Source organism: Paludibaculum fermentans, assembly GCF_015277775.1.
GTDB classification, from domain to species: Bacteria; Acidobacteriota; Terriglobia; order Bryobacterales; family Bryobacteraceae; genus Paludibaculum; species Paludibaculum fermentans.
On the sequence record NZ_CP063849.1, the window covers coordinates 1,326,064 to 1,383,734 of the forward strand.

At 63.3% G+C, this 57,671-nt stretch carries 30 protein-coding genes (2 of these 30 only partly in view); 18 read left to right on the forward strand and 12 right to left on the reverse strand.

Annotated elements, in window-relative coordinates; all coding sequences use genetic code 11:
* Positions 1-2,539: the 5' portion of a glycoside hydrolase family 2 protein gene (locus IRI77_RS05355; protein ID WP_194451045.1), read on the reverse strand. The gene continues 122 nt to the left of window position 1, outside the view; 2,539 of the gene's 2,661 nt are visible here — the first part of the coding sequence; it begins with the start codon at positions 2,537-2,539; its stop codon lies off the left edge, out of view.
* A 133-nt stretch (positions 2,540-2,672) separates the two neighbouring features.
* Between IRI77_RS05355 and IRI77_RS05360 the strand changes: the two genes are divergently transcribed.
* Positions 2,673-4,670 (forward strand): CocE/NonD family hydrolase, encoded by a 1,998-nt coding sequence (locus tag IRI77_RS05360; RefSeq protein WP_194451046.1) that lies wholly within the window; start codon positions 2,673-2,675, stop codon positions 4,668-4,670.
* Here IRI77_RS05360 and IRI77_RS05365 read toward each other — a convergent pair.
* Positions 4,667-5,179 (reverse strand): PilZ domain-containing protein, encoded by a 513-nt coding sequence (locus IRI77_RS05365; protein ID WP_194451047.1) that lies wholly within the window; start codon positions 5,177-5,179, stop codon positions 4,667-4,669. The two genes, IRI77_RS05360 and IRI77_RS05365, sit on opposite strands and share 4 nt — an antisense overlap.
* Positions 5,180-5,656: 477 nt before the next feature.
* Between IRI77_RS05365 and IRI77_RS05370 the strand changes: the two genes are divergently transcribed.
* The 6 genes from IRI77_RS05370 to IRI77_RS05395 all read left to right on the forward strand — a co-directional run bounded on the left by IRI77_RS05370 (position 5,657) and on the right by IRI77_RS05395 (position 16,306).
* Entirely contained in the window at positions 5,657-7,069 is a 1,413-nt protein-coding gene (locus tag IRI77_RS05370; RefSeq protein WP_194451048.1) for a sigma-54-dependent transcriptional regulator, read from the forward strand.
* Between the two features lie 50 nt (positions 7,070-7,119).
* Positions 7,120-9,291 carry a TolB-like translocation protein gene (locus tag IRI77_RS05375; protein WP_194451049.1) on the forward strand — a complete coding sequence of 724 codons (2,172 nt, stop codon included), beginning with the start codon at positions 7,120-7,122 and terminating at the stop codon, positions 9,289-9,291.
* 76 nt (positions 9,292-9,367) lie between these two features.
* The gene (locus IRI77_RS05380) at positions 9,368-12,610 is read left to right on the forward strand and encodes a TonB-dependent receptor (protein WP_194451050.1); all 3,243 of its coding nucleotides are present in this window, start codon (positions 9,368-9,370) and stop codon (positions 12,608-12,610) included.
* A gap of 11 nt (positions 12,611-12,621) precedes the next feature.
* Positions 12,622-13,869 carry a sialidase family protein gene (locus tag IRI77_RS05385; RefSeq protein ID WP_194451051.1) on the forward strand — a complete coding sequence of 416 codons (1,248 nt, stop codon included), beginning with the start codon at positions 12,622-12,624 and terminating at the stop codon, positions 13,867-13,869.
* A gap of 155 nt (positions 13,870-14,024) precedes the next feature.
* Positions 14,025-14,909 (forward strand): cupin domain-containing protein, encoded by an 885-nt coding sequence (locus tag IRI77_RS05390; RefSeq protein ID WP_194451052.1) that lies wholly within the window; start codon positions 14,025-14,027, stop codon positions 14,907-14,909.
* A gap of 26 nt (positions 14,910-14,935) precedes the next feature.
* Positions 14,936-16,306: a mandelate racemase/muconate lactonizing enzyme family protein gene (locus IRI77_RS05395; RefSeq protein WP_194451053.1), complete on the forward strand. Its 1,371-nt coding sequence runs from the start codon at positions 14,936-14,938 to the stop codon at positions 16,304-16,306.
* 4 nt (positions 16,307-16,310) lie between these two features.
* Here IRI77_RS05395 and IRI77_RS05400 read toward each other — a convergent pair whose 3' ends face one another.
* Both IRI77_RS05400 and mgtA read right to left on the reverse strand, forming a co-directional pair.
* A complete protein-coding gene (locus tag IRI77_RS05400; RefSeq protein ID WP_194451054.1) occupies positions 16,311-19,367 on the reverse strand; it encodes a glycosyl hydrolase family 28-related protein in 3,057 nt (1,018 codons plus the stop codon).
* 104 nt (positions 19,368-19,471) lie between these two features.
* Positions 19,472-22,117: a magnesium-translocating P-type ATPase gene (mgtA, locus tag IRI77_RS05405; protein ID WP_194451055.1), complete on the reverse strand. Its 2,646-nt coding sequence runs from the start codon at positions 22,115-22,117 to the stop codon at positions 19,472-19,474.
* Positions 22,118-22,844: 727 nt separating this feature from the next.
* Between mgtA and IRI77_RS05410 the strand changes: the two genes are divergently transcribed.
* From IRI77_RS05410 to IRI77_RS05430, 5 genes are all read left to right on the forward strand, one after another.
* Entirely contained in the window at positions 22,845-24,185 is a 1,341-nt protein-coding gene (locus tag IRI77_RS05410) for a hypothetical protein (protein ID WP_194451056.1), read from the forward strand.
* A 22-nt stretch (positions 24,186-24,207) separates the two neighbouring features.
* On the forward strand, positions 24,208-25,548 hold the full coding sequence (locus IRI77_RS05415; RefSeq protein WP_194451057.1) for a peroxiredoxin family protein: 1,341 nt from the start codon (positions 24,208-24,210) through the stop codon (positions 25,546-25,548).
* Between the two features lie 93 nt (positions 25,549-25,641).
* Positions 25,642-26,328 carry an Lcl C-terminal domain-containing protein gene (locus tag IRI77_RS05420; protein WP_194451058.1) on the forward strand — a complete coding sequence of 229 codons (687 nt, stop codon included), beginning with the start codon at positions 25,642-25,644 and terminating at the stop codon, positions 26,326-26,328.
* A 127-nt stretch (positions 26,329-26,455) separates the two neighbouring features.
* On the forward strand, positions 26,456-26,824 hold the full coding sequence (locus IRI77_RS05425) for a hypothetical protein (RefSeq protein ID WP_194451059.1): 369 nt from the start codon (positions 26,456-26,458) through the stop codon (positions 26,822-26,824).
* Between the two features lie 54 nt (positions 26,825-26,878).
* Positions 26,879-27,910 (forward strand): uroporphyrinogen decarboxylase family protein, encoded by a 1,032-nt coding sequence (locus IRI77_RS05430; RefSeq protein WP_194451060.1) that lies wholly within the window; start codon positions 26,879-26,881, stop codon positions 27,908-27,910.
* 6 nt (positions 27,911-27,916) lie between these two features.
* Here IRI77_RS05430 and IRI77_RS05435 read toward each other — a convergent pair whose 3' ends face one another.
* Positions 27,917-29,179 (reverse strand): mandelate racemase/muconate lactonizing enzyme family protein, encoded by a 1,263-nt coding sequence (locus tag IRI77_RS05435; protein ID WP_194451061.1) that lies wholly within the window; start codon positions 29,177-29,179, stop codon positions 27,917-27,919.
* 331 nt (positions 29,180-29,510) lie between these two features.
* On the opposite strand from IRI77_RS05435, the gene IRI77_RS05440 reads away from it, so the two are divergent.
* Positions 29,511-31,721, forward strand: a complete 2,211-nt coding sequence (locus tag IRI77_RS05440) for a carbohydrate binding family 9 domain-containing protein (RefSeq protein ID WP_194451062.1) — start codon at positions 29,511-29,513, stop codon at positions 31,719-31,721.
* A gap of 44 nt (positions 31,722-31,765) precedes the next feature.
* Here the strand turns inward: IRI77_RS05440 and IRI77_RS05445 are convergent, their stop codons facing one another.
* From IRI77_RS05445 to IRI77_RS05470, 6 genes are all read right to left on the reverse strand, one after another.
* A complete protein-coding gene (locus IRI77_RS05445; protein ID WP_194451063.1) occupies positions 31,766-32,797 on the reverse strand; it encodes an aldo/keto reductase in 1,032 nt (343 codons plus the stop codon).
* Positions 32,798-32,858: 61 nt separating this feature from the next.
* Complete coding sequence (locus tag IRI77_RS05450; RefSeq protein ID WP_194451064.1) at positions 32,859-33,431, reverse strand: TetR/AcrR family transcriptional regulator; 573 nt, start codon at positions 33,429-33,431, stop codon at positions 32,859-32,861.
* 99 nt (positions 33,432-33,530) lie between these two features.
* Complete coding sequence (locus IRI77_RS05455) at positions 33,531-34,868, reverse strand: S41 family peptidase (RefSeq protein ID WP_194451065.1); 1,338 nt, start codon at positions 34,866-34,868, stop codon at positions 33,531-33,533.
* Positions 34,869-34,961: 93 nt separating this feature from the next.
* Complete coding sequence (locus IRI77_RS05460; RefSeq protein WP_194451066.1) at positions 34,962-37,463, reverse strand: glycoside hydrolase family 2 TIM barrel-domain containing protein; 2,502 nt, start codon at positions 37,461-37,463, stop codon at positions 34,962-34,964.
* A gap of 383 nt (positions 37,464-37,846) precedes the next feature.
* Positions 37,847-38,548: a TetR/AcrR family transcriptional regulator gene (locus tag IRI77_RS05465; RefSeq protein ID WP_194451067.1), complete on the reverse strand. Its 702-nt coding sequence runs from the start codon at positions 38,546-38,548 to the stop codon at positions 37,847-37,849.
* A 274-nt stretch (positions 38,549-38,822) separates the two neighbouring features.
* Positions 38,823-40,268 (reverse strand): sigma-54-dependent transcriptional regulator, encoded by a 1,446-nt coding sequence (locus tag IRI77_RS05470; protein WP_194451068.1) that lies wholly within the window; start codon positions 40,266-40,268, stop codon positions 38,823-38,825.
* Positions 40,269-40,917: 649 nt separating this feature from the next.
* On the opposite strand from IRI77_RS05470, the gene IRI77_RS05475 reads away from it, so the two are divergent.
* The 3 genes from IRI77_RS05475 to IRI77_RS05485 all read left to right on the forward strand — a co-directional run bounded on the left by IRI77_RS05475 (position 40,918) and on the right by IRI77_RS05485 (position 54,253).
* Entirely contained in the window at positions 40,918-46,788 is a 5,871-nt protein-coding gene (locus IRI77_RS05475) for a DUF7948 domain-containing protein (protein ID WP_194451069.1), read from the forward strand.
* A gap of 9 nt (positions 46,789-46,797) precedes the next feature.
* Positions 46,798-52,596: a DUF7948 domain-containing protein gene (locus IRI77_RS05480; protein WP_194451070.1), complete on the forward strand. Its 5,799-nt coding sequence runs from the start codon at positions 46,798-46,800 to the stop codon at positions 52,594-52,596.
* Positions 52,597-53,788: 1,192 nt separating this feature from the next.
* Complete coding sequence (locus IRI77_RS05485) at positions 53,789-54,253, forward strand: hypothetical protein (RefSeq protein WP_194451071.1); 465 nt, start codon at positions 53,789-53,791, stop codon at positions 54,251-54,253.
* 211 nt (positions 54,254-54,464) lie between these two features.
* Here the strand turns inward: IRI77_RS05485 and IRI77_RS05490 are convergent, their stop codons facing one another.
* Positions 54,465-55,880 (reverse strand): PhoPQ-activated pathogenicity-related family protein, encoded by a 1,416-nt coding sequence (locus IRI77_RS05490; RefSeq protein WP_194451072.1) that lies wholly within the window; start codon positions 55,878-55,880, stop codon positions 54,465-54,467.
* 38 nt (positions 55,881-55,918) lie between these two features.
* Between IRI77_RS05490 and tdh the strand changes: the two genes are divergently transcribed.
* Both tdh and IRI77_RS05500 read left to right on the forward strand, forming a co-directional pair.
* The gene (gene tdh / locus IRI77_RS05495; RefSeq protein ID WP_228486608.1) at positions 55,919-56,980 is read left to right on the forward strand and encodes an L-threonine 3-dehydrogenase; all 1,062 of its coding nucleotides are present in this window, start codon (positions 55,919-55,921) and stop codon (positions 56,978-56,980) included.
* A 260-nt stretch (positions 56,981-57,240) separates the two neighbouring features.
* Positions 57,241-57,671 carry the start of a glycine C-acetyltransferase gene (locus IRI77_RS05500; RefSeq protein WP_194451073.1) on the forward strand. 757 nt of this gene lie beyond the right edge of the window, so only the first 431 of its 1,188 coding nucleotides appear in the window; it begins with the start codon at positions 57,241-57,243; the stop codon falls past the right edge of the window.

Here is a 57,671-nt window from a genome sequence, read left to right on the forward strand (position 1 = left end):
AGTAGTTGTCCTCCCACAGCACCGGCAGGATCTCCACTTCATGCGCCGGATCGGTGGGATTGTCCGGATCCAACTCACTCGTGTTCACCTTCAGGTGCACGGAAAACGCCAGGCTCCGGGACGGATTCTCCAGCGTCACCCGCGTCCAACCCCGCTCGCCGTCCTTTTCATTGCGGAAAGAAAAGTTCACTTTCACCGGCGGCAGGCTATTCAGTCCCTTCAGATCCGCGAATTCCTTGGTAGGCGTCACATACCAGGTGGACTTCGCCCAATCCAGCACTTCCGGCTTGGTCGACAGCCAATAGAAATTCGTGCTGACCGTCTTGCCCGAGGCATCCTCCAGCGCCAGCCGCACAAAGTAGGTTGTGGACAGCCCCTCCAGGGCAGGCAGCGTCAGTACCCGCGTGGACCTGTCCGCCCCCGCGTCCACCACCGCCACCTTTGACCACTTCTCCGTCATATCCAGGTTGTAGACCCAGGCCTTTGCCTTCAGCCCCGCAAACCCCTGATACAGCGAATTGACGACAACAATCGAGCCATCGTCGTAACTGTACTGGATGTGCAACGGTTCACAGCCCTTCTTGGCCCCGAAGTAACTGCCGCCCGGCCGCAGATACCAGTCATACAAGTGCCAGATCATCGACGGCCAGGCGTTGTTCAGCATCCACTGGATGACTCCCGTCGATTTGTACTTATTGCGCCCGAAGGCTTCGAACATCGCCCGGTGTCCCTCGTAGGCCATCACCTGGGCCTTTCGGGAGTACTCCTCGACACCCGCCGATGGTCCGTAGCGGGCGTTCAGCGCTTCCGTAAACACCTTTACGTCCTTGAACACAGAGCCGCCGGAATGGAAGTCCCAAACCTCGTTGATGGGCCACAGCTTGTCCTCGGGCAGCATCGCCCGCAGGCTGTCCACCGGCGGCACCGCCGGTCCCGGGCTCGTCTCTGTATTGAACCCGTGAGCCCCGCCGCGGTCCTTGTCCAGCAGCCAGTAGCTGGGCGCGATGTATTCGTACGGTCCCGTCATCTTGATGCCGGTCTGCCCGGTCACCTCGGTGGGCTTCGAAGTGGCCGACGACTGGAACGGATTCGGCCAGTTCAACTCTTTCAGGATCTGGACGTACATCTTCTCCACTGCGGGCACCGGCGGCCCATCGCTGCCGTTCAGCCAGGTGAACACCGCCGGATGGCTCCGCAGCCGCCGGATCTGGTCCCTCAACGACGCGCCGGCAATCGAGTGATCTTCTTCCTTCCAGTTCTCCCACTTCTCCCAGTGGTCGCAGCAGCACCAGCCGGCCATCACCAGGATCCCCATCTCGTCGCACATCTCCAGGAAATGGTCGTCCTCGATCTTGCCTTCCATGCGCACCGTGTTCAGGTTCATGTCGCGGACATACTCGAGATCGGCGCGCTGGCGCTCCGGTGAACTCCGGAGCAGCATATCGAACGAATAGCCCGCGCCTCGAATCAGGATGTTCTTCCCGTTCACCTGGAAGATGCGGTGATTCTCCTCGTTCAACCGAGAGGTGACTTCCCGGATTCCGAAACGAAGCGAACTCGAGTCAGAGACCGACCCGCCGGTTTCAAACTCCAGCTTCAGCGGATACAGGTTCTGCGGACCCGTCTGCACCGGCCACCACAGCCTCGGGTTATCGAGCCTGAGCTGTGCGAACTCGCCCGGCTCCAGGCTGACGACCTTGGTTTCTCCCGCGCCCAAATGCACGGCCTTCGCAAACGTGATGCCCTCAATCTGTCCCTTCAGGGTCCCTTTCACCGGCTTGGTCGACCCGTTCCGCAACTCCGCCGTCACCGTCAACTCAGCCTTGGTGTTCTCCGGCAGGTTCAGGTGCGAAATGACCTGCGGAAACCGGATGGAAACCGGACCCGTAGCGTCCAGATGCACGTTGCGCCACAAGCCCATGCCCTTGTCCGCCGGCGTCGGATTCCAATCGACAAACGTGATGCCCAGGTCGTCCGGTTGCGGCGGGAAGATCTCCACTGCCAGCGCGTTCTTCGCTCCTGCCTTGACCAGCCCGCTGACATTGAACTCGAACAGCCGCCAGGCTCCAGCCATCTTGTCCGCGTCCGCCACCTGCCGCCCGTTCAGCCACACATTGGCGCGGTAGTTGATTCCGTCGAAACGAAGCCACAGCGTCTTGTCCCGGAACTCGGCCGGCGTGGTGAACTCGGTCCGGAACCACCACGAGCCCCGGAACGGGCTCTCCGGCGGCATGGCCAGGTTCGAGAAGTTGCCGGCGATGGGATACGTCGTGCCCGCGATCTGGCGCAGGTTCATGCCGTAGTAAGGATCCGCGTAGATGCCCAACTGCGCCAGGGCGCTCACCACGGTGGAGGGCATGGTGGCTTTGTACCACCCCTTCACGCTGAATCCCGGCGTCGAGACCACGGCGCCGGAACTTGCCGCGGCCGACGTGGGTTGAATCGCCCAATTCTCTTTCAATGTCAAAGTTGCACCGCGAGGGCCTTCGGCGGCCGTGGCCGCCAGGGATACCGCTACCAACAGATAAAGAAGCTTCATGGTCCAGACCTGGATGTCACACCATAATAGCGGCCCGGCCGCAGCCCGTAGAAGTTCGAAAACGCTACACTGATGGGATTCGCTCATGCTCCGCCACCGCGGATCATGTTGTGGGGAAAGACCTGCTTCCGCCATGAACCAATCGAACCTCCGCCGTAAACCCAGCCGCCTGCTCCGCCTCGCCGTTCTCGCCGCCTCTCTCGCCGCGGCGGCCGCCATCGTCTCCCTCGCCCCGCCGACGACTTCGGCCCAGAAGCGTGAGCCGCCGGATCCCGATACCATCGCCGCCCGCAACAAGGTCGAAGCCGAGTTGGCCTCCGTCGCCGTCATCGACCGCAAGCTCATGGTGCCCATGTCCGACGGCAAGCGCATGGCTACCGATGTCTACCGCCCCAGGGATACCTCAAAGAAGTACCCCACCATCTTCGTGCGCACCCCCTACAACTTCAATTTCTGGGACGTGAAGCTCGGCGCCCCGCGCGACATGTCCACCGAACTGGAAGCCGTGAAACGCGGCTACGCCTACGTGGTCATGAACGAGCGCGGACATTTCTTCTCGGAAGGCCAGTACGACATCCTCGGCGCGCCGCTCTCGGACGGCACGGATGCCATCTCCTGGATCTCGAAGCAGCCTTGGTCGAACGGCAAGGTCGGCACCATCGGCTGCTCCTCCACGGCCGAGTGGCAGTTGGCCGTCGCCGCCCTGGGCAATCCGGCCTTCACCACAATGATTCCTCAGGGCTTCGGCGCCGGAGTCGGCCGTGTCGCCCCTTATTTCGAACAGGGCAACTGGTATCGCGGCGGAGCCGTCCAGATGCTCTTCATCGCCTGGCTGTACGGCGAGCAGAACCAACTCCGGCCCATGTTCCCGGCCAACATGTCCCAGCAGGACCTGATCAAGGCGTCTAAGTCTTTCGATCTCGCGGCGCAGTTGCCTTTCGTCGACTGGTCGGTTGCCCTGCGCCACCTGCCCGAAATGGACATCATCAAGGCGGTCGACGGCCCCAACGGCATCTTCGCCGATCGCATGGAAGTCTCCACTGGCGGCGCCATGATCAAGCGCGAACCTAACGATCCCGCCTGGTATCGCGGCGGCCTCTGGCACGACGACAAACCCATCAATATCCCTGGCTTCTGGTTCATGTCCTGGTACGACGTGTCGGTCGGCCCGAACCTGGCCGCCTACAACCACGTCCGTAAAACCGCCCGGCCGGAGATCGCCAACCAGCAGTACGCCATCATCGCCCCCACGCTGCATTGCGGCTACAAACGCGCCACCGAGAACACCATCGTCGGCGAACGCAGCGTCGGCGACGCCCGCCTCGACTACAACAACCTCACCTACGGCTGGTTCGATCACTTCCTGAAAGGCGAGGAGAACGGAGTGCTTGCCAAGATGCCCAAGGTTCGCTACTACACCATGGGGCTCAACAAATGGCAGTCTTCCGACACCTGGCCGCCCGCCGGTGCCCAACCGGTGGAATACTACCTCTCCAGCGGCGGCTCCGCCAACAGCGCCGCCGGTGACGGCCATCTGGCCACCGCGCCACCCGCCCAGGACAAGCCGGACCGCTTCGTCTATGATCCGGCCAATCCCGTGCCGTCCTATGGCGGCAATGTCTGCTGCACGGGCAACGCCGTGGCCGGCGGGGCGTGGGATCAGCGCCGTATGGAAGCCCGCCACGATATCCTGGTCTACTCCTCAGACCCGTTGAAAGATGGCGTGGAAGTGAGTGGGCCGATTGAAGTTACGCTGTATGTCGATTCCGACGCCAAGGACACCGATTTCACCGCCAAGTTGATTGACGTCTATCCCGATGGCACCGCCTACAACCTGGACGAAACCATCCAGCGCATGCGCTACCGCGAAGGTTTCGATCGCCCGCCCGTCTGGATGGAACGCGAGAAGGTCTACAAGGTCACCCTCTCGCCCATGAATACCAGCAACTACTTCGAGCGCGGCCACCGCATCCGGCTGGAAATCTCCAGCAGCAACTTCCCGCGTTTCGATCGCAATCTCAATACCGGCGGCAAGAACTACGACGAGGCGCACGGTGTCATCGCGCACAACGGCGTCCATCATTCAGCCCAATACCCGGCCAAGGTGAGCCTGACCGTCGTCCGGCATTAAATTGGCGGCCCGTAGCGGACAGCCGCCCGCTTCATCTGGCGGAATGCGTCACACAACTGAGCCTCGGACTCCGGTCCGCGCAGTGCGCCCCAGCGCGCAATGTCAGCCTTGGCGATCACCCAATCGGTGAGCGCCCCCATCCGGAACTCCCCGCCAGCCTGCTGCCGGCAGTAGCGGACCTCCCCAAAGACCGCAACGTCACCAAATTCGACCCGGATCCACGAACCGGCCGGAATCTCTTCCGGCAACACAATCCCTAGCCCGGAGTGGGAGACGTCCAACAACCTGCCTTCCCGGGCATGGGCCTGCCGGGGATGCAATACCCAAAGAACAGCCTTCTCTTCGCGGACGGCAAATCGAGGTTCCGTGCGCGCGTCTTTGCCACCCAACGCCGCGCGGCGGATGGCAAAGGAGATGGGGTTGCCGGGCCGGTGTAGCGATTGCGACGTTTCAGATTCCTGGCCCGTACTCCCGCCTATGACAGGTTTCGTCTGCTGCTGCGATTCCATTGCCCACTTTCCTCCCACGAATGCCGCTGATTGACCGAATTAGCGGCGCTTAATACGTTGCACTCCATGGACCAACGCAAAAGTCATTTAGAATCAGTGAGCCATCGCGTGGGGGTGGTGCCCCATTTTGAATCAATTTCCCAACATGATACATGGCAGAATTTCCCCTAAGTAGATTCCGTTTCCAGGGGTTAGGGGGAATCGCTGAGTGCCTGCTCGGTACAATTGGGTCGGTACGTATAGTACTATGCTAAATAGGCCGATAGGAATACAGGAGGTAGTCAGGGGCATGCCCAACCCGACCAAACGCGTTTGCGCAAACGAAACAAACCCATTCCCATCGGCACTCCGGCCCATTGAATCCCCGGCCCCCTGTTGCGTCGTCCCGCTTCCGCGGGTCCCCGTTCAACCCGTTGCTATGCGGTCACTTACCCTCGCTCGTCCTTTCAGCACTTCGTGCATTCAGGCGGAATCCCTATGAGCTACTCAGCAGAGACACCTCTGGCCCAAACAGCCAGTTCTCAATGCGAACAGCGCGCTGGAGATCTGCCCCGCCTCCTAGTCGCGGATCGGGAACAACTCGCGCTCGAAACAACTCACGCCGCTGTCCGCAACCAACCCTGGGCCGTTTCCTGGGCTTGCGACGCGGCGGATACGATAGCGGTCGTGAAGAAATTCCGGCCCCATCTGGTCCTTTTGGACCTGGCGATACCCGGATCTGACGGAATCCAGCTCATTCGCCGGATTCACGAGCTCAATCCTGAAACTCAAATCATCATTCATACGGCGAACCATTCCACGGAATCGGCCGTCCATGCCATGCGCGCCGGAGCCGTCGACTACCTGAATAAACCGCTGGCTTCGAACGTCCTCAGCGACCGGCTCACCTATTGGCTGGCCCAACGCGAGATGCAGACCCGTGAGGTCCAAACAGAGCTGGATCTGCTGGATTCCTTTACCTTTGGCGGCGTGGTGGGGCGCAGTCCCGCCATGCTCCATCTGCTCGCCCGGGTGCGCCGCGTAGCCCCGCACTTCACCACCGCCCTGGTGAGCGGCGAAACCGGCTCAGGTAAGGAACTGGTGGCCCGCGCACTGCACACCTGGAGCGGTGAATTGGGTTCGTTCGTCACCTGCAATTGCGCCTCGATTGTCGATACACTCTTCGAAAGCGAGTTATTCGGCCATAAGCGCGGCTCATTTACGGGCGCCACCGACGACCGGCCCGGTCTTGTCCTGGCCGCCGCCAACGGCACCCTCTTTCTGGACGAGATCGGGGAGATGCCCCTGCTGCTGCAGGCCAAGCTGCTGCGCTTGCTGCAGAATCGCGAAGTCCGCCCCCTTGGCGACAACAATGCGGTCAAAGTGGAGCTGCGGATTGTGGCCGCCACCAATCGGGACCTGCGCAAGCAGGTGGCCGACGGCACCTTCCGCGAGGATCTGTTCTACCGGCTGTCCACCGTGCACTTCCCGGTTCCGCCGTTGCGCGAACGCCAGGAAGACCTGCCGCTGCTGATCCGCCATTTCCTGATGGATTGTGCCGCCCGGTACAGCAAACCAGGACTCAATCTGAGCCGCCGGGCCGAGATTGTCCTCAACCGCTATTTCTGGCCGGGCAATATTCGCGAGTTGGAAAACTCGTTGAATTACGCCTGCATGATGGCCCAGAACTCGGTTGTCGACATCGGCGATCTGCCGGACTATCTGCTGACACCGGCCGAATCCGAACAGAAAACCACCCCCATGACCATGGCTGAAGTGGAGTATCAACACGCACTCCACGTACTACAGTTGTGCGATGGGAACCGGGTGCGGGCGGCGGAGCTTCTCGGCATCGGCCGCGCCACGCTTTACCGCATGCTGGCGCGCCACGAAACGCCCGTGCGCAGCTAACGTCTTTCTCACTTTGCCGCGCCGCCAGCCGGCGGCATAAGATGTACTGCATGTCTGAACCGAAGCGGGATGAGGTCGAAGCCCAGCTCCGCCTCATCCTCGCAACGCCCGCGTTCGCGCGCTCTCCCCATCTGTGCCGGTTCTTACAGTTCACGGTGGAGCGCGCCCTGGACGGCCGGGCGGAGGAGATCAAGGAATACCTCATCGGTTCCGAGGTGTTGGGCCGCGGAGCCGGCTTTGATCCCAGAACCGACACGATTGTCCGGACCCAGGCGCACCGCCTCCGGACCCTGCTCCAGGCGTACTACGCGGACAAACCCGATTCGCCGGTGGTGATCGGCTTCGCCAAGGGCGCCTACGTCCCCATCTTCCGCCGGCCCTCCGTGCCCGATGCTCCGCCGGCGGCAGGACGCATTCATACAGGTTGGCTGCTGGCCGCTGCCGCCGCTGTCGTGGTCGCTGGAATTGGCGGCTGGTGGGTGGGCGCCCGCAGTGCCGTTTCCGGCCTCGAGCCGGCTCCGGCCCGCTTCACCGTGGATCTCTCCCCGCAGGGCGCCCTGGATGTCGACCGCGGATCGCTGGTCCTGCCGCCTTCCGGCCGCAGCGCCCTGTTTCCCCTCATTGAAACCAATGGCGTGCGGCGGCTTTGGATCCGCAGCCTGGCGTCCGGCGTCTCGCGGCCCCTGGTGGGCAGCGATGGAGGCTATCTGCCCTTCTGGTCGCCCGACGAGTCGCAGATCGGCTTCTTCCAGAACGGGCGATTGAAGGTCTACCGCCTCAGTGACGGCCAGATGCGCGACCTGGCCGAGGCGCCGCTGGGCCGGGGCGGGGCCTGGAGCCCGCAGGGCACCATCCTGTATGCTCCACGATCCAGTGGGTTTATCTACCAGATCCCGGAGCAGGGCGGACAGCCCGCGCCGGCTACGTTTCTGGCCCCCGGAACCGATGAGAACGACCATCGCTGGCCGGAGTTTCTGCCCGATGGCCGGCGATTCCTCTACTCCGTGCGTGCCAGGAATAAAGACCACAATTGCGTCAGGATGGGCAGCCTCGATTCGCATGAGACGACCCGCATCTTTGACCACAACTCGCAGACCCGGCTCGCCCACACGCGGACGGGCGACTTCCTGGTCTTTGCGCGCGATGGTTCGGCCTGGGCGCAGCCCTTCGATGTAAAGGCGGGCCGTGTGACCGGGCAGCAGATCCTGCTGCTGGAAGGCGTACGCTACTCGAACGTCTCCGGCGCCACCTTCTCGATCGCGGGCGAGCACTATCTCGTCTACCACGACACGGAATACTCCCGGACCGCCGTGTCCCTGCTGGATCGCACCGGCCACGTTCTCAAGGAACTCACCCAGCCGGCGCTGCTGATGGGCGTCAGCGCGAACGCGGCCGGGAGGATGCTGGCCCTGGAATTCGGCGGGCAGTCGCGCGAACCCGGCGACGTCTATGTGGGTGAAACGGCCAACTTTGCGCCCGTTCGCTTGACCTTTGGCGGCGCCGGCTACGCCGCATGGGAGGCCGACGGCCACGCGCTCATCTACCTCGCCATGCGCGACGGTCTTTCGATCCTCGCCCGCAAAAGCACCCAGGCCGGGGCGGAAGAGACGGTGCTGTGGAAACCGGCCCACCCCATCTTCCCCACCAGCGTTTCGGCTGACGGCCGCTGGCTGGCGTTCCACGAAGACCGCCCCGACACCTTGATGGATCTGTCCCTGCTACCACTGGACCCGCTCACCCATACCGTCAGGGGGGAGCCGGTTTCGATCCGCAAAACGCGGTTCAACGAGACACATGGCTTCCTCGCTAACAGCGGGCGGTATCTTGCGTTTGTTTCCGACGAGTCCGGGCAATCGGAAGTGTATGTGACCGAACTCGGTTCGGATGGGCATCCTGGATTCACACGTAAGGTATCCCTTGACGGCGGTGTCCACCCGCGCTGGCGGCAGGATGACGGCGAGCTCTATTACCTGTCCCCCACCCGGAAGTTGATGGCGGTGCGGATTGAGCACCTCTCCAGCGGCACCCAGTTCGCCAAGCCGGTCAAGCTGTTCGATACGCTGGCGTTTGGGGCGGGCGACTCGAAAAGTCCCTACGCCGTGTCCGGTGATGGCCGCTCGTTCATCATTAACACCCTGCGGGTGGATCCACAGGGGTTAACAGTACACGCGGTAGCAGATTGGGTTGGCCTGTTGAAAACACGGCACTTGACAGTCAATTAACTGATAATCGACTGCCTTCGGCCCCCTTTCGCCGGGTACAACGGAAGGCGTTGGACCCGTTTGAAAGGAATTCTGAATGCCACGTTTGCGACGCATCCCCAGTTGGCTCTGCCTGGCCCTCGGCGCCCTGGTCTCCGCCCCCTCCGCTCTGCCCCAATCCAGCATGGCGACCGTCATCGGCAGTGTCGCCGACACCTCGGCCGCCATCCTGCCCGGCGCCCGGGTGACTTTGTCCAGCCTGGATGGAGGGCAAACCTCTACGGCTGTAGTGAATGAAAGCGGACTCTTCACCCTGCTGAACCTGAACCCCGGCCGCTACCGTCTAACCGCCGAGGCAAAGGGGTTCAAGACGCACACCCGCCCCGAGGTCGTGCTGGAGACGGGCGCCAAGCTGAGGATGGATCTCGTCCTCCAGGTGGGTGACGCCGCCGAGTCGATTACCGTCTCGGAATCGACTCCGCTGTTGCAGACCGCCACCTCCTCTTTGAATGCAGTGGTGGAGAACAAAACGGTGGTCAACATGCCGCTGGCCAGCCGGCGGATGGGCTCGCTGGTGCGCCTGCTGCCCGGCGTCACCTTTGGAAGCGAGGATACGCAGGAAGGCGCGGTGAACTTCACCATCGCCGGAGGACGCAGCCGCCAGCAGATGTGGACCCTCGACGGCGGCGTGATCCAGGGCAATGCGATGCTGACCGGGATTCTCGAGTTCAATCCGCCGGTGGAGGCGCTGCAGGAGTTCCGGGTGGAAGCCCTGGGCTACCCGGCCGAGTATGGCCGCAGCATGGGTGGCTTCATCGCCATGACGACCAAGTCCGGCACGAATAATTACCATGGCGTCGCCTATCACTACCTGCGCAACGACGCCTTCGATGCGCGCAACTTCTTCTCGCCGTATGTCGCTCCGCGCAAGTACAACGTGTTCGGCGGCACGTTGGGCGGACCCATCCGCAAGGACAAAACGCACTTTTTCGCATCGTATGAAGGCACGCGGCGCCGCGACGGCGTGACGCGCATCTACAATGTGCCGACGGCGGCGGAACTGCAGGGCGACTTCTCAGCCCGCAGCGGCACGCTGCTGGACCCGCTGACGAAGACGCCCTTTCCCGGCAAGATTGTGCCGGTGAGCCGCATGGATCCGGTGGGTAGCGCGCTGTCCAAACTGTACCCGGCGGCCAATGTGGCGGGACGCGGCTCCGGCGACAACAACTTCCTGGCGAATGTGGTGAATACGAACTCCGCCCACAGCCTGGTGACGCGCATCGACCACCAGTTGACCGCCAAGGACCGGCTCTCCGGCCGGTATGTCCAGTACATCAGTTCGACTGCCGGCGGTTCCGCCACACCGGTCTTCTCGGCCGATCCGAATGCGATCACCAATACGCTGAATATCGCGAACATCAGCCCGGCGTGGTTCCACGAGTACACGCCTTCCATGTTCCAGGAGACACGCTTCGTGGCTTCGCTGCGCGGAGCGGATGTGCCCAAGTATCAGCCGGATGCGATTACCGGGCAGGTTGGCTTGAAGGGCGTTCCGGCCACCGGCATGCCGCAGGTGAACGTCACGGGTTACAGCAGCCTGGGCACCGGCAACCAGTTCCGAGCCCTGCGGCCGCAGTATACGTTCCAGGCGTCGAACTCCATCTCGTGGTTCCACGGCACGCATACTGTGAAGTTCGGCGGGGAGTATCGTTATACACGCAATGTCGAGGACTGGGGGACGGCCCGCTTCGGCATCTTCGGCTTCAACGACATCGCCACGGGCGCGGGCTTCGGAATGGCATCGCTGCTGCTGGGCTGGACCAACTCCACCAGCATTGAGAACGGAGCCACCGACACCCGTACCGACTACTACGGATTCTTTGTGCAGGACGACTGGAAGATCTCGAAGCGCCTGACGCTCAACTATGGCCTGCGCTACGACCTGGACACGCCGCGCTGGGAACGCCAGAACCGGCAGTCGGGTTTCGATCCCTACGGCTTGAATCCGGTTTCCAACACGCTGGGCACCATCACCTATTCTGGCGTCAACGGGTTGTCCAAGTACGCCCATCCCTTTGATCGCAACAACTTCGGGCCGCGGTTCGGCCTGGCTTACCGGGCTCCGCGGGAGATAGTGGTACGCATGGGCTACGGCCTGATGTACGGGGGCATCTACGATGCGTCGCTGGGCCGGGCCCTGAACGTGGGCTTCGGCGATGTGCGCTCTTACTCCTCTTCCGACAATGGCTTCACGCCGGTCTTCCAACTGAAGGATGGCGTCCCGGCGCCGGTACAGGAGCCGCTGACGCCGGGCTACGGGGCCGTGCCGGTGGGCCAGCGGGTCCGGGTGAGTCCTGATTTCCTGGCACAGGATCACCGCAATCCCTATTCGCACCAGGTGACATTCACGCTGCAGAAGCAGATCTTCGGCAACTTCCTGGTGGAAGGCGGGTATGGAGCGAATCTGGCGCATCGCATTGCTGCGCCGGGCGTGAATATCAACGAAGTGCGGCCGGAACTGCGCGGTGTCCGGCAGGACCAGACCCTGCGGCCGTTCCCGCAGTACAACGGGGTGACGCTGCGATCGGCCAACTGGGGCAACTCCAGCTATCACGCGCTGAACCTGAAGGCGGAGAAGCGCTTCTCGGCCGGATTGAACCTGCTGGCCACGTACACTTTCTCAAAGTTCCTGGACGACGTGAAGGCGAACTCGGAAGCCGGCGGCACCCCGACCAACGGAATCCAGACCGTCTATGAAAGAGCGTTGGACAAAGCGATCTCGGGCAACGACGCCCGCAACCGGTTCACGACCAGCCTGGTGTACGAACTGCCGGTGGGTAAGGGGCGCAAGCTTGACCTGAGCAACCGGATTGCCGATGCGGTGGCGGGCGGTTGGACGCTGGGGACCATCACGGAACTGCGGTCCGGCCTGCCCTACGGCGTGGTGGAGAACACGAACCGGTTGAACGCATTCTCCTCCGTACAACGGCCGAACCTGGTGTCGAACCCGGTGCTGGATCCCGGCCGGTCCAGGGCGGATCTGGTGTCCCGCTGGTTCGATACGAACGCCTTCGTCTTTCCCGGTGACGGCAAGCTGGGCAATGCACCGCGCAACGTAGCGGCGGGGCCGGGCTTCGCCAATGTGGAACTCTCCATGCTGAAAGACTTCCATTTCACCGAGCAGCGCTTCCTGCAGCTGCGCGGCGAGTTCTTCAACGTCTTGAACCGGCCGAACTTCGCCTTGCCCAACGGCAATCGGGGCGCGGCGGCCTTCGGCCGAATCAGCGGCACCGTCAACGACGGCCGCTTCATCCAGATCGCGCTGCGGCTGGTGTTTTAAGAAAGGCGAGAATGTACAGAACACTGAGCTGTATTGCGAGCAGTGTGCTTTGTTGCGCGGCCCTGCTGGCGGATCCGCCGGCGGCGCCGCGCACAGCGGAAGGCTTCCCTGACCTGGCTTTGGTCCCTCCGCCGCTGAATACGCGGCCCGGCCCGGAGTATGGCAATGACATGCGCAAGTTCCAGGGCATCCCGACCATCGAACGGGCGTCGAACGGGCGGCTGTGGGCGGCGTGGTACGGCGGGGGCTCCGGGGAAGATCCCTTCAACTACCTGGTGCTGGTGACCAGCGGCGACGATGGGGCTACGTGGTCGAAGCCGGTGTTGGTGGTGGATCCGCCCGGGTTCGTTCACACCTGGGAGCCCAGCTTGTGGCACGATCCTTCGGGCCGGTTGTGGTTCTTCTGGTCGCAGAGTTTCGGCCGCTGGGATGGCCGCGGCGGAGTGTGGGCGATCACCGCGGACGATTCACGCTCGGCCACGACGGGTTGGTCGCAGCCGCGCCGGATCGCCGACGGCGACATGCTGAACAAACCCACCGCGTTGTCGACGGGCGAATGGCTGCTGCCGGTGGCGTTCTGGCCCATGCCCGCGGATCACGCCACGGTCAACGCGAAATACAACCTGGGCTGGACGCCCACGTTGATGAGGTACATGACGCACGACTTCGGCGCGGATCGCGGAGCCTCGGTCGTCATCGTTTCGCGAGACAAGGGCAGGAGTTTTGAACGCCTGGGGCACGCAGTGGTGCCCGACGTCGGCCATAACGAACCGATGATCGTGGAGCGCAATGACAAGTCCCTGTGGATGCTGATCCGGACGACCTACGGCATCGGCGAGAGCATTTCGACGGACCGGGGGCGAACCTGGTCAGAGGGCAGGGCATCGGGGATTCCGCATGTGGTGGCCCGTTTCCACATCCGGCGGCTGGCTTCCGGAGCGTTGCTGCTGGTGAGGCACAATCCGCAGGAGTTTGGGAAGGTGATCGGCAAAGGCCGGTCGCATTTGTCAGCGTTCTTGTCCCAGGATGACGGCAAGACCTGGAGCGGAGGGCTGCTGCTGGATGAGCGGGAGAATGTGTCGTATCCGGATTCGACGGAAGGGCCCGGAGGGCGGCTGTATATCATCTACGATCGCGAACGGACCGGCGCTCGGGAGATTCTGATGGCCCAGGTGACGGAGAAGGAAGTTGCGGCCGGCAAACTGGCGGAAGGTTCCGGAAGCCGGTTGACGGTGTTGATCAACAAGGCTGTGGATTGAAGGGATGCCGGGGGCCCGCGCCCCTGGCGAATCCTCCCCTGTCGTGAGTGCGGGCCTGTACAAACCGGTCATGCCGGGTAAACAGGAATTCAGATCGATGACTCCGTAATTCACTTCAAACAGGCATAGAATGGTCGCCGAGGCCGAGACCACCTATGCTCCTGCTTGCGCCGCGCACGCTTTGCGCGATCCTGTTGACTGCCGCGGCGACGGCGTTCGCCGCGGATCCCACCTTTCTGAAGCGCTCCATCGCAGCCGCCTCGCCTCAAGCGGACGAACTCACCGCTGGCGCTACTGGGGCCGTCTATCGCCCGCTGTTCGGCGCCGGCGATCCGCAGGCCAGGCACCTGAAGAGCATTGCCCGTTATGGCGAGCTGACCATCGAGGCTGCAGGGAAATCCGCGCTCGTCTCCTATCCGGCCGAAGAGCAGGTGTACTTCATCCTCTCCGGAACCGGGGCTGTGCTCTGCGACGGTGTGACGCAAGGCGTCAAACCCAACGACTTCCTCTACCTGCCGCCCGGCAGCAAACACGGCGTCGTCAATACCTCTTCCGCGCCGCTTCACGTGCTGGTCATGGGCTTCCGGCTGCCCGGCGGAAACATCGTCCCGCCGGCCCGCCGGTTGATGATCGCGAATACCGCCGACGTGCCCCTGCAGCAACTGGCCAGCCACGGACCCACCACGCAGTTCAAGCTCCTCATGGGCACCACCGAGAGCAAGCGCGACAAGCTGCCGGCGGCCAGTCAGATGGTGAGCCTCTTCGTGATGGACTTCGCGCCTGGCGGCACCAACATCCCGCACCACCATGAGACGGAAGAGGAGATCTACTTCATCCTGCAGGGCAGCGGCGAGCTGGTGGCGGGCGGCGGCATCGATGGCAACGAAGGACGTCATCCAACGCGTCAGGGCGATGCCTGGTTCCTGCGGCTCAACACGACCGTCGGCTTCTACAGTGGCGCCCAGCCCGGCGGAGCACATGACCTGGTGCTCGCCGTCCGCTCCAGTTTCCCTTTCCCGCCCACCCGGCGCCCGCAGTAACGATTTAGAAAGGACTCATCCCCATCATGGCCCGCACTCGTTCCGCCCTCTCCCGCAGACAATTGCTTGCCGCGGCCGCCCTGCCTGGACTCTTCCGCATGACCGAGGACTCCGCGTCGTCGCAGACTTTGAACAAAAACTCCGCGCCCAGCCAGTTGAAGATCACGGATATGCGCTCCGTGCTGGTGGCCTCGAATTACGACTACCCCATCATCCGCATCGACACGAACCAGGGCGTCTACGGCCTGGGCGAGGTGCGCGACGCGGGTAGGGAAGGCACGGCCCTGGTGCTCAAGCCGCATCTGGTGGGACGCAACCCGCTCCAGATCGAGCCGATCCTCGACAGCATCCGCAACTTCGCCAGCCAGCAGCGCATGGGCGGCGGGTACAGCGCCATCGACATGGCCCTGCACGACATTGCCGGCAAAGTCTATCGCGTGCCTGCCTGGCGGCTGATCGGATCGAAATACCGCGACTCCATTCGCATCTACTGCGATACGGACCAGAGCAAGGATCCGAAGATCTTCGCCGAGCGGCTGCGCAAACGGAAGCAGCAGGGGTTCACGTTCTTCAAGATGGATCTCGGCACCAGCCTGGTAGCCGACCGGTCTGGCGCCGTCACCAGCTACAACACGGCCACCACCAAGGGGCTCCAGTATCTCTGCGAATATGTGCAGGCGATCCGCGACCAGATCGGTTGGGAAGCTCCGCTGGCGACTGACCACTTCGGCCCGCTCAGCCTGAACGACAGCATCCGCTACGCGCGTGCCTTCGAGCCCTACAATCTCGCCTGGGCCGAGGACATGATCCAGGTGGGCCATCTCGGACCCGGCGGCGACGCGCCGAAGAATTGGCGCGCCTATCGGGAACTCTCTGAAGCCACCACCACGCCCATCGCCACGGGCGAGAGCCTCTTCGGGCTGGAGGAAGGCTTCAAGGCGCTGATCGACAACCGTGCGGTGGACATCATTCATCCGGATCCGCTCACCTCCGGCGCCATCCGCGAGACCAAGCGCATCTGCGACTACGCTTCCATGAATGGCGTGCAGACGGCCATCCATTTTGCGGGATCCCCGGTGGGCTGCCTGGCGTCCGTCCACATGGCGGCCACGCTGAAAGACATGCTGGCCATGGAGAATCACGCCGTCGATATCCCGTGGTGGGGCGACCTGGTCACGGGTCCTGCCAAGCCCATTGTGGATCGCGGCTACATCCAGGTGCCCGATGCGCCGGGCCTTGGCGTCGAACTGAACGAAGCGGTAGTGAAACAGCACATCCGCAAGGGAGGCTACCTGGATCCCACTCCTCAATATGACGACTACATTCTCGACCGCTTCCGTCTGGGTGGACCCTACCCGCATCTCGACGAGAACGGCAATCCGGTGGTGAAGCAGTAGCTCCCTACTTCGTTGCAACCGAGTACAGGCTCGACTGCGTGAGGATGAACAGCGTCTTGCCCACGGGGCCTCCGAAGACCAGGTGGAGCGGCCTCTCCGGGACTCGGATGACATCGATCACTTTGCCCGCCGGCGTGTAGACGTAGATCTCACCTGCGGCCAGGTAGACGTTGCCCGCCTTGTCCTGGGCGACGCTCTCGCCGCCCTGCTCGATGAAAGACTCCAGTTCGCCCAGGGTGCCGTCCGCCTGGATCCTGCCGCGGTAGGTGCGCTGGTCGGATTCATTTGTGACGTAGAACGGCCGGCCCGCGTCCGCCTTCACCAGCCCGTAGGCTTGCAGGATGTATGCCCACTTGTACCCGAGATAAGCAGGACCCTGGACAATGACCTCGTCGGAAGGAATGAACAGGCTGCCGTCCGGCGAGACATATTGATACTTCGTCCGCGTGGTCACCAGCTTGCGAAACATCTGGTCCAGCGTGATGTACTCCAGCTTCGCCGGATCCAGCGTGTTGGTGAAATCGCCGTTTACCCAGTAGTTCACCGGCAGAACGGCGGTGGCGCCCGGACGCTCCTGGGCGGGCTGCGGAGCCAGCACCGTGACCTCCTCCTCGGGTCCGTCGGGTTTGAATGCATATACGGCCATGCCGCTGCCTCCTGAGGACGTCACGATCAGGTTGCCGGCCTTGTCCATGGCAAGATTGACCGGATCCAGAGGGCTGTCGCGTACTATCTTGAGTGCCCGCGTCTCCGGCGAGTAACGGTAGATGCGATGCCAGTGCGCATCCACAAAGTAGAGCCGACCTTGGGCATCCACAATCCCGCCCGCGCTGTTGTAGAAGCCTCCGGCGAGCTTCTCGATCTTGGCGCCCGGCGCGACCACCGTGCCGGGGTACGCCGCGGGCGGCGTGGGCCGCGCAGTGGTCCAATCCAGAAGGGCGAACTCCCGGTCGCGTACTTCGGTGTTGTAGGTGGGATCCCAGATCGCGGTGCCATAGGAGACCTTGCCCTGCCGCACATACTGGCGGCATCCCTCTTTCTCCGTGCACATCATCAGCGAGCTGTTGTTGTCCACGTGAATGTTGCGGAAGCGGATGCCGGTTGAGTCGGTCACTTTGATGGCATAGGGGAAGGGGCGGTAGCTGCGCACCACCCGGTAGCCGTGGAAGTTCGCAATCGTGACGTTCTTGGAATAGCTGATCTCCAGCGCGGAGGCCGACTCGCTTTCGCCGCGTTCCCCTTCGGTCTGCAGCGCGTAAAAGTCCCAGTTCTCCACGTGGTCGAGCTTTACCTCTGTCCGCATATGGTGCTCGCTGGACACCTGGTACACCTTGCCCGGGGTCGTGGTATCCGACACATACAGGCCCGTGTGCGCGAAGGTGCTGGGTGTCCACAGATTGGAGAACGTGCCGCCGCCTCCATGCGTCACCCACAGGCTGGGATACTGGCTGTCCCAGCGGCGTCGCGGATCGGGGTCGGCGCTCAGGTTGCTGTTGTAGGGCTGTTCCCGCTTGCCCGATGGTCCTCGCGTCCCATGCCCGCCCAGGAACCGCACATCGTCCATCTGCGAGTCTTTGCCGGACATCCACAGCGCCGCCACCGCGCGGCTATTCACCCCGCCGGTGTAGAGGCCGATGCCGGTGACGAGATTTGTTCCGCCTTGCGGCGCCAGCAGCAGCGCTTTCGGGCTGCCGGGCCCCTGGAACGCCGCCGTGCCATCCAGCACATCGAACTGCGTCTCATCCGGATGCAGGCCAATCAGGATGCTGTCCGGCCGCAGCTTGAGCGTGTCGCTCACCACGTAGCGCCCCATGGGTACGTACAGCACGGGGTTCTCATTAATGGCCTTTTGCAGGGCAGCCGTCTCGTCGGTCGCTCCGTCGCCCTTCAAGCCCAGCGATTTCAGGTTCACCCATCTTTCCGTGGAAGGCGGATCCTTCAGCGCATTCGGCCCCGCCGGCGGCATCGCCTTCAAGGGATCCGTGACATAGTCCGTCCTTCGCTCGGCCACAGCCCCCGGACGGTTGATCGCGTACCCGTGCGAGAGCGTCTTCACCTGGTATACCGGGCCCTGGCCTGCGAGTTGCTTTCCGCTTTCGCGAAAACGCGCGAAGACCGGTACGTTCCGGCAGTGGCTGCTCTCCACGTTGATCTGTGTCAGGCGGCTCTTCTCGTTGCTGATGATCAAGGCCGGACCGCTGATGTCCACGAACCGGGCGTCCTTCACCCAGAATTGGTCGGAGTAACCGGTGTCGATCGCGATCGCCGTCGGCACGTTGCGGAATTCGCAGTGCACCAGCGTCAACTGCGCTTCGTTCTCGCGGATGGCCGCCTCGTGCTGCCCGTCGAAGGTGGCATCGATGACCGAGAACTGCCAGGCGGGCGACGGCTTCTTGGTCAGGATGCCGTAGCGTCCGCCATGGAAATGTACGTCGTAGGCGATATTGCCGGCATCGTGGATCCCGGCCAGGCCGGAGCCAAGCTGGAAGTCCATGTGCGCCAGGTAGCCATGCTGGGCGACATGGAATCGCACGGCCACCGCGGCGGCGTTATCATTGCCGATCTCGAAATCGATGTTGCTCATCGCCGAGTAAAACGTGCCGGGGTTCGCATCCCCGATGTTGTTGTTCGGCGGCACTGTACCGGGCGGCGGCGGAGGCAGCCGGAAGCCGCGGCCCTGCATCGGCCGCATGCCCGCGAAGAAGAACATCGTCCCGATGCCTTGCTGGAAGCCCGGAGTGTGGTCCGCCAGGACGAACACCGGCCGCTGCCCGCCATAGCCCATCACCCGGATGCCCGGCCATACGTAGATCGTCCGGGTGACCCGGTAGCGGCCTTCGGGCACAAACAGGATGCCCTCGCCCGTGGTCTCCTGGACCTTGTCGATTGCGGCCTGGATCCCCGCGCTGTCGTCCGCCAGGCCGTCGGCCCGCACGGCGAAGCGGTCCTGCGTCAGGTACACGGCCTGCGCGTCGTCCAAGCGGGTCTTGTAGTAGGAAGCTCCACTGCAGGGCAGCAGCAGGCCGCCGAGAATCATGCCAATGAGAATGAGTCGCGCCATCGAGCAACACTCCTGAACCGCGAGCGTTTTGTCGCGTACTCATCATATGCCCGAGGTCCGTCCCGCGCGAGGACGGCCCTCGGGTTCTACCGCCGTCCACTTCCCTAGTAGTAGCCGAAGCGGCGCGCAAACCAGTTCTTCATCAACTGCGCCATCACACCGTAGGCCGTGAGCGCCGCCACCAGCCACACGAAATACACGCCGGGCAGCGGGGTCAAACCGATCGTCTTTCCGAACGGCGAAAAGGGGATCGCCAGGCCGGCGCAGATCACCACGCCAGTCAGCAGGCTCAGCGGCAGGGCTGCGCGGCTCTCCAGAAACGGGATCTTGCGCGTCCGGATGATGTGGACTATCAGCGTCTGAGAGATGAGCCCCTCGACAAACCATCCGGTCTGGAAGAGAGACTGGCCCGCATGCGTGTTCGCCCCGAACACGAACCACATCAGCGCGAAGGTGGCGTAGTCGAACAGCGACGACACGGGTCCCAGAAACAGCATGAAGCGCGCGATCGCCGGCACGTTCCATTTGCGCGGCTCTTTCAGATACTCCTCATCGACGTTGTCGAAAGGAATGCCGATCTGCGAGAAGTCGTACAACAGGTTCTGCACCAGCAACTGCACAGGCAGCATGGGCAGGAACGGGAGCCAGGCGCTGGCGCCCAGCACGCTGAGCATGTTGCCGAAGTTCGAGCTCGTGCCCATACGGATGTACTTCACGATATTGCCGAACGTGCGCCGTCCCTCCAGGACACCCTCTTCCAGCACCATCAGGCTCTTCTCCAGCAGGATGATGTCGGCCGACTCCTTCGCGATGTCTACGGCCGTATTCACAGAAATCCCGATGTCCGCTTCACGCAGGGCCGCCGCGTCGTTGATTCCGTCGCCCAGGAAGCCCACCACATGGCCGCGGGCTTTCAACGCCGCGATCACGCGCGCCTTCTCCATCGGCGATACCTTTGCGAAGACGGCGGTGGTGTCCACTGCCTGCTGCAACTCCTCGGTGCTCATCCGCGCGATCTCCCGGCCCAGCAGGATGCGCCCGGCTTCGATGCCCACCTCCGTGCAGATCCGGCGCGTCACGGTGTCGTTGTCGCCGGTGAGGATCTTCACCGAGACTCCGTGGGCCTTCAGCGCCTGGATGGCCGGGGCGGCAGACTCCTTGGGCGGGTCCAGGAAAGCGACGAAGCCCGCCAGGATCAGCTCGGTCTCATCGGCAACGGAATAGACGGCCTTGCCCAACGGGAACTTGCGGTAGCCTACCGCAATCACGCGGAACCCCTCTTCGTTCAACTCGCGGGCCATGCGGAGCGCGCCTGCCCGCAACTCGTCTTTCAAGGGGACCAGTTGCCGGTCGACATCCACCAGCGTCGTGATCCGCAGCATCTCCTCCACTGCGCCCTTCGTGATGAGGAGCTCTTCCGCTTTCTCCGTTTCCACGGCGACGGACATGCGGCGCCGCCCGAAGTCGAAGGGGATCTCGTCCACCAACCGGTAATCTGTTGCCACGTGCAGGCCCTGCTCCAGTTCGGCATGCTGCAGCACCGCGACATCGAGCAGGTTCTTCAAACCCGTCTGGTAATAGCTGTTCAGGTAAGCCAGTTGCAGCACCTTTTCCGATGCCCGGCCCAGCACGTCGAGATGCCGTTCCAGCACGACGCGGTCCTGCGTGAGCGTGCCGGTCTTGTCGGAGCAGAGGACGTCCATCGCGCCGAAGTTCTGGATGGAGTGCAGCCGCTTCACGATCACCTTCTTGCGCGACATGTTCACCGCGCCGCGCGCGAGGTTTGCGGTCACCACCATCGGCAGCATCTCCGGAGTCAGGCCCACGGCTACCGAGAGCGCAAAGAAGAACGCCTGCCCCCAGTCGCCCTTGGTCCAGCCATTGAGGACGAACACCAGGGGGACCATGACGAGCGTGAACCGGATGAGCAGGCGGCTGACGCGGCTCACGCCCCGGTCGAACTCCGTCTCCACCCGGCGTCCGGTGACTTCGCGGGCCAGTTCGCCCAGATGCGTGGCAGCGCCTGTCTGGAGGACGAGCCCCGTTCCCGTGCCGCTAATGACGTTCGTGCCCATGAAGCAGAGCATGGGCCGCTCAGTCAGTTCCAGGGTGTCCGCCGAATCCTCCTGGGCCGACTTTTCCACCGGCATGGATTCGCCCGTCAACGCCGCCTGGCTGACGAAGAGATCCTTGGCCGCCAGCAGACGCAGGTCGGCGGGAATCATGTCGCCGGCCGAGAGATGCACAATGTCGCCCGGCACCAGTTCATCCACCGCGATTTCGGCTTTCCCTCCGTCACGCGTCACCGTGGCGGTGGTCTGGACCATCTCGTTCAACTTCTCCGCCGCTTTGCTCGACCGGAACTCCTGGGCAAAGCGTAGAATGGCGCTCACCAGCACCATCGTCGAGATGATTGTGGCGGCCTCGGAGTCTCCGCTGATGGCGGCTATGCCGGCCAGCGCCAGCAGCAGCAGGATGAAGGCGTTGTTGAACGCATGCAACAGATGGCGCCACCACCCGTTCGACTCTTCCCGCACAACCGTATTCGGACCGTACTCGCCCAGGCGCTGTTCAGCGGTTTCGAGAGACAGCCCCTGGAGGCCGGCTCCGAATTCATTCATGAGCGTCAGGGCGTCGGTTTGGGACGCGTGTTCCAGCACCCTCTTGTCATTCTTCAGGGCGCGGCCCGCGGGTTTCACCTTGAGGCCGTTGATCTTCTTGAGCTCGAGCTCCACGAGTGGTTTGAGCATGGCGTTGCATCTCCTCTCGTGGCCGCAGTTCGCCGGAATGCGCCCGCTGCTCTACATCACGCGAAGGGAATGTCACCCGGGCGCCGCCTGGTGGCTGGCGCTCGAGCAAGGTCCGCTCACGCGCTGAGAGCGCGGGCACAGACTAAAGACCGGAAATGAGTGGTTTGGGGTAGGGGCTGCTGCGCGGCGTATCGTCTTCGCCGCGAGAAACCCGCCTGGATGCCCTAGGAAGTGAAGGGCAGGGAAGACCGGTCGAATCTCACGGCGGAAGCGCAATCCGCCAGCAGCAAGCCCACCCGCAAAGGAGGCTCTTTCCGCTGGGTTATTGAACTACTGCCACTAATCGTTTCCATTTGTCGTTGCACGGAGCCTTTCAGACTCCACCGTAAGGGTAGGCCAATCAGGTAAGGTTCGTCAACCAGCCAGCTCCACTTTTAGGAGGTGGATGCTCGGTGCCGGCTTGTTTCCTCGATCTCCACCGCTGGCGGGGCGTATCAGCGGCGGGAACGCGGTCTGTGAGAGTCGGGTAACTAGAAGAAACCAAACAGAAAGGAGCTCTCGGCGGATCGCCGGTCGAGGTCGCTGCCGGTTCAACCGCACGAAGATGTAAAGAATTCGCATTTTAGTGTAGTAAATAGATCTACTAAGTCGTATACTTCTTTCAGTGAACCGTATTCTCTATAGACATCGGTGGCTTTTAGGGCTGTCAGTTGTCCTTCTCGGCGCCTTGGCCTCTCGCGGCATCCTCGCCGCCAGCGATCGCCAACCCGTTGTGAAGACACAGGGTTTCCTGCCGTTTGCCGATGCGCCCATCTACTACCGGACCTCGAAGACCCTCTCAGACCAGATCACTCGCCTGAATCAGCAACTGGAGCGGAACGAGGTAAAGCTGGACTACGACTCCACGAACGGCTATCTCCGCTCGGTCCTGCAGCACCTTGGGATCCCGGTCAGTTCACAAACCTTGGTCTACTCGAAAACCAGCCTGCAGTTCCAGCACATTTCTCCGGCCACGCCGCGCGCCCTCTACTTCAATGACAACGTCTACGTCGGCCAGGTGCTCAACGCGAAATCGCTGGAACTCATCGCCTTCGACGCCACGCAGGGCGCGGTCTTCTATGTGCTGGGCGAGCAGAAGGTAAGCGCGCCCCGCTTTGAACGGGCCCAACTCGATTGCGTCCAGTGTCACATTGCCGTTGCCACACACGGCATCCCGGGCGTCATCGTCCGCTCCGTCCTGACGAATCCAGCCGGCTATCCGAAAGGCGGAGCGGCGGTGCACACGATGGGCCAGGAGACCCCCTTTGCCGACCGCTGGGGCGGCTGGTATGTCACGGGTTCGCCCACCGCTGAAACCCATGCGGGCAACATGAAGACCGGCAACGCGCCCACCGAATTCGGCCGCAATCTGCCCAGCCTGAAAGGCGTCATCGACACGGGCCGGTTCCTGTCGGACCAGAGCGACATCGTGGCCCATCTGGTCCTGGCGCACCAGACGCAGATGCACAATCTCATCACGGAAACGAACTACCGCTACCGCCTGGGCGCCCACGCTGATTCGGAAAGAGCTCGCAAGAGCGGCCAGGAGTTCACTGGCAACTCCGAGGAAACGCGCCGCCAGTACCAGGCCGCCGCCGAAGCTACCCTTCGCTATCTCCTCTTCACGAACGAGGTGCCCCTGGCTGCCCCCATTCAGGGCGGTTCCGGCTTCACGGCCGACTTTGCGGGTCTCGGACCCAGGGACCGCCGCGGCCGCTCCCTGCGCGATTTCGATCTCCAGAACCGTATCTTCAAGTACCCGTGCAGCTACTTGGTGTATTCAGATGCCTTCGACGCGATCCCCGCTCCGGCTCGCGAGTATCTTCTGAATCGATTGTTTGAAGTACTCACCGGACGCGATCAGAGTCACGATTTCGCCGGGCTCTCCGCCGCCAATCGGCGCGCCATTCTCGAAATCCTGGTCGATACCAAACCGGGGTTGCCCGCGGAATGGACGCAGTTCCTTCAGCAGCAGGCCAAGTCTCGATACACCACGCCGGGCTCCACCCCGGCTCCTCTCCAACGCTAAGCAACAAGAAAGGATCGTCTGCATGCGCTTCTTCACGAAATCATTGGCCCTCACGGCCAGCCTGGCCTTGGGGCTCACCGCCTCGGCCGCCGATAACCTCGAAGGACGCTGGGCGGCCACGCTCAAGTCGGCCTCCGGCGTCGAGATCCCCTTCCGCCTCGACATCACCCGTCAAGGCGATCAGGTCGTTGGCACGCTCTACAACGGGCGCGATCCCAAGACCACGTCCAGCGCCTCCATCCACGATGGGAAGGTAGAGCTCAACTTCGAGCACTACCTCACCTCCATCCAGGCGGATGTGAAAGACGGGGAACTGGACGGCAGGATCATCTCCCTGCGCAAGGCCACCACCGCCGCCGGCCCGCAGGGCAACCAGCAGTACGCAGGAACCGAGAACCGGAACAACGCGCCGCGCAACGCGCCCACGCCCTTCCACGCCAAGCGGTACGTCGCGCAGGCCGCGAAGGCCGCCGGCGAGGTCCCGCAGATCGGCGGAGTCTGGGAAGTCGCGCAGGAGACGCCGAAGGGTGAAAAGGCCTGGCGGCTGGTCGTGGAGCAGAATGGAGCCGAGATCCTCGCCACCGTGCTCCGCATCGACGGCGACGCCGGCGGCCTGACCGGCGAATACCAGGATGGCAAGTTTGTGGCCAGCCACTATGACGGCGCCCGCCCCGGACTCGTCGTCCTCACGCCCCAGCCCGATGGCAGCCTGAACGTCAAACTCAACGCTGTCCCGCGCGTGGTGGAGCTGACCGCCTTTCGCCCTGAAATCGCCCGCGCCAAGGGTCTGCCGGAACCGTCCAATTTCCTCACGCACACCACCGTCCGCGACCCCAATGAAGTCTTCACCTACAGCTTCCCCGATGTGAACGGCAAGATCATCTCGAATGAAGATCCCATCGTGAAGAACAAGGTCGTCATTGCCGTGGTCACCGGAACCTGGTGCCCCAACTGCCACGACGAAGCGCAGTACCTGGTCCAGCTCCAGAAGAAGTACGCCGATCGGGGCGTGCAGATCATCGCGCTCGACTTTGAGGAAGAAGATCAGTTGAAGTCGCTGACCCGTGTGAAGTCATTCATCGCCAAGTATGGTGTGCCGTACCCCTACCTCATCGCCGGCACCCCGGCCGAGATGTGGGACAAGGTGCCCCAGGCCGTGAACCTCAACACCTGGCCGGCGACCTTCTTCATCGGGAAGGACGGCAAGGTGAAGGCGGTCCACTCGGGCTTCGCCGCTCCGGCCAGCGGTCCCTATCACATCGCGCTGAAGGAAGAGTTCACCTCGATCCTCGAGAAGCTCATCAAGGAACAGCCCGCTGGTGAAAACGCGCCCATCACCACGGCCCGTGCCGAACTCCGCTAAGACCTGCTTTTGTTGTTGACCACTGATCCGCCAGATCAGCCATTCCGTCCGCCGGAGCCCGACGTGGCACCGGCGGACGCATTTTTCAAACCTATGGTCTCCCGATACATCCTGCTTCTGTTTGCTCCGCTTGCATGGGCCGCCCAGGAGCCCGCCGCCGTCCTGGCTATCACCTCGGATGCTCCAGCCGCCATCGAGCTCGATGGCAATCCCATTGGACGGCTCGATCCCGGTACGCCCCTGCGCATCCAAACCACGCCCGGCGAGCATATCCTACAGGCCCTGCCCGCTGGAGGCGCTCCGGCGTGGCGCAAAACCGTCATGGTCTCCTCCGCATTTCCGGCGGATGTCAAAATCCCGCTCCGCAGCCATATGGAGCGCATCGAGATTGAGAAGAGCGGGCTCTGGAAGGACGAACGCACCGGACTGACTTGGAGCGCGGCCGACAGCGGCTCCGGAGTCACCGTCAGTCAGGCCCACGCTTACTGCGGCCGTCTCACCACCGGGGGCTTCCAGGATTGGCTCCTGCCCTCCATCGAGCAGCTCCAGACCCTGTTTGGGGGAGAGGCGGATGAGCGCGGCTTCCGCGTGATCGCTCCACTGAAACTCACCGGCTGGTCGTGGAGTTCTACCCAGGGCAACGAACCTGCCGAGAACTGGACGCTCGACCTGGGCGACGGTGCGCGGGCCTCTGTCGCCGCGGGCGATGCCGGGCTGAACCGGGCACTGTGCGTCCGGCCCGCACCGCCGGAATCCGCGAAGTCGACCGTCCGCCGCTAATCCGCTGCCCCCCGCTTTGCCCGTGCCGGAACAACTTGGGATAAATCCTCCATTCTTGATATTGGGAGCCTGGGATCGGCATTTTCATCTCCGCAATGTGGGAGAATCACGCAAAGGAGTTTTCCCTATGATCCTGCGATCCCTGCTGCTCGCCTTCGTCTGCGCCGCTATGGCGTTCGCGGCCGACGTAACCGGAAAATGGACGGCTGAGTTCGACACTCAGATCGGTCAACAAAAGTACACCTACGATTTCAAAGTCGCGGGCGATAAGCTCACCGGCAAACTCAAGGGCGGCCCGGGCGACGCAGCCAACGAGTCCGAGATCAAGGATGGAAAGATCAGCGGCGACGAGATCTCTTTTGTCGAGATCTTCAAGATGGAAGGCAATGAAGTCCGGATCGAGTATAAAGGCAAAGTCTCGGGCGACGAGATCAAGTTCACTCGCAAGGTAGCCGACTTCGCTACCGAGGAACTGACGGCCAAGCGGGCCAAGTAGGCTCCGGCCGAAATAGGCTGCCTGTCCATGCGTGGCCCCATGTATTCTTCATACATGGACAGACGCAAGTTTCTCGCCCTGGCGCCTCTTGGTGCCGGCGCCCTCATCGCTGGCCGCTCCGCCCTGGCCGCCGCCCCGGCCAACAAGCGGGAGCGCATGCTCCAATGGCTGGCAGGCAAGACCGATCCCAACTACACGCCCGCCGCGTTCTTCCTCCATTTCGGCCCGCAGTACAAGACCGGATCCGCTGCTGCCCGGCGCCACATGGAGTACTTCCGCGCTACGGACATGGATTTCGTCAAGATCCAGTTCGAGCAGACTTACGACCGCCAGCCCAACCTCAACACTCCGGCCGACTGGGCGAACCTGAAGCTCCAGAAGCTCGATTTCTACGAAGCCCAACTGCAGACAGTGAGGGACCTGGTCAGGGACGCAAAGAAAGACGCCCTGATCCTGATGACCCTCTACTCGCCCTACATGTGCGCCGGGCACTGCGCGACGGCACCCCTGCTGCACAAGCATCTGGAGGAGAATCCGGAGGCCGTGAAGCGTGGCATGGAGATTCTCACCGAAAGTCAGATGCTTTTCGTGCGCGCCTGCATTAAGGCCGGCGTCGACGGCTTCTACATGTCCACCCAGGGGTCCGAAGCGAAACAGTTCAGCACGCCGAAGGTCTTCGCCAACTATGTGAAGCCCTTCGACCTCGTCGCCATGAAGGAGATCAGCAGCTCCTGCCCCTTCAACATCCTGCACGTTTGCGATTACAACGCGCCCTACTCCGGCTACGAAGCCACGCTGGACTACCCCGGCCAGGTCGTCAACTGCAATCCCAAGCTGATCGGCAAACAACTGGCGCTGCCCGAAATCGCGAAGATGTTCAAGCGCCCCTTCATGGGCGGGCTCGACCGGCACAACCTGCTGGCCGCGGCGACGCCGCAGCAGTTGAACGAAGAGGTTCAGCGCGTCGTGAAGAGCGCTCCGCCCCAGTTCATCCTGGGCGCTGATTGCACCGTGGCCGGCGACACGGACTGGAAACGCCTGCGCCAGATCATCGACGCCGCGCATCACTCCGGCCAGAAAGCGTAGCCGGGCTTACAGCCGTACGGGTTGGTGCTTCTTCACCCAATCGGGGTCGAGATCGGCCCCGAAACCCGGCCCCGTCGGCACTTTGATCTTGCCGTTCACTACCTTCATCGGGGCGGTCTTGCACTCATACTTCACGTGGGTCTTGAAGGACTTGAACTCGTGGTGTTCGCCGGCGTTCGGCGCCGCCGAAACGAACTGCACATCGTAGAGGAAGCCCAGCCCGCCGCCCGACATGTGCGGCACAATCGTCTTGCCGAAGGCCGCCGCCATGCGCGCCACTTTCATCGACCGGATCAGGCCGCCGAAGTAGTAATTGTCCGGCTGCACAATATCCAGCCCGTCGTTCGCCATCAGCCAGCGGAAACCATAATAGTCGAAATCCTGTTCGCCGTTGGCGATCGGAATCGTCAGGGTGTCGGCCACCTGTTTGATCTCTTCGATGTGATCGAACTTCACCGGTTCCTCGAAGTACACGAACTTATACTGCTCCAGCAACCGGCCCACGCGAATGGCCTCCGGCACGGTATAGAAACTGTTCGAGTCCGCGTAGAGGGCCATCTTGTCGCCAAACGTCTTGCGCACCAGCGGCACGATCTTTTCAGTCCGTCCGGGCGGTCCCTCCGCATACATATCCGTGGTCATGAACATCAGCCCGCCGATTTTGATCTTCAGCGCGTGGATGTCATATTCCGCCACCGCGCCCTGGATCAGCTTGAGTGACTCTTCCACCGGCTTCTCACGCCACTCCGTGGCCATGTACACGCCCACTTCCTTGTGGTGAACCTCTCCGATCAGTTCACCCACGGGCTTTTGCGCCATGCGGCCCAGCATCTCGAGAATCGCGAATTCCACCGTGGCCAGGGGCAGGCCCAGCGCCAGTCCGCTGAACCGGAAATTGAAGCCGAAGATGAAGACCTTCTCCAGGATCAGGTCCAGTTCGCGGGCGTCCTTGCCCAGGAAGAACGGCGCCACATCCTTCAGGAAGATCGGGAACAGCCGGTTCATTGTGCTGTGCGCGACCGAGATGCCCTCCGCGCCATCCTTGGAACGAACCCGGCACAGGTAGGCGCCATCCAGGTGCAGCAACTCCACTGACTCGATGATCACCGGGGCAGTGAAGTACTGCCGCTTCAGCACCGGCTGTTTCAGAATCGCGTCCAGCTTGTCATAGCGGGCCTGCACCGCCGGGCTCGGCGCGGCCGCGGCAGGCAACGCGGCCAGGCCCGCGCCGGCGGCAGCGGATAGAAAACTACGGCGATCAGCTTTCATGCGATGGATCTCCTCGACTCACGGGCCGCCGAAGCACTGGTAACCCGGAGCATCGCTCCGCCTGGCGCCCTCACGCGGCGCCGGACGAAACCGCCCTCAATCTATCACGCCAGGCCCTCGAGTTCCCCTGGCGTTCCCGGAAAGTCAGATCGCATACACCTGCCCCACCGGTTTCTGATACAAAAGTTCACATGCCCGTTTTGCCGTTAGTCTCGGATGCCGCTCGTGTGTCGAGTCATTCTCCGGTCACCAAGCCCGCGCCCAGCCCGGGGGCAGGGAACCGCCGCGCCCTGGGCAACGCGCAACCTGGGCCTTTCGGAGCTCTCCGCCCGTGAAAGGGCCCGCCCTCCACGCCCTCGCCCTCCTGGCGCTCCTGGCCCCGCACGCCGCCGCCCAGAAACAGAACGAGTCCTACCAGCTCCACATCCACCGCGCCCCCTCGCCCGTCGTCATCGACGGCAGCGCCCACGAACCCGCCTGGGAATCCGCCGACGTCGTCAATAACTTCTGGATGGTCCTCCCCATGGACACGGGCAAGGCCAATGTGCGCACCGATGTCCGCATGATGTACGACGACAAAAACATCTACCTCAGCGCCATCTGCTTCCACGGCAACGTCCCTGGACCCTTCATGGTCGAGTCCCTCCGCCGCGACTGGGGCTTCGGCAACAACGACAACTTCATCTTCTTCCTCGACACCTTCGACGACCAGACCAATGGCTTCACCTTCGGCGTGAATGCCGCCGGAGCTCAATGGGACGGACTGCTCTACGAAGGCGGTAAAGCCAATCTCAGTTGGGATAACAAGTGGACCTCGGCCGTCAAAACCTACGACGACCGCTACGAGATCGAAATCGCCATCCCGTTCCGAAGCATTCGATACAAGAAGGGCATCACCCGCTGGGGCGTCAACTTCAGCCGCCTGGATCTCAAGACCACTGAGAAGTCTTCCTGGACGCCCATCCCGCGCCACTTCCCCACGGCAGCCCTCGCGCTCACCGGAGTCCTCATCTGGGACGAACCGCCACCCTCCCAGGGTCCCAACATCTCCCTCATCCCCTACGCGCTGGGCGGCATCAGTACGGACCATCAAGCCAATACACCGCGCGAGATCCGCCACGATATCGGTCTCGACGCCAAGATCGCCATCGGCTCCGCCCTGAACCTCGACCTCACCGCCAATCCCGACTTCTCCCAGGTCGATGTCGACCAGCAGGTCACCAATCTCGACCGCTACGAGCTTTTCTTCCCCGAAAAGCGCCAGTTCTTCCTCGAAAACGGCGACCAGTTCGCCAACTTCGGCTACGCCACCATCCGCCCCTTCTTCAGCCGGCGCATCGGCCTCGGCGGCGTCCCCATCCGCTTCGGAGCCCGCCTCAGCGGCAAACTCAATAAGGATTGGCGCCTCGGCATCATGGACATGCAGACCGGAGCCGAGGACGGCCAGGGCCTGCCTCCGCAGAACTTCTCCGTCTTCGCCCTGCAGCGCCGCCTGTTCAGCCGCTCCAATATCGGCATACTCCTCGTCGACAAGGAGTCCGCCTCTTACCAGTCCGCCACCCGGCCGCCCGCGCCTTCCACCTATAACCGCAACGCCGGCCTCGAGTACAACCTTGCTTCCGCCGACAACCTCTGGACCGGCAAACTCCTCTATCTGAGGTCCTTCCAGTCCGGCAATCAGAAAAGCGGCTCGGTCTACGCCGGCCACCTGCAGTACAACAGCCGCCGCTGGCTGCTCCTCGGCCAGTCGGAGAATATCGATCCCCACTACACCGCCGAAGTCGGCTACGTCCCCCGCAACGGCTACCGCCGCGGTCTCACCAGCATCGGCTACACCTTTCTGCCGGAAGGCGGACGCATCCTCAGCCACGGCCCCATCCTCAACAGCAGCAATTTCTTCGACTGGCAGGGGAAACTCAGCGACTACGAGACCACCCTCGGCTACACGGTCACCACCCGCGGCTTGAACGTCTTCACCGCCACCGCCGGAACAGATTACGTCCGCCTCTTGCAGCCCTTCGATCCCACCAACTCCGGCCGCGAAAAGCTGGAAACCGGCACCGTCCACCGCTGGAACTTCTGGACCACCAAGTTCGACTCCAAGCCGCAAAGCGTCCTGCGCTACGGCTTCTCCACGCTCTATGGCGGCTACTACGCCAATGGCACGCGCCTCAACCTCACCAGCACCATCGGCTACCGCATCCAGCCCTACGTCAGCCTCACCGGCTCAGTCAGCTACAACGACATCCGCCTCAAGGAGCCCTGGGGCCACAACACCTTCTGGCTGATCGGCCCGCGCTTCGACGTGACGCTGACCAACACGCTCTACTTCACGACGTTCGTGCAGTACAACGAGCAGCAGAAGAACATGAACGTGAATACGCGCATCCAATGGCGCTACAAGCCGGCCTCGGACGTCTTCCTGGTCTGGACCGACAACTACATGCCGGAGTACCTGCAACCGGGCCAGAACGCCCCCGGCCTGTTCGCAGTCAAGAACCGTGCCCTCGTCCTGAAGTGGACCTACTGGTGGAACCTGTAGACGAAGAAATGGGGGCGTTCCGTGGAATGCCCCCGCTTCAGGATCTACGCCAGGATCCGATCCCGCAGCCCGCCATGCCGGATCGCCTGCACGATGGGCATCCGGAACATCTTCTCCGGGAATCCCGGCAGAATCTTCGATGCGTCGTCCAGCGTCTTCACCTGCTCCGCCGTCAGTTTGAGTTCCAGGCTGGCCAGGTTGTCCTGGAACTGTGACAGCTTCCGTGCGCCGAGAATCGGGATCACCGGTACAGGCCGGGACTGTAGCCAGGCCAGCGCCACCTGGGCCATACTCTGCCCCACTTCCTCCGCAACGCTCTTCACGGCCGCCACCACGCCATCCGTATCCACGCCCGCCGGTTGGAAGTCCTTCATCATCTCGTGGTTCATGCGGCCGTCCAAGGCCCCGCCACCGTGGTACTTCCCGGTCAGCACGCCTCCGCCCAGCGGCGACCACGCCGTCACTCCAATATTCAAAGCCTGCGCCATCGGGATCAACTCGCGCTCCACCGTCCGCTCTATCAGGCTGTACTCGATCTGCAGCCCCGCGAACGCCGTCCACCCGCGCAGTTGCGCCAGCGTGTTCGCCTGCGCGATCCACCATGCCGGAGCATCCGAAATCCCCGTATACAGCACCTTGCCCGAACGCACCAGGTCGTCCAACCCCCGCATCACCTCTTCCACCGGCGTCAGCCCATCCCAGATGTGCACCCAATACAAGTCGATGTAGTCCGTCTTCAGCCGCTTCAAGCTCGCGTCCACCGCCTGCATCATGTTCTTGCGCTGATTGCCCGCCGCATTGGGATCCGTGCCCGGAAATGCGTTCGAATACTTCGTGGCCAGCACGACGCTTTCCCGGTGGCCCTCCATGAATTCGCCCAGCAGGCTCTCGCTCGTCCCGTTCGTATAGATGTTGGCGGTGTCGATGAAATTGCCGCCGGCCTCGCGAAACGCGTCATAGATTGTGCGCGCTTCCTGCTTGCCGGAGCCCCAGCCCCAGTCGTCGCCGAAAGTCATCGTGCCCAGCGCTGCTTCGGAAACCCTCAGCCCGCTATTGCCCAGTAGTCTGTATCGCATGGTGATCTCCTGTTTCCTGCAGTTATATGAATGCGTACGCACTCATGTAAGTTTCAAAAAACTACTTGCGCGCCACGCCGGCCCAGAACAACGCAAACCCCTGCGCGCGGTACTCCGCCGCCTGTTCCGGCTGCCGCCGCGTGAACTCCATCGTCATGTCCGCCAACGAAACCAGTGCGGCCCAGATGAACGGCATCGGCATGTCACGAAACACCCGTTGCTCCGCGGCATCTTCCGCAATCCTGTCGAACTCGCCAAACGCGGCGGCCGTCGCCGCTTTCACTTCCTCTGTCAATCCACCCCAGACCTGGATCTGCCGCAGCACCAACTGCCCCTCGGGATGCGCCGAACCCCAATCCACATAGCCATTCCACACATGCTCCAACCGGTGCCGGACACCCTGTTTGCGAGGGAACCCGGACATCATCGCATCGCTGAGCTCCAGCTTTAGAGTCCGGTACAACGCATTGATCAATTCGTCTTTGGTCTTGAAGTACGTGAACAGCGAACCCTCGGCCACCCGCGCCTCGCTGCTGATCGCCGCAGTCGGAGCACTCAAGCCCCGCTCCGCAAACACCTGCGTCGCCGCCGCCAGAATCGCATTCCGTTTGTCTTCACTCTTCGGCTTAGCCATACTTCAATCGCCTGTAGCTGAGTATATACTCACGTAATGGAAGTAACAACACTCCGTCTACGTCTCCATTCCGGAGCCCCAACCCTGTGCGGCTCCGTCCTACCGCACGCCCATCACCCGTAGCGCCGCCGCAATTCCAGGATCCCGCCCATCCCGCAAATCCTCCTCCGCAAACCCCACCACCGGCACATCCGGAGGCAACCCCGCCACATCGAAAGCCCGCCCCTCCGCGTCCCGGTACACCGCATTCGGCAGCGCGAAACTCCAACCATTTGGAAGACGCCGGGGCAGGGAATCGCAGAACACTCCCTGCGTGCTCTCCCCCACTCGCACCACGTGGGGCGCCCGCCCCATCAGGGCCTGGGTAAACGTCTCCGCCGCGCTCATGGTAATCGGACCCGTCAACACCACCACGGGTCCCCCAAACCGCGGACCCCGCCCCACCCGCACCGGAACCTCCACCGCCGGACTGAACCGGCTCGCCTCTGCCCCGTCCGACCGCCCTTGAATCGCGTAAGCCGTATACTCGCGCTCCGTCAGCCGCCCCGCGATCGCCAACCCCAGCCGGTCATCCCCGCCAAACGAGAGCCGCACATCGATCACCAGACCGCGCAGCCCGGCATCGCCCAGAATCACATCGAGAGCCTGTTCCAGGGCCCGTACATTGCCCGCATATCCGCTGCGCCGCGAATAGTCCCCAAATGCGAGAATCCGCAAATACCCGACATGCCCGTCCGCCACGCCATACAGCCACTGCCCGCGGCAGAACGGCCGCACCCGCCCGTGCAGATACACGCGGTCCGTCACGGCCGCCAACTCGCGCCGCCCCGACTTTTCAAACCGCGCGACATCTCCGCGAACCAGCCGCTCGCTACCCGGCTTCAGCGGAGCATCAAAGCTCTTCTTCAGCGCGGGCGCGTCGAGTCCGGTATGAATATCCGCCAGGGGCCGGATCAGCCCCGACAGAATCTCGAACAGTTGCGCGGGCGTAGTCGCCGTACCAATCCGCCCCCGCTGTTCCGCGACGTTCCTCTCCCAGTCCACCCCGCGCAACGCGAACGCGACGTAATGCTCGGCGAAGGTCCGGGTAAATACATCGAAATTACCCAGCGGCGTATTGGCGGTAGGAGGCGAGCAGACCGCGGGCAGTCCGTCGGCCGGCTCCAGCATAACCCGGTTGATATCGCCCTCCCGGACCAGCCAGTGACGAGGCCTCTCCTCGACCACCGAGAACCGTGACCCATCCCGGGCGCGAAACCGGTTCGAGGTTGGGGCCACCCGCCGCGCCGCAAACCCCTCGACGCAAGTGGAGGCCGTCACTTCAAACGTCCGCCAGGAATCCCCCTCGACGACATACACGTCCCCCCACCCCACGCTGCGCCAAACCCCATTCGCGGGCGCATCCGCCCCGAACGCAAATCCAGCGAGTACCGCCATTAAGAACAGAAGCTGCCCAGCCGCCATAGGTCGTGCTTCGATGATAGAACCATCGCCGCCGGGCAGCTACCCGGAATCGGGGCCCCTCCGCCCTTACTGCAGCTCCGCCCGCGCCGCCGTTGCCTTCGCCTGGATCGTCACCGCGGCGTCAGCCAGACCCGGTGCTGTCGCACTCAGCCGAATCGTGCCGCCCTGCTTGGCTGCCCGCACGATCACCAGCGCCCGGCCCTGGTAGAGCTTGCGCTGCGTACCCTGGTACGAATCGCTATCCCGCCCATCGGCATTGCCCACCGCCGCGATCGCGCCGGGCCCGCTAATCGCAAAATGCGCCTCCTGGTCCGCGTTCATCTGCAAGCGGCCCTCTGCATCCACGGCTTCCACCGTCACAAAGGAAAGATCCTGGCCATCGGCCTGGACCACCGTGCGATCGGCCTTCAGCCGCAGTTGCACAGGCCGCCCCGCCGTCGTCAGCACACTCTCCGCGACAGCACGCTCCCCACGCACGCCCACCGCCTTCAACGTGCCGGCAGCGTAGGGGACGTCGAACATCGCTCGGAACTCCTGTTCGCGGCCCGTCGGCTTCTCCCCAATCAGTTTGCCGTTCAGAAAGAGCCGGACCTTTTCCGCGCCGGAATACACTTCCACCTGCAGCGTCTTTCCTTCCTGCCCCGGCCAGGTCCAGTTGGGCAGCGTGGGAAACACCGCCCACCCGGCCACAACTGTCTTCTTCCCCTCGGGCTCGGGCAGCCGCACCGTCGCATACACACGATCCCCGCCATTCCACAGAATGTCGCGATAGAAGGACTGCGGTTTGCGATACCCAATGAGATCGAGATCGCCGCACTGCGCCGCGTGCCAGGGGAAGCCCGGGAACAGGGTGCTGAGCGGCGACTCGCCACCCTGTGCCGCGCCCTGCGTCATCAGCGCCGACATATCCACGCCATTCGCCATGGCCAGGAACATCTTGTCCACCATCGACTGCATGCCGGCCATTGCCTTGCTCGCCATGGCTGCCAACTCAGGAGCCCCGTAGCTCCACGAGCCAATGCCCGACTCGCCCAGGTAATCCATCGCCGTCCACACAAACTCACCGAGGATGTACGGGTGGTCCTTCGCCAGGCTCCACTCCGTGAACGCCGCGCCCGGGAACGACTCCGTGGTCATCATCACCCTCGACGGGAGCCGCCGGTGGTCTTCCTCATGATGGGCGGCCAGGTTGTAGTTGTAGCCCGTGACATCCAGATGGGCGATCACCCCGTCCGGGAATTCGCCCGACGTGCTGGTGGGAAATGCCTGGCTCACCGGACGGCTGCCATCGAGCGCGCGCACCTGCGCAGCCAACTGCTTCGCGATCGCGGGCCCTCTCTCCACCAGCACCTCGGGAATCTCGTTCCCAATGCTCCAGAAGATCACGGACGGATGATTGCGATCGCGCATCACCATCGCCGAAATATCGCGCTGCCACCACTCCTCGAAGTTACGCCCATAGTCGAACTTCGCCTTGTTGGCCTTCCAGGTGTCGAACGCCTCGTCAAACACCAGCAGCCCCAGCCGGTCGCAGGCGTCCAAGAACGCCGGTGACGGAGGATTGTGCGAAGCCCTCACCGCGTTGAACCCCGCGGCTTTCAGCAGTTCCACGCGTCGCTCCTCCGCACGGTCGAACGCCATCGCCCCCAACGGCCCGTTGTCGTGGTGAACGCTCCCGCCCGCCAGCTTGATCGGCTTGCCGTTCAGCAACAGTCCCTGGTCCGCTGACCACGCCAGCGTTCGAATGCCAAAGGGCGTCACCACCTCGTCCACCACCTTGCCGCCCTGCAACACACGGGTCACGACTCGGTAGAGCGCCGGCGATCCCGGCGACCACAGCACGGGCCGGGCCACCGTCACCTCCTGGGCCGCCTCCGCCGCGCCGCTCGCCGGTACGGCCAGGGTCGCCTTCGCTGATCCGCTCAACTGCCCGGCCTTATCGACGATCCGCGTCTCCACCGTGAGCCCCGAGCTCGCGGTCCCTTCGTTCACCACGCGCGTACGCACCAGAACGGTGGCGGTCTCCGCCGCGGCCTGCTTCGTCGTCACAAACACGCCCCAGTCCGCGACATGGGCGGGATGGTTCACGACAACGCGCACATGCCGGTAAATCCCTGACCCGCTGTACCAGCGGCTGTTGGGCAGTTGCGAATTGTCCACCCGCACCGCCAGCACGTTGGGCCCCGGGAAGTCCAGGTCCGCTGTCAGGTCGAACCGGAAGCTCGTGTACCCATACGGCTGGTTGCCCAGCTTGTGCCCGTTCAGGTAGACCGTCGCATCCCGGTACACCCCGTCAAACTCGACGTTGACGCGCCGTCCCTTCCACTCCGCGGGGGCGCGGAAACTCTTGCGATACCAGCCCGTGCCCGCCGGATAGAAGCCGCCGCCCGAGCCCGTCAGGTTGTCCTTGGCCGGCCGCCCCTCAATGCTCCAGTCGTGCGGCAGATCCACGTGGCGCCAACTCGCGTCATCAAACCCGCGCGCTTCGGCCCCACCGGGATCCCCCAGCAGAAACTTCCAATTGGAATCCGCCTGCAGTTCCAGTCGAGGCGGACTAGATTGAGCCATAGCCATTCCAATTGATGTGAGACAGGCCAGCAACAACGGCAACACAACGGAGCCGCGAAAAGCCCGCCGGCCCGCCAAAGAGGGCAAATCCGCAAATTGAGCCGCGACCGTAAGGGAGCGGATAGCCCGCCGAAAGCCCCCAATCAACCCAGCAGCCCGTCCCGTCGACCGCGCGTCCTCAATGCAGTCGTCAATACCCCGCCAGCCCGCCAAAGCGGGCAAATCCGTAGATTGAGCCGCGACCGTAAGGGAGCGGATAGCCCCCCGAAAGCCCCCAATCAACCCAGCAGCGCGTGCCGTCGACCGCGCGTCCTCAATCCAGCCCCCACCGGTTGCACGCCAGCCAACCCCGAAGTTGGGAAAAATCTGTCTCACAAAGACCTCTATTTCTGTTTGCGAGCTTTCGGACGGTTACTGTCGCGCACGTCCACTGTTTGGGCGGGCGCGCGCAAACCAAGCAGCAGAATGCGAATGGTCTCGCGGAACAGGCGGTCGACCGGTTGTCCATACTCCAACTCCACCCGGTTGCCCAGCGACGCCAGCCGCCGTTGTGCGCCAACCACGGCATTGATCACCGCGTGCATCGTGAGCTCCGGATCCAAGTCGGGCCGCAGTGTGCCGTCCGCAATCCCCTCGCGGACCAAAGTGCTGAAGTACTCAAGCCCCTCGGGGTTCACCCGCGCCTCGAGCGACAGCAGGCGTTCCGGGGACCACTGCCGCGCATACAGCGCGTCAAACTGCGCCATGAACCGGATCTTCGAGGGACTGTGCGTAAACCCATCGGCCATGAACTCGAACAGCGCCGAGATCTTGGCCAGCGCCGTGTCGGCCGCATCCATGAACTTCTTCGCCCGCACCGCCCCATCCGCAAACACGTCCGCGACGATCCCCCACACAACATCGTCCTTGTTGGAGAAATACTCGTAGAGCGTGGAGGGACGGATCCCTGCGCCTTTGACGATGTCGGCGATCGTCACCCGGTCGATGCCCTGTTCGTCGAACAGCTTCTCGGCCGCGTCCAGGATACGTTGGCGCTGGCGGACCCGGTGGGAACTGTAAGTCCCCCGTTTAGGTGCTTCATCCATCTGGGCAACCTGAGCCATCGTAAAACCGAAGATCAATCCAAATTCGAATAGGTCTTCCGAATTACCTTATAGCGCAAAGGAACCCGTGTCAATGGAAATCTCGAAAGAGAGAGGCGGCTCCTGGCAGTGGAAACCCCAACCGGCAACGCAAACCCGCAGCGGGGACGTTGATCCCCTGGCCCAAAACGCACAGGCGCCGCCAATCGCCGGCCGGCTCCAGGTGGCCAGGGCGGCAACGTCCCCCGCCCCCGCAAAGCCCCAGCGGCACCGTCGTCTACTCGATGCCATCCTCCGGGTCCGCGACAGCCGCCCCCGTACCCGCCGGCGCCACGAGCTCCGCGCCTTGCGCCCGGTACGCCTTGATCCTCGCGTGGATCGTCTTCACGCAGACGCCAGTGATCCGCGCCGTCTCCTGGCGATCGTTCTCGGTGAGGGCCAGCGTGGCCAAAATGATTGACTCCTCGGCGTCCCGGATGGTTGTGGGGAAGGGTAGTGTGATCTGGTCCGGAGCCACTTCCGCCTGTTTCGCGGCCGGGGCGGAGCTGCGCACCGGAACGCACAAAGCTGGCGGCAGGTGGCAGGGCAGCGCGACTTGGCCATCGCTCAGGATCAGCGCCCGCTCCAGCACGTTCCTCAGCTCCCGGACATTGCCCGGCCAGGCATGCCGCAGCAGCAGCTCCATCGCATTCTGCCCGACCCGAAATCCAGGATGCCCGTACTCCTCGCCCAGCAGGAGACAGAGGCTCTCGGCCAGGTCCGGAATGTCGTCCTTGCGGGCCCGCAGCGGCGGCACGTGGATCGGAATCACATTCAGCCGGTGGAATAGATCATTGCGGAACGTGCCGTGGCGGATCGCATCGGTCAGGTTGCGGTTCGTGGCCGAGATCACGCGGAAATCCAGCTCGTCCGACAGTTCGCCGCCCAACGGCTGCACTCGCGAATCCTCCAGCACGCGCAGCATTTTCGCCTGCGCGCCGGCCGGCATCTCCCCGATCTCATCCAGGAACAAGGTGCCTCCGTCCGCCTGCTCCACCAGTCCGGTATGATCCGCCGACGCGCCCGTGAAAGTGCCGCGCCGGAAGCCGAACAGTTCACTCTCAATCAGCCCTTCCGGCAAGCCCGCCGCGTTGATCGCAACGAAGGGGCCGGCCCGGTAGCTCAGCCGGTGAATCGTATGGGCGAGCACGTCCTTGCCGGTACCGCTCTCCCCGTGGATCAGCACGGCCGCCCGCGTAGCGGCGACCCGTTCAATCGTCTGTTGGACGTGCAGCATCTCCTCGCTGCCGCCGTATTGAAACACCCGCTTGCCCGGACGGGCGGGCGCAGCTCGCGCCGCTTGGCCCTCTTGATCGCGCATGTGTTCGAAGAGCCGGCGGAGCTCGACGGACACCAGCGGCTTTCTCAACATCCAGTACGCCCCGCGCCGGTGCACGGCTTCGACGGCCAGGTCGATCCGGCTGTCATTGGATTGCAACACAACCGGCGTCCGCAAGCCGCGCGAACGCAGGCGGCGGATAAACGAAAAACCATCCGCATCGGCAATACAGAACTCACACAAAATGAGGGTCGGTTGGAACTGGCGGCACCGGGTCAGCCCCTCATCAAAACCCGTAGACTGGGCGGTCTCATAGCCCCACTGCGAAATTGTATCCGCAGCGGATTTTCGATCCTTGGCGTCCTGATCAATAATGAGGACGCGAGTGGCGGTTTGCATGGTCATAAACGTGCCTCACCCGAACAGAAGCAAACCGCATACCAAAACGCCTCCCGGCTGATAACCGCCGATCATTAGCCGCGCTTCGAATCACTTGGATAACATACAGGATGAAAAAAATACCGGGCCAGTGGGGCGAAGGTAAGTAAAAAGTCAACAATTTAACGGATTTCCATGCGATCAGAGCCAACACCGGCCAGCAGCCGCAGCGGCCAACCACCACTTCCGCCTACGCCCGGTTCCCACTGCAACGAACCCCGGCCCTCAGGGAGGCGGCCCCACCGAGCTGCGAACCGCGACTGGCAAGGAGCGGGCCACGGACATAGGTGCGTCTGCAATGGTGTGGTCCCAAGTCCAGAAATGCACTGATGTTAGGAACCGTGCCTTATCTGAGGCAATTCGCCCGGGCACCGGAACTCAGCCCGGACGCCGTCCCGAAACAAATCCTCCGCCTGCCGCAGCACCCTGGCCACATACCCACTCGAACCGGGCCGCAAGGCCCCGAAGCCTGAAATTGCCAACTATTAGGAACCGGCGACGCCGGGAATGCCCTGGTTCCGAATTGGGCCGGAACGTTCATTATCGTCCGCGCCTGCCTACGCAACATGTTGCCCGCAATCAGATAATTTCCTCTTATTGATTTATGATGGGATGGATGATTCGCCTTCTATGCGCGCTCGCCCTGCTCTTCCTGGCCCTACCTCTCGGAGCAACCGTCCCGGAATTCGAACCAAACGCAGGGCAGGCCGAAAAGCAGTACCTTTTCCTGGCGCGCGCAGGGGGAATCCGGGCCTATATCGCGGATCGCGGACTCGAACTCTCTACCTCCTCCGGTACGCCGGCGCGCCTGTCGTGGTCGGCTGGGGCCTCGGGCCAAACGGCTAGCCTGGGGGAATGGAAAATTTCCGAGGCCACCGGCAATACCACCCACTACTGCGTTCAAGACAAATCCAGCCTATGCACGAAAGGCGTCCAGTCCTATCGCCGGCTATTGAGAACGGACCTGTATCCGGGTATTGACTGGGAACTGTACGGCCGGAACGGTCAACTCGAGTATGATCTTGTGGTTCATCCGGGAGCCAAAGTCGGCGACGTCCGGCTTCGCGTCGAGGGCCCCCCGGCCGAGGTCGCCGCCGACGGTCGCCTGCGTGCCGGAGCCATCTTGCATTGGCAGCCCGAGGCGTATCAAATCATCAGAGACAAACGTGTGAAAGTGACCGCGGCCCTACGCGCCGCTGGCGACACGGAGTTCGAATTCGTAGTGGGAGATTACGACGCCGGGCACGATCTGGTCATTGACCCGGTGGTGCAGGGCATTGCCGTGTCTGGTGGAGGCGCCGAGGATGAGATCCTGGGATTCCTGAGCGACAGCCGCGGAAGCTGCACCTACCGCTACGGCACTACGCGCTCCGCCGATTGGCATCAACTGCCTGCGGCAGGAGGTCGCCACGTATTTGTGCAATTGGAGACGGCTGGATCGGGCGGCACGACGATCTTCTGGGGCGGAGAGGGCGAAGAATCCGTCGGCGGCGTCGATTCCGATCTCACCAACTGCCGGCTGTACCTCGTGGGTTCGACGAGCTCGCGAAATGCGCCCACTCTGACCGGAGTTTACGAGCATCTGACACCCAAAGCTTACGCGGGCGGCGCGACCGATGGCTTCATGCTGAAATTCTCCTGGGAGGGTCTCGTCTTCGCCGGCTACCTGGGCGGACCGGGGGCGGACCGGCTCTACGATATCCGGACTACCGCCAGCACCGGATACGAGGGCGCCTTTCTGTTTGCCGGGGAAACCGACGATCCTGCGTGGAATGGAACCACGACGCGGCGGATCGGGGCCGGCGGCAAGGCCGACGCGATCGTTGGGGTGTTGGACGGCACGCAGATCTCCCTGCTCGCGATCGGCGGCGCTGGAGACGACCGGTTGATGCGGATCCGTAGCGCTGGAGATGGTTTCTGGGCCCTGGCCGGTGAAACCGATTCGCCGGATTTCCCGATACGCGACGGTGCTTCCGATTCGGTCAAGGCCGCGGCCGGCAAGGATCTGTGGGTAGGCCGCACACGGCTGGACCTGGGCGAGCTATCCATACTCCAGCTCTTCGGCGGCAGCGGCGACGAACGGTTTGGCGGGCTCGCCGTGCTGGAAAGACAGGCGTTTTACCTCGCCGGGACGACGACCTCGCGCGACCTTCCTGCCGCGAGCGGCGCCTACCACGGCGGTGACAGTGACGGCTTCGTTGCATTCCTCGATCCCCTCACCGCGGCGCCACAGGCGGCTACCTATATTGGCGGCTCAGCGCGGGATGAGATCGCCGCGTTGGATACCCGCGGTGGCGATCTGTACTTGGGGGGAACGACGGATTCGGATGACCTGGCTCTGCCCGGCCTCGCTGCCGGAGAAGGGGTGCACGGCGGTCTCGATGCCCTGTTTGTGTTGTGCGATGCTTTTGGCACGCCGGTGCGAGGTATCCGGCTGGGCGGTTCAGCGGACGATCGGGTCTTGGGGATTCTGCCGGATGTTTTTGGCAAGGTCTTTCTGGCCGGATCGAGCGATTCACGGGAATGGCTCGACGAGCTGGACCCGTTCCACCTTATCTCAGGCGGCCAGGACGGGTACCTGGCGGCTGTTGCGTTTCCGGCTGTGAGCCTCAGCGGTTTTTCGAACGGCATGCCCGGCCGTCTGTATCTCGGCCGCGATCTACAGACTCCGCTTACCGTCCAAACCACGTCTGAGCCGGGCATGGACGGCATGCTGCTGGTGCGCAGCAGCGATCCGTCGCGGCTTCTGGTCTCGCCGCGTGACGATCTGCCGGGGACGAGTCAGATCCTGCTGGAGGGCACTGATCAGGTCGGCTACTACTCATCCGGCCGGAGTTTCGTGCTGCAGGCCCTGGCGGATTCTGGCGAAGTGGAGATCGTCGTGGAGGGGCGCACATCGGCTTCGCCGAAGGGATCCTACCTCCGCCGCAGCATCCGCGTCACCCTGACGCCCTCCGCGCTGTTCCTGACACCTCCGAAGGAACTGACCGTGGGTTTGAACTCCTATTTTGACGTTGTGATCAGCTCCGCCCCGCTTTTGCCGGATGGCAGCCCCGGCCCCGCCCAGGCGCCGCGGGCCGGACTGACTTCCCCCCTCGCACTGATCAGTTCGGACCCCGCCGGTCTACAGATTGTGCGCGACTCCCTCCGGCAGGTGGACTCCACGGGAAGCTACCGGCTCCAGGCGGTCGGTTTGCGGGATGGGACCTACACCTTAACCCCCTCGTCCACACAGTTCCCGGCCGGTCCCGGGCAATTCCTGACCGTGCGGGTGGATAGTTCACCAGCCCTGCCCGGGATCCTCCCGGACCGGTCCCTCATCCTCGCACGGGAGCACTTGACGTCGTTCTCCATCAACGGGCGGGCTGGAGATCAGCTGCAATTCACTTCAGAGGACCCAAGCCGTCTCGTGCTGGGCCGCGACTACTACACCTTCGCGGACACACTCACCGTAACGCCCAAGGCGGACGACTCCGGCGGCAATCTAGTGGTCGCTGCGCTGGCGGGCGAGGGGACAGCCAGGGTTCGTGTGGAGGGCACCTATCAGGGACGTCCAATCTCCCAATCAATGCTGGTGTACCTCGTGCCCATAAAGGCCACCTTCAACACCTTCCCGGGAAGGATCGGATCCGGAGTTCAGCTCTATGTCCAGGCGCAGCTTCAGCCTCAGACCGCCGTGCCGGATGTGATCGACCCGCTGATTCCCTACATGACCCTCCGGCCGGGCTCCTTCGCGAACGTCCAACTGCGCTCATCGAATCCTTCCGTTCTCCAGGTCACGAAGTCTCCGTATTCGACGTTGAATTACACGGTGCTGGCCGCGGCAACCGGCGACGCGGTTCTCGATTTCGGGTCTGACGCGCCGCCGGAACTCGCGGAACTGCGTGCTTCGATTCAAGTAGTGGCTCCCCGGATGGACTTCGGCGCGGACGTACTTCGAATCCCTGCCGGCGCGAGCCTCAATATCTACACGCAGGCCAGCGCGTTCGTGAGCGCCACCGCCCTGCAAACCGTGCGGCTGCGTTTGAGCGCGGACACACCTCTCACCCTAGCCAGGTGGGGTCAGTCTGGAACCGACATCACCGTGGATTTCTCCGGCGGGTACGGAGTGCAAATTGCGGCCAATACCGCCCAGGCCGGCCAGAAGGCGACTCTTTACATCTCGGCGCCCGGCGTGCCCGAGTTCGCCCTCCCCATTCGCATCGTCGAAGCGGTCCTGGTTCCGCCCGCTGGCGAGATCCATGTGACGCAGCGCGACGGCCAGCCGGCGACGGACTCAGCCTATTTTCGGTTCGGCGCCTACGATGAGGGACTGGTGGTCGTGCTGCCGGTCGGCAGGATCTTCTCCTCGACACCGCTCAAGGTGCTGACCAGGATGGACCCGCCCGGTATCTGCGAGGTGACCGAGAAGGGTGAACTCTCCAGTCCCGGCGAGGTGATTGCGCCCTTCACCTGCGCTGGAACCGGGGTGACAATTCTCTCGCTCCAGCCGGTCTCCGGGCTGACCGCCGCACAACCCCAGTTCACGATTCGGATCGTCTCCCGGCCGGGTACTCCGTCTACCATCCCGATAGCCACACGGGTATTGACAGGCAATGGCCTGCAGGCTCAGCTTCCCTGGAACAGCTCAGGCGCGCCCATCAGCGGCACCATCACCAGCAACGACCCCGGCCGCGTGCGTTTGTCTTTCGATGCGAAAGCGCCCGGTTCCGCCAAGCTCACCGTCCCCGCGAATTCCTACAACAGCCTTTTCTACGTCCAGGGCTTCGCTTCGCAGGGTACCGCGACCCTGACGGTCGAAACCACCGACGGGCGCAAGGCGGAAATCCTCGTCTATCTTTTCCCTCCGACCCTGGCGGTCCGGCCCCGCACGTCCTCCTCCTCCTCCGGGAATCTCCCGGTTTTGTCCGTGAATCAACCCCTTTCGACTAAGGACTTCTCCTTGGACCTGCTGCCCGCTCTGGTCGATCCGGACTCAGGGAAGGTGTTCTGGGGCTCCGGACTCTCCATCCGGGGTGGCACCGATCCGGCATTCGTCCGAGCCAGGACCTCTGACTCCTCGGTCGTCCAACCAGTGCCTCCGGACGCCCTGGTGAGCGAGGGGGATGCTTCGGCGCCGCTGAACTTCCAGGTGAAGGCAACCGGCGACGCGGTACTCACCGTCACACAGCCCGAAGGCTTTGTGGAAGTGCCCGAATCGTCACTCCGCGTGCACGTGTTCGAACGGCAGTTGGCCTTCTCCACTGCTCCGTTCTTGAGTGCTGAACTGCAGATTCCGGTTTCCGTGGTGGCGATGGGCGGCGGCTTTCAATCCGGCGTCAGCGCAACCCTAACGAGCCTGAAACCGGATCAGCTTCTGATTTCCAGCGACGGTGCCACCGCGGGAGAGACCAGCATCACGGCGCCCCTCGGAAACAGCATCTATCTGCAGGCCATGAGCAGCGCCGCGCCGGGCGGGACGGTGCGTGTCCGGCTCGAAGCCCCTGGCTATGCCGCCACCGAGCAGCAAGTGGAGTTCCTGCCCGCGGAATTGCAGCTGCAATATCCGGAATCTCCCCTGAAGCTGAGCCCCCTGGTCAGCCGGACCCTCGGCCTGCGCTACGGACCCGTGGATGGACTGGGCCGGATCTCCAGCCAGTTCAACGGCAGTATCCGTCCGGGCGTCCGGCTGCCTGTCCGGATTTCCTCCAGTGACAGCAATATTGTCGGCGTCTCCACCTCCGAGATGACGCTCGACTCGTATATGGGCGTCGGGCTGCTCCCGGTTGCTCCGGGACGCGCCCAAATCCACATCGACGCGCCTCCGCAGATCACCAACCGCGTTGCGAACCTCGACGCGGAGGTGGGGCTGTTCGAGTTCTCCTCGCTCTCCCTCGGTCGTCCGGTTCGATACCTGGTGACGGGCTTCAACCTCACCAACCCCCGTCCCCAACCGACTTCGATCTCAGTGAGCGGCGGGGAAGGCGTCCCCCTGCGGTTCGGCACCGCCGCGAGCGGCCCGGGCGCGCCTGCGGCAAGTACACTGTTGGTTACCCTGGCGGGAAAGGAAAGCCGCACGGTATACATGGAGCCGGCCGGTCCTGGAAACTCCGTAACGGTTCGCCTGAATGCGCCGGACTTCAAGCCCGCCTCCAGCGCCATGTACCTGCCCGATCCGCAGGCCCGGTTCGATCCGGCTACCCCGTTGAACCTCAGCCTGGCGAACCGTACAGCGCAAGTGGCCATCGTCCTGGACGAAGCAACCCGCAGCTCCAATAGCCTGCCCTTGGGGACATCCTTCGGTCCCCTAAAACTCCAATTGGAGTCGTCGAATCCACAAGTTGTCCGTGTGGCGGTTCCGTCGGTGGAGTTCGCGCCTGGCGATAGCCGCAGGAATGTCGGACTGGAGCTGGTCGGCCGCGGCGATGCGGTGGTAACTCTGATCATGCCGGCCGCCTTCGCCGGCGCGTCCTCCGTTCGTTCTGACCTGGTAGTGAGTGTCCGCTAAAGAGATCTAATGTCGCGCTTATTGACTATCCTTTTCCTCTGCGCCGCCGCGCGCCCCATGTTCGCTACCGGGAAGCCGTTTGCTCTCGGCTCCGTGCGCTTCGAAGAAAACCGGGGACAGGCGGAGTCCGCCGTGCGCTACCTGGCTCGCGCCCGCGGTCAGCAGGTCTTCTTTACGGACACGGGTGTGGTGTTCTCGCCGCCGTCGGGTCCGGCGATTCGGATGACCTTCGCCGGCTCGAGCCGGCCGGAGTGGGTCGCGGACGGTCCGTCCAGCGATTCCATCTCATACTACGTCGGCAGCGACCCGCGGAAGTGGGTAAAGGCCGCCCCGGTGTACAACCGCATCACCTGGCGTGGCGTGTACCCCGGCGTCGACGTGACGTTCTATGGCGACGGCGACCGCCTGGAATACGATCTGGTGCTGGCGCCCGGAGCGGATCCCGCCCGGGTACGCCTCCAGTTTGCGTCGCCCGCGCGTGTCAGCGGCAATGCGGACGGAGTCCTGGAGATTTCCGAGGGCGGTACCAGGATCCACCAGCGGGTGCCCGCCATCTATCAGGAAACTGCTTCGGGTGACCGCCGCAGAATAGCGGGGGATTTCCAGACCTCAGGCTCGAACGCCGCCGCGCTCAAAGTGGCCGCCTACGACCCCGCCAGACGCCTGGTGGTCGACCCCGTCATCGAAATGGCCACTTACCTCGGCGGCGAGAACGACGATGAAATTGTCGCGGTGGCCGAGGGCTTCGTCGCGGGTAACACACGGTCCATCGCCTTTCCCGCAAACCAGCCGACGCGGCGTGGAGGCCGCGACGTCTTCATAAGGGGAACGAGCCAGTACATCTCTAGCCAGAATTCCCGGATGTTCTTCTACGGCACGCTAATTTTTGGCGGTTCAGGAGACGATGAACTGGCAGGCATTGCCCTGGAAACCACTCTGGGCTACGTCAGCCTCGCCGGAACCACCACCTCGCAGGACCTTCCCGCTACCGGCACCTCCAAATACAATGGCGGCGCCAGCGATGGTTTCCTGGCGACTTTGATGGTATCCCAGGGCTATGCGTCTCTCAACTATACCCAGTACATCGGCGGTTCAGGAGAAGACAGGGTCACAGCGTTCAGCGGACGCGAATACACGCACGCCATGGCGGGCGTGACCGACAGTCCGGACTTCGTTGTCGTCGGAGATGTCCCCCAAAAGTCCCCCGGCGGTGGCAGGGATGCCTTTTACGGCATTGTCAGCCCGCTCTCCGGCTCCAGATACTACGGCTATCTCGGCGGCTCGGGCGACGACGCCGCGTATGCCGTCGCCGTCCGGTCGAACTATTCTGTGTGGATCGGCGGGGAGACGCGCTCCCGCGATTTCCCCTTTGCCGCCGCCTCCGGACTGGCCGGGCCTTCCGACGGCTTTTTGGCGGAGATCAATTTGCCGCTGGTTTATACCGCCGCGCCAGTGATCACCGTGGCCAGTTACCGGGTTGGCGGCAACGGAGCGGATAGCGTTCGGGCGATAGCGACGCCGCCCTCCATATTGAGCACAGACCCCAACAGCCCCTCGGCACTCCGGCCCTTCACGCTGATCGACATCGGTTTCGCGGGTACCACGACTTCCACTGACCTGCCGGTTCGCAACGCCGCCTTTTCCCAATTTGCGGGCGAGACCGATAGCTTCGCCGGCATGTGGAATCTGACTGCTGCGGAGCCCCGATGGCTAACTTATCTGGGCGGCTCGGGCGTCGATGAGGTCACCGCCCTCACCATGGATTGGGCCGGTGATCTCTATGCCGGGGGCTGGACACGCAGCGCCGACCTTCCGGTCACGCACGCGCTGCAACCCGCCAGCGCGGGTGGAGAGGAGGGCATGTTCGCCGTCTTTGACGGCGCCGGAGTATTGCATCACCTCACGTATTTCGGCGGGTCCGGCGACGACCGCATCCGGGATGTGCGACCTGTTTATGGCACGAATGGCACGCTGGCGCGCGTGGCCGGATCCACCACCTCCACCGATCTGCCGCAGCGCGGGCCTGTGCAGGATCGTGGCGGGCAGGCTGAAGGATTCTGGGCCGACATCGGCACGGACTTCACGGTTGGCCCCTCGGAACTGATTCTTGCCAAGGATGGACTCATCCCATTCAGCGTAAGGCCAGGCCGATCGCTGTTCCGCAATCCGGTCACCTACCGGTCCTCCGACCCTTCGCGTGTTCGGCTCGTATACCTGGGCCGCAGTTTCGACGAGGTTACTGCTCCTCCGGAAGATAACATCGCCATCGAGGCGCTGACCGATTCCGGCGATGCCACCATCACCATTGCGGCCCCGGGTTTCACGACGAAAACAATCCTGGTGAGGCTATACCCCGGCGTGTTTGTGCCGGCCTTCTCATCGTCTACTCCGATTTCGACGTGGGCTTCGCCGACCAGCCTCTATGCCGTGTACCGCGCCATGGACCCGGCGACCGGACAACTGATCGGGGTCACTAACCTGGCCATTCGCGCCGGGGGCCCACAGCCGGTGCTGAACTGGTCGGTCTCCGACCCCTCCGTGTTTGAGATCGTCAACAATGGTGGATCCCTTCAGTTGCGTGTTCTGAAGGCGGGCGACGCCACCGTGAGGTTGACGGTGGATGGCTTCACCGTCCTTCAGTCGGACACAACGATCACCGCCGCCGTCCCGCGGCCCATGACATCCAATCTGGATCTCCGCCTGGGCCGGAACCTCTACATAGATATTCCCGTCACCTTCGGAGTGAACGGCCGTCCTGTGACTTCGGGCTATCGTGGCACGCTCACCGCGCGCAGTTCGGATCCGGGCCGTCTGCTGCTCTCCCTTGCGGGCGACCAGCCTGGAGCCGAGAGCGTCACATTGTCGATGTCCGGCTATCAGCCGGTCATCTATGCGCAGGCCCTTGCCGGCGAAGGCGCCGTACAGATCCTCCTTACTTCGAGCGAGTCGGAGGGCGAGACGCCCATCACAGTAACGCTGGAGCCGGCCGTGGTCGCGTGGGGCGTGCTTCGTTACATCCCGACGGGGGGGGCCGTTGTCGACCCGGCCGTTTCGTTGACTGCGGGAGCACAAACCACGCAGTTGACGCTCTGGCTCCAGGGCCAATCGGGCAGCACGGCCAGCGGCTATCGCACCGGTGCGCCGCCCGTGATGCTGAAGCTGTCGAACTCCGATCCGAAGGTCGTGGAACTCAACCGGTTGAGCCGGCCCGTGAATGCAACCGACGCGTCCTACACCCTGTTCGGGCTCGCCGCTGGCACCGCGGAATTGACGCTCACGACTTCCAGCGACGACTTGCGGCCCGTAAACGACTCCGTACACGTCGAAGTGGCCGCGCCCAGGTCGGCGGCCCTGCAGGCCAATCTGCCTGCGACCTTGTACGTCGGCAAGGACTTGCAGGTCGCGGTCACATTCCGTTATTTGGAGCCACAACAGGTGATCGAGGTCATTTCCAGCGATGCGGGCGCCGTGCTGCTCTCTCCCTCCGCGCTCATTGCGGGATCCGCTCAGCTGTCGCTAGGGCCCAAACAGAACAACTCCGATGAGTACACCTTCCAGGTGCAGGCACTCAAGAGCGACGGAGAGACCCGCGTGCGGCTGCGCTTCCCCACGGGAGAGGAACGCGAGATCCGGGTGGTCCTGCTGCCATCGGGCGCCGGCTTCTACGGAACTGCCAGCAGTTCGGCCAGCCAGGGCTTCGATCGCTCGATGCGTGTGACCGCATGGGCGTTGGATCGCCAGACCGGAATCGGCATTCTCACCCAAACACCACAACCAGGGTTCCGGATCGCGGTGAATCTCCGCGGCGAAGGCGGTCCTGTCCGTCTCTCTCCCGGCAGCGTCACATTAACGTCCGAGGCTGCCGAAGCCTCGTTCAATTACACCCTGCCGCCGGCCGGCCAGGACGCCACCTTGATCGTCGAATCCGACGCGGAAGGCGCCGTCTCGCCGGTCACCTCCACGATGCGGGTCCACCCGGCGGCGGCGGCATTCTCGACGGCTACGATGCTGCTGGCCCGCAATGAACTTCGCGAGTTCAACATCGCTTCAATCACGAGTATGCCCGCCCTCACCGCGACCAGCAGTGACCCGGCCCGCGTGCTGCTCAGCACGACCCCCTCCACTCCAGCCTCGCAATCGCTGGAGCTCTCCACTCCCGCCTCCAGGCTCTACATTCATGCGCTGGCCGAGTCGGGCACTGCTTCGGTCTTCTTGAAGTCCGGGGGAGTGACCGTCCTCGAACTCCAGATCGCGCTACAACCCCTGTTCTTGAACCTGACCTACTCCAATGTGCTCACCCAGGGTGGAATTGCGGACTATACGTTCTCGTTGAACGCGTCTGGGCTCCGCCCGAACATCGGACCCTATCGCTTCAACGTCCAATCGTCCAACCCCGCCGTGGCCACAGTGGATCCGTCCGCGTTCGAACTGGTCGCGGCAAATGGCCGTCTCAGTGCTGTCCTGCGGCTCACGGGCATTGCCCGGGGGACCACCAAACTGGTCTTCGACGGTCCTCCGGAGATCATCGCGAATCCGGTCTCTGTGACAGTCAGCGGATCGCCTCAGCAGACGATTCCCAGCTATGCGCTCGGCCGGAATCTGCAGGGTGCTGTGCAACTCGACCTCGGCGCGAATTTCAGCAATCCCAATGGAACGATCGTCAAGCTCACCAGTTCGGAACCGGGCCGGCTGCTGCTATCGCGCTCCGTCTCGACCGTAGGGACGGCGTCGGTAAGTGTCGCCGTGCCGGCGGGACAGCACCAGACCCAACTGATTTACTTCCAGGCCATCGAGGTAGGCGACGCGGTCGTCCAGTGGACCTCGAACGACGTCACCCTCCCTGCGGCCAACATCCAGATCGCCCGCTCCTGGGTGAGTTGTGCCCCGCAGGGGGCCCTCGTGGCAGGCAGCACCACGTCCACTCAGTGCAGCATTCTCTCCGCCACGGCCCCGCCGAACTACCTCCAGCAACTCGCGCCCCGCCCCGGTCTGGACGATCTCACCCTGGGCCTGGAAAGCAGCGCTCCGGATATCTTCACGGTGACGCCGCCGAGCGTATCCCTGCAGTCGGGCGGCGCCCAGGTAACGCTGCGTGGCGTCGCGCCAGGTTCCGCCGAATTGCGGCTCACCCCGCCTGCCGCCTTCGGGCCCTCGCCCGATGGCTCGGAAACCCTGGCGGTCAACGTCAAGGCGCCCCGTCTGGCGACCAGCGGCGCGACGGAAACCATCCTGGGCAAGGACACGCAGGCCACTTACCGGATCTACGTCCCAGCCGGCGTGACGGTCACCGCCGCCTCGCAGGATGCCGCGCTCCTGCTGGTCAGCGCGGACGCCAAGGCGCCGGGCGCCGCCACCGCGACGGCCGTTTCCAACGGAGAGGGTGTTGACCTGACCCTCCAGGCTCTGGCGGGCAGCGGCACCGCGGAGGTTGTCTTCACCGCACCCGGCTATGAGGAACTCCGCGTAGCGGTCAGGCTGCGGGCCGCCCAACTGTACTGGACGAGTCTGCCCTATTCTGGAACACCAATCTCCGTGAAGATTGGAACCTCGGCCCTGCTGACGCTGGGCATGCGTTCCACGGACTATGCGGCAATCCCGCGAGCCGGCTCGAACACAGTCGTAGACGTGCTCATGGACCGTGCGGGCATTGTGACGCTGAACCCGGCCCAAGTGGTGTTCAGCGGCCCGGGATCCCGAGGGGAAGTGAACATCCAGGGCGTCGCCCCAGGCAGCGTGGTCCTGCGAATCTCGCCCCCGCAAGGCTTCACCGCCTCCGCCACCCCGGCCTTGGTGACGGTAGGGCCCTGAGCATCACCAACCATACGCAGAGGCGGCCGCCCGATGAGTCGCGGCCGTCCAGGCGGGAGAATCGTCCTATCAGCGGACGAGCCGCCCCGGCACCAAACCGGACCCGAAGCACCGCGCGAGCCGCCAGCGAGTCCCCCAAGACCCGCCGGCCCGCCAAAGCGGACGAAGCCGCAACGAAACCCCGACCGTCAGGGAGGGCTCCCCACCACGCTGCGAACCGCGCCTGGCAAGGAGTCCCCGATGGCCCTGCGGGCCGCCAAAGCGAGGGAAGCCGCTTTCGGAGCCGCGACTAAAAGGAGCGGGGAAGCAATGGCAAGCCTCCAATCAACCAGCGAAAAGGGCCGTACCCCAAGTCGCGCATCTTTCAACGGAGCGGGCCACGGCCGTGCAACAAGGCACGCCCGTCCGGGAGTCCCTATGCCCCTGAACGCCGCCAAACTAGAGGAAGCCGCCCACACAACCCCAGTCCCGGAGTGCAGCGACGGGCTCCCCCCGTGTCGTAATTGGATTGCTCCCCACCCCTGACAACCACGCCGGGCAAGGGGCGGAACCGCCGGCCTCCGACTCCAGCCCAGTCCCCCGGAAAGGGGGCGGCCCCTTGTCCTCGAAGGCCTCACCCAAACCGGGCGGTGGAGTTGTCTATCGGGGACTTACCCGGAGTCTCAGACCTTTGTTCTCGAAGGCATCACCCAAACATCAACCTTCTACAACAGCCAGGGTATGGGTTACCCGTCTCAATCCTATGTGCTCGAAGGCACAGACCAGAGCTGCTGGCCATCGGCTGGTGGATTCATCAGTGACTCAATCCTTTGTTCTTGAAGGCGCCGGCGCTTTCGGGCAATTCCACTTCACCTGCTCTGCAGGTTCAAGTGAATCGGCACCTTCCCATCCACTTTCTCCCTACCCACAGGTTTCCGCCGTTCTTCCGCCGGATGCCCAGGGCCATCACCGCGGAACCCGCAATATCTTCCCTTTCAATTCATCGGTTTATCCGCGCCCACTCCAGAAATCGCCGCATCGGCATGCGACAATCCCTCTTCGACCGGCACCAAACCAGGTCGTCGAGATCGGGCATCCCCTCCGGGCCCCCCGATCGCCTGCTCCTTGAAATCCGCATCGCCCCAGAGCCCTCGCCCGCGCTCCCGTTCCAATTCCAGCCGGAACCGGAGCGCGCACACGAAGGAATCACCAGATGGCCTACGAGGGACACCGGGCGATGTTCGAAGCCTTCGGGCGCAATAAGTACAAATCGACGGGAGTCATCCAGTGGATGCTGAACAACGCCTGGCCGTCGATGATCTGGCACTTGTATGACTGGTATCTGCGGCCGGGCGGCAGTTACTTGGGGCCAAGAAGGGCTGTGAACCGTTGCACATCCAGTACAGTTACGACGATGGCTCGATTGTTGTCGTCAATTCGCTGTATCAGGGTTTGCGGGGCTGAAGGCAAAGGCCTGGGTCTACAACCTGGATATGACGGAGAAGTGGTCAAAGGTGGCGGTGGTGGACGCGGGGGCGGACAGGTCCACGCGGGTACTGACGCTGCCTGCCCTGGAGGGCTGTCCACAACCTACTTTGTGCGGCTGGCGCTGGAGGATGCCTCGGGCAAGACGGTCAGCACGAATTTCTATTGGCTGTCATACGGCTTCCTCCGCTAAATCGCGTCCCCCGAAATCCACCACTTTTGAGGGAACAAAGCCATTCTTGCAGGCCAGCCGGAAGCCCACCCGGCCCACCCAATCCACTCGCCGCGAGCGAACAAACCCATTCCATCGTCCGGCCCGCCCCCCTCAAACACAAACAGCCGCCACGCACTCCCGTGCATGGCGGCTGCTCTCTCCGGCCCGGCCTTAACCCGGCCAGCGCGTCCTACTTCTTTCGCAACACCCCGCCCTTCGGCGTCTTCGGAGTCGGAGCAGGGAACGGATACACATCCGGCATCACCTTCACCCCCGTCGTGAACTTCCATTCACTCCCGCCCGGCGTCGGGAACGTCAGCTCCAGAAACGAGGCCGAATACCCATGCTCCGGCTTCGCCAGCTTCACCACCCACTTGTTCGGACTCTCTTCCGCCACGTCTTTGCTCTTGTACGCCGGCCCAATCTGCTCCAGCCGGAAATCGCGCGCCTCGGGATTCGACGCACTCCACAGCTTCACCGCGCTCGGCTTGTCCTTGCACGTCACCGTGATGATGCCGTCCTTCGAGATGGTCCAGTCGAACTCCGGCCGCTTCCAGCTCTTCACAATCGATTCGTAATACGACGCCAGGCTCTGCGCCGCATCCGACCGCCGCGTCACCCCATGGTCCGTGTTCGGCACATACCGCAGGTACTTCTCGCCCTTCAGGTCATTCCAGTAGAACTGCGACGAGTCCACCACGAAGAACTGGTCGCCCGCCGAGTTCACAATGTACTTCGGCATCGTCATCCGGTCCCGGTACTCGTACGGCTCTTCAATCTCCAGCAGCTTCTTATACTGCTCCGTACCCTGCCACTCCATGATTCCGTGCTCGACGTAATCCTTCACCGCCGGCGCCCAGAAGCCGTACACCCGCCAGTGATGCGTGAACGACGCTTCCATGTTCAACATATCGATCACCACCGGCATCACCGCGATCACGCGCTTGTCCACCGCGCCCACCGTCCATGTCGTCCAGCCGCGCTTGCTGCCGCCCGTGATCACCCACCGGCCAACCTTCACCTTGCCGCCCGCCTCGCTCGCCAGGAACTCCTGCGTCGCGTCCATCGACTTCACGGCGCCCTTCGTCATCGGCAGCCGCAGCGGCCACTTTTCGTCGCCCGTCTCCAGGAACTTCTGCCACGTGAACGCAATAATCGCGTCCTCCGTCCGCCGCCGCGACTCGCCAAAGAAACTCAACGGCTGGTTCGGGATCATCTTCAGATCCACGGTCACTGACTGCGTCTTCGCCGCCATCCCCGCCAGGAACGCATCCTGCTTGTCCGGAGCCGCATTGTTGTTGCTCCCGCCCCCAATCGCCAGCAGCGCGATGTCGCTTTCCACCTTCTCCGGCTTGTACACCGTCACCCAGTGCTTCCACTCCGTCCTGTCCACTTCGGCAGTCGTAAGATAGTTCTGAGAAGTGACATTTAGGACGTAGGCGGTCACGCCTTGCCCCGGAATCGTCTTCACCAGCTCCCACTTGTAAGCGGGATCCGGCTTCGCGACATAACGGTCGAGAGCCGTCTCTTTCTTGGTCTGCGCGCACACAGACAGGCCCAAAACGGTAAGCAGGGCTAAGGATTGAGTGATTCGGTTGTGATACATGGAACCCGCATAAATCATAACCGATATACTAGGTTCAAATGGCTGTTTCGTCGTCCGTCATGATGCCCGCTCTCGTCAAGCCCCAAGCCGAGCGGGGGATGATTCTTAAGGATGTTCCGGTCCCCGAGATCGGCAAAAATGACGTCTTGATACGGGTTCTCAAGACGGGCATTTGTGGCACCGATGTCCACATCTACCAGTGGGACGAATGGGCCCAGCGCCGCATTCACCCGCCCCTCGTCGTGGGCCACGAATTCATGGGTATGGTCGAGCGCGTCGGCGAAGCCGTCGACGAGTTCAAGCCCGGCGACCTCGTCTCTGGTGAAGGCCACATCGGCTGCGGCCACTGCTTCTTCTGCCGCACCGGCCTCGGCCACATCTGCCGCACCATGAAGATCATCGGCGTCGACCGCGACGGCTGCTTCGCCCGCTTCATCTCCATGCCGCAGTCCAATGTCTGGCGCCTCAAGCCCGGCATTCCCCACGAAGTCGCCGCCATCTTCGATCCCTACGGCAACGCCATGCACACCGTCATGGCCCAGCCCGTCAACGGCCGCACCGTCGCCGTCATCGGAGCCGGAGCCATCGGCCTCATGGCCTGCGCCATCGCCAACGCCGCCGGAGCCCTCTCCGTCCTCGTCGTCGAGCCCCACGCCCACAAGCGCGAAATGGCCCAGAAACTCGGCCTGCCCTTCACCTATGACCCCCGCGAACCCGGCTGGGAGAAGGCCCTCCTTGAGCGCACCCCCGACGGCATCGGAGTCGACGTAGCCCTGGAAATGTCCGGCAGCGCCCCTGGCATCCACACCGCCTTTAAGATCGTCCGCGCCGGAGGCGACGTCGCCATGCTCGGCATCCCGTCCACCGAGGTCGGCATCAACCTGGCCGAAGAGATCATCTTTAAGTCGGTCACGGTCAGAGGCATCAACGGCCGTCTGATGTACCAGACCTGGTACCAGTGCGAGCGCTTCCTCCTCGACCACAAGCTCGACCTCATGCCGCTCATCACCCACCAATGCGGTTACAAGGACTTCCAGGACGCCTTCGGCCTGTTGGAGCGCGGCGAAGCCGTCAAAATCGTCATGAGCTGGGAAGACTAGACCCCCAATGCCCGTAAGCCGGAATGCGCCACCCCGAGCCACGCCCGCCAGGGCGAGGCGCCCCGCAGCGCAACGAACCACGACCGCGAACGGAGCCGCGACCGCGAACGGAGCCCCAACCGCGAACGGAGCCGCGACCGTCAGGGAGCGGAGGAGCCACCGAAAGTCCCCAACCCACCCGCCGTCGCAACCCGTACAACCCCGTACCGGCGCGTCCCCCGCGTCCCCCGCAACCCACCACAACCCCGAGACTTAGCCGAATGCCAACAAATCCCCTGGCCTACCTGGGCCAACAACTAGACGAACTGAAAGCCGCCGGATCCTACTTCCGCCTGCGCGAACTCGAAAGCGCCTGCGAGGCCGTCAGCCACGCCGATGGCCGCGAGGTCATCAACCTCGCCTCCAACAACTACCTCGGCCTGGCCAACCACCCCAAGCTGAAGGAGGCTGCCCTCGAGGCGGTCCGCAAGTACGGCGCCGGCACCGGAGCCGTCCGCACCATCACCGGCACCCTCGACATGCACATGGCGCTCGAACGCAAGATCGCCGCGTTCAAGCACACCGAGGCCTGCGTCGTCTTCCAGAGCGGCTTTGCCGCCAACGCCGGCACCGTCAGCGCCATCCTCAGCCCCGAAGACCACATCATCAGCGACGAGCTGAACCACGCCTCCATCATCGACGGCTGCCGCCT

Excerpts from the sequence above, each read along its gene's own strand:
- IRI77_RS05360 (WP_194451046.1), top strand. The coding sequence starts at position 2,673 with ATGAACCAATCGAACCTCCGCCGTAAACCCAGCCGCCTGCTCCGCCTC.
- IRI77_RS05365 (WP_194451047.1), bottom strand. The coding sequence starts at position 5,179 with ATGGAATCGCAGCAGCAGACGAAACCTGTCATAGGCGGGAGTACGGGC.
- IRI77_RS05370 (WP_194451048.1), top strand. The coding sequence starts at position 5,657 with ATGAGCTACTCAGCAGAGACACCTCTGGCCCAAACAGCCAGTTCTCAA.
- IRI77_RS05375 (WP_194451049.1), top strand. The coding sequence starts at position 7,120 with ATGTCTGAACCGAAGCGGGATGAGGTCGAAGCCCAGCTCCGCCTCATC.
- IRI77_RS05380 (WP_194451050.1), top strand. The coding sequence starts at position 9,368 with ATGCCACGTTTGCGACGCATCCCCAGTTGGCTCTGCCTGGCCCTCGGC.
- IRI77_RS05385 (WP_194451051.1), top strand. The coding sequence starts at position 12,622 with ATGTACAGAACACTGAGCTGTATTGCGAGCAGTGTGCTTTGTTGCGCG.
- IRI77_RS05390 (WP_194451052.1), top strand. The coding sequence starts at position 14,025 with ATGCTCCTGCTTGCGCCGCGCACGCTTTGCGCGATCCTGTTGACTGCC.
- IRI77_RS05395 (WP_194451053.1), top strand. The coding sequence starts at position 14,936 with ATGGCCCGCACTCGTTCCGCCCTCTCCCGCAGACAATTGCTTGCCGCG.
- IRI77_RS05400 (WP_194451054.1), bottom strand. The coding sequence starts at position 19,367 with ATGGCGCGACTCATTCTCATTGGCATGATTCTCGGCGGCCTGCTGCTG.
- mgtA (WP_194451055.1), bottom strand. The coding sequence starts at position 22,117 with ATGCTCAAACCACTCGTGGAGCTCGAGCTCAAGAAGATCAACGGCCTC.
- IRI77_RS05415 (WP_194451057.1), top strand. The coding sequence starts at position 24,208 with ATGCGCTTCTTCACGAAATCATTGGCCCTCACGGCCAGCCTGGCCTTG.
- IRI77_RS05420 (WP_194451058.1), top strand. The coding sequence starts at position 25,642 with ATGGTCTCCCGATACATCCTGCTTCTGTTTGCTCCGCTTGCATGGGCC.
- IRI77_RS05425 (WP_194451059.1), top strand. The coding sequence starts at position 26,456 with ATGATCCTGCGATCCCTGCTGCTCGCCTTCGTCTGCGCCGCTATGGCG.
- IRI77_RS05430 (WP_194451060.1), top strand. The coding sequence starts at position 26,879 with ATGGACAGACGCAAGTTTCTCGCCCTGGCGCCTCTTGGTGCCGGCGCC.
- IRI77_RS05435 (WP_194451061.1), bottom strand. The coding sequence starts at position 29,179 with ATGAAAGCTGATCGCCGTAGTTTTCTATCCGCTGCCGCCGGCGCGGGC.
- IRI77_RS05445 (WP_194451063.1), bottom strand. The coding sequence starts at position 32,797 with ATGCGATACAGACTACTGGGCAATAGCGGGCTGAGGGTTTCCGAAGCA.
- IRI77_RS05450 (WP_194451064.1), bottom strand. The coding sequence starts at position 33,431 with ATGGCTAAGCCGAAGAGTGAAGACAAACGGAATGCGATTCTGGCGGCG.
- IRI77_RS05455 (WP_194451065.1), bottom strand. The coding sequence starts at position 34,868 with ATGGCGGTACTCGCTGGATTTGCGTTCGGGGCGGATGCGCCCGCGAAT.
- IRI77_RS05460 (WP_194451066.1), bottom strand. The coding sequence starts at position 37,463 with ATGGCTCAATCTAGTCCGCCTCGACTGGAACTGCAGGCGGATTCCAAT.
- IRI77_RS05465 (WP_194451067.1), bottom strand. The coding sequence starts at position 38,548 with ATGGATGAAGCACCTAAACGGGGGACTTACAGTTCCCACCGGGTCCGC.
- IRI77_RS05470 (WP_194451068.1), bottom strand. The coding sequence starts at position 40,268 with ATGACCATGCAAACCGCCACTCGCGTCCTCATTATTGATCAGGACGCC.
- IRI77_RS05475 (WP_194451069.1), top strand. The coding sequence starts at position 40,918 with ATGATTCGCCTTCTATGCGCGCTCGCCCTGCTCTTCCTGGCCCTACCT.
- IRI77_RS05480 (WP_194451070.1), top strand. The coding sequence starts at position 46,798 with ATGTCGCGCTTATTGACTATCCTTTTCCTCTGCGCCGCCGCGCGCCCC.
- IRI77_RS05485 (WP_194451071.1), top strand. The coding sequence starts at position 53,789 with ATGGCCTACGAGGGACACCGGGCGATGTTCGAAGCCTTCGGGCGCAAT.
- IRI77_RS05490 (WP_194451072.1), bottom strand. The coding sequence starts at position 55,880 with ATGTATCACAACCGAATCACTCAATCCTTAGCCCTGCTTACCGTTTTG.
- tdh (WP_228486608.1), top strand. The coding sequence starts at position 55,919 with ATGGCTGTTTCGTCGTCCGTCATGATGCCCGCTCTCGTCAAGCCCCAA.